The 56737-nt window shown below is 72.2% G+C and carries 51 protein-coding genes and 3 tRNA genes (1 of these 54 only partly in view); 38 read left to right on the plus strand and 16 right to left on the minus strand.

Annotation, left to right across the window (positions count from 1 at the left end):
• A protein-coding gene (locus tag AB0910_RS19460) for a discoidin domain-containing protein (RefSeq protein ID WP_366745854.1) crosses the window boundary here: on the minus strand, nt 1-974 show its start. The gene continues 1345 nt to the left of window position 1, outside the view; the window shows 974 of its 2319 coding nt (coding positions 1-974); its start codon is at nt 972-974; the stop codon falls past the left edge of the window.
• 218 nt (nt 975-1192) lie between these two features.
• A complete protein-coding gene (locus tag AB0910_RS19465; RefSeq protein ID WP_366745855.1) occupies nt 1193-2416 on the minus strand; it encodes an ROK family transcriptional regulator in 1224 nt (407 codons plus the stop codon).
• Between the two features lie 166 nt (nt 2417-2582).
• Between AB0910_RS19465 and AB0910_RS19470 the strand changes: the two genes are divergently transcribed.
• The 6 genes from AB0910_RS19470 to AB0910_RS19495 all read left to right on the plus strand — a co-directional run bounded on the left by AB0910_RS19470 (nt 2583) and on the right by AB0910_RS19495 (nt 10735).
• Nucleotides 2583-3446, plus strand: a complete 864-nt coding sequence (locus tag AB0910_RS19470; RefSeq protein WP_366745857.1) for a substrate-binding domain-containing protein — start codon at nt 2583-2585, stop codon at nt 3444-3446.
• An 89-nt stretch (nt 3447-3535) separates the two neighbouring features.
• Entirely contained in the window at nt 3536-4846 is a 1311-nt protein-coding gene (locus tag AB0910_RS19475) for an extracellular solute-binding protein (RefSeq protein ID WP_366745859.1), read from the plus strand.
• Nucleotides 4847-4854: 8 nt separating this feature from the next.
• Nucleotides 4855-5844, plus strand: coding sequence for a sugar ABC transporter permease (locus AB0910_RS19480; protein ID WP_366745860.1), 990 nt, complete (start codon nt 4855-4857; stop codon nt 5842-5844).
• 77 nt (nt 5845-5921) lie between these two features.
• A complete protein-coding gene (locus tag AB0910_RS19485) occupies nt 5922-6710 on the plus strand; it encodes a carbohydrate ABC transporter permease (RefSeq protein ID WP_366745912.1) in 789 nt (262 codons plus the stop codon).
• Nucleotides 6707-9298 (plus strand): glycoside hydrolase family 2 TIM barrel-domain containing protein, encoded by a 2592-nt coding sequence (locus tag AB0910_RS19490; protein ID WP_366745861.1) that lies wholly within the window; start codon nt 6707-6709, stop codon nt 9296-9298. Before AB0910_RS19485 ends, AB0910_RS19490 begins: the two co-directional genes overlap by 4 nt.
• Before the next feature lie 222 nt (nt 9299-9520).
• Nucleotides 9521-10735 carry a GDSL-type esterase/lipase family protein gene (locus AB0910_RS19495; RefSeq protein WP_366745862.1) on the plus strand — a complete coding sequence of 405 codons (1215 nt, stop codon included), beginning with the start codon at nt 9521-9523 and terminating at the stop codon, nt 10733-10735.
• Nucleotides 10736-11118: 383 nt separating this feature from the next.
• Here AB0910_RS19495 and AB0910_RS19500 read toward each other — a convergent pair whose 3' ends face one another.
• Both AB0910_RS19500 and AB0910_RS19505 read right to left on the minus strand, forming a co-directional pair.
• Complete coding sequence (locus AB0910_RS19500; protein WP_366745863.1) at nt 11119-11778, minus strand: SDR family oxidoreductase; 660 nt, start codon at nt 11776-11778, stop codon at nt 11119-11121.
• A 65-nt stretch (nt 11779-11843) separates the two neighbouring features.
• The gene (locus AB0910_RS19505; RefSeq protein ID WP_366745864.1) at nt 11844-13073 is read right to left on the minus strand and encodes an amidohydrolase family protein; all 1230 of its coding nucleotides are present in this window, start codon (nt 13071-13073) and stop codon (nt 11844-11846) included.
• Between the two features lie 306 nt (nt 13074-13379).
• On the opposite strand from AB0910_RS19505, the gene AB0910_RS19510 reads away from it, so the two are divergent.
• The 8 genes from AB0910_RS19510 (at nt 13380) to AB0910_RS19545 (ending at nt 18601) form a co-directional block, all read left to right on the plus strand.
• Nucleotides 13380-13452, plus strand: a tRNA-Thr gene (locus AB0910_RS19510).
• Nucleotides 13453-13499: 47 nt separating this feature from the next.
• Nucleotides 13500-13572 (plus strand) — tRNA-Met (locus AB0910_RS19515).
• Between the two features lie 93 nt (nt 13573-13665).
• Complete coding sequence (gene rpmG / locus AB0910_RS19520) at nt 13666-13830, plus strand: 50S ribosomal protein L33 (protein ID WP_018385553.1); 165 nt, start codon at nt 13666-13668, stop codon at nt 13828-13830.
• A 190-nt stretch (nt 13831-14020) separates the two neighbouring features.
• Nucleotides 14021-14482 carry a MaoC family dehydratase N-terminal domain-containing protein gene (locus tag AB0910_RS19525; protein WP_366745865.1) on the plus strand — a complete coding sequence of 154 codons (462 nt, stop codon included), beginning with the start codon at nt 14021-14023 and terminating at the stop codon, nt 14480-14482.
• A gap of 4 nt (nt 14483-14486) precedes the next feature.
• Nucleotides 14487-14915 carry a MaoC family dehydratase gene (locus tag AB0910_RS19530; RefSeq protein WP_366745866.1) on the plus strand — a complete coding sequence of 143 codons (429 nt, stop codon included), beginning with the start codon at nt 14487-14489 and terminating at the stop codon, nt 14913-14915.
• Between the two features lie 117 nt (nt 14916-15032).
• Nucleotides 15033-15623, plus strand: coding sequence for a helix-turn-helix domain-containing protein (locus AB0910_RS19535; RefSeq protein WP_366745867.1), 591 nt, complete (start codon nt 15033-15035; stop codon nt 15621-15623).
• Nucleotides 15624-15825: 202 nt separating this feature from the next.
• Nucleotides 15826-17400, plus strand: a complete 1575-nt coding sequence (locus tag AB0910_RS19540) for an MFS transporter (protein ID WP_366745868.1) — start codon at nt 15826-15828, stop codon at nt 17398-17400.
• 145 nt (nt 17401-17545) lie between these two features.
• Nucleotides 17546-18601, plus strand: a complete 1056-nt coding sequence (locus AB0910_RS19545; protein ID WP_366745869.1) for a UDP-N-acetylmuramate dehydrogenase — start codon at nt 17546-17548, stop codon at nt 18599-18601.
• A gap of 6 nt (nt 18602-18607) precedes the next feature.
• Here AB0910_RS19545 and AB0910_RS19550 read toward each other — a convergent pair whose 3' ends face one another.
• Nucleotides 18608-19660 (minus strand): adenosine deaminase, encoded by a 1053-nt coding sequence (locus tag AB0910_RS19550; RefSeq protein WP_366745870.1) that lies wholly within the window; start codon nt 19658-19660, stop codon nt 18608-18610.
• 137 nt (nt 19661-19797) lie between these two features.
• Complete coding sequence (locus tag AB0910_RS19555; protein WP_366745871.1) at nt 19798-21024, minus strand: pyridoxal phosphate-dependent aminotransferase; 1227 nt, start codon at nt 21022-21024, stop codon at nt 19798-19800.
• A 341-nt stretch (nt 21025-21365) separates the two neighbouring features.
• Between AB0910_RS19555 and AB0910_RS19560 the strand changes: the two genes are divergently transcribed.
• The 16 genes from AB0910_RS19560 (at nt 21366) to nhaA (ending at nt 41431) form a co-directional block, all read left to right on the plus strand.
• Nucleotides 21366-21438 (plus strand) — tRNA-Trp (locus AB0910_RS19560).
• Between the two features lie 105 nt (nt 21439-21543).
• Nucleotides 21544-21834, plus strand: a complete 291-nt coding sequence (gene secE / locus AB0910_RS19565; protein ID WP_345653998.1) for a preprotein translocase subunit SecE — start codon at nt 21544-21546, stop codon at nt 21832-21834.
• Between the two features lie 72 nt (nt 21835-21906).
• Nucleotides 21907-22845 (plus strand): transcription termination/antitermination protein NusG, encoded by a 939-nt coding sequence (nusG, locus tag AB0910_RS19570; RefSeq protein ID WP_366745872.1) that lies wholly within the window; start codon nt 21907-21909, stop codon nt 22843-22845.
• A gap of 180 nt (nt 22846-23025) precedes the next feature.
• Complete coding sequence (rplK, locus tag AB0910_RS19575; protein ID WP_366745873.1) at nt 23026-23460, plus strand: 50S ribosomal protein L11; 435 nt, start codon at nt 23026-23028, stop codon at nt 23458-23460.
• A gap of 109 nt (nt 23461-23569) precedes the next feature.
• Nucleotides 23570-24289: a 50S ribosomal protein L1 gene (gene rplA, locus AB0910_RS19580; RefSeq protein ID WP_366745874.1), complete on the plus strand. Its 720-nt coding sequence runs from the start codon at nt 23570-23572 to the stop codon at nt 24287-24289.
• 225 nt (nt 24290-24514) lie between these two features.
• On the plus strand, nt 24515-25468 hold the full coding sequence (locus tag AB0910_RS19585; RefSeq protein ID WP_366745875.1) for a hypothetical protein: 954 nt from the start codon (nt 24515-24517) through the stop codon (nt 25466-25468).
• Nucleotides 25469-25758: 290 nt separating this feature from the next.
• The gene (rplJ, locus tag AB0910_RS19590) at nt 25759-26295 is read left to right on the plus strand and encodes a 50S ribosomal protein L10 (protein ID WP_366745876.1); all 537 of its coding nucleotides are present in this window, start codon (nt 25759-25761) and stop codon (nt 26293-26295) included.
• 90 nt (nt 26296-26385) lie between these two features.
• A complete protein-coding gene (gene rplL / locus AB0910_RS19595; RefSeq protein ID WP_345653980.1) occupies nt 26386-26772 on the plus strand; it encodes a 50S ribosomal protein L7/L12 in 387 nt (128 codons plus the stop codon).
• A 616-nt stretch (nt 26773-27388) separates the two neighbouring features.
• Nucleotides 27389-30874, plus strand: a complete 3486-nt coding sequence (rpoB, locus tag AB0910_RS19600; protein WP_366745877.1) for a DNA-directed RNA polymerase subunit beta — start codon at nt 27389-27391, stop codon at nt 30872-30874.
• A 122-nt stretch (nt 30875-30996) separates the two neighbouring features.
• On the plus strand, nt 30997-34902 hold the full coding sequence (locus tag AB0910_RS19605) for a DNA-directed RNA polymerase subunit beta' (protein WP_366745878.1): 3906 nt from the start codon (nt 30997-30999) through the stop codon (nt 34900-34902).
• A 430-nt stretch (nt 34903-35332) separates the two neighbouring features.
• Complete coding sequence (rpsL, locus tag AB0910_RS19610; RefSeq protein ID WP_003948652.1) at nt 35333-35704, plus strand: 30S ribosomal protein S12; 372 nt, start codon at nt 35333-35335, stop codon at nt 35702-35704.
• Between the two features lie 2 nt (nt 35705-35706).
• Complete coding sequence (gene rpsG, locus AB0910_RS19615; RefSeq protein ID WP_225021014.1) at nt 35707-36177, plus strand: 30S ribosomal protein S7; 471 nt, start codon at nt 35707-35709, stop codon at nt 36175-36177.
• Between the two features lie 38 nt (nt 36178-36215).
• On the plus strand, nt 36216-38342 hold the full coding sequence (fusA, locus tag AB0910_RS19620; RefSeq protein WP_366745879.1) for an elongation factor G: 2127 nt from the start codon (nt 36216-36218) through the stop codon (nt 38340-38342).
• A gap of 190 nt (nt 38343-38532) precedes the next feature.
• A complete protein-coding gene (tuf, locus tag AB0910_RS19625) occupies nt 38533-39726 on the plus strand; it encodes an elongation factor Tu (protein ID WP_366745880.1) in 1194 nt (397 codons plus the stop codon).
• 219 nt (nt 39727-39945) lie between these two features.
• Nucleotides 39946-40095 carry a hypothetical protein gene (locus AB0910_RS19630; protein ID WP_366745881.1) on the plus strand — a complete coding sequence of 50 codons (150 nt, stop codon included), beginning with the start codon at nt 39946-39948 and terminating at the stop codon, nt 40093-40095.
• 85 nt (nt 40096-40180) lie between these two features.
• A complete protein-coding gene (nhaA, locus tag AB0910_RS19635; protein WP_366745882.1) occupies nt 40181-41431 on the plus strand; it encodes a Na+/H+ antiporter NhaA in 1251 nt (416 codons plus the stop codon).
• Between the two features lie 123 nt (nt 41432-41554).
• Here nhaA and AB0910_RS19640 read toward each other — a convergent pair whose 3' ends face one another.
• Together AB0910_RS19640 and AB0910_RS19645 are read right to left on the minus strand one after the other, a co-directional pair.
• Entirely contained in the window at nt 41555-42805 is a 1251-nt protein-coding gene (locus AB0910_RS19640) for a cytochrome P450 (protein WP_366745883.1), read from the minus strand.
• Nucleotides 42806-42863: 58 nt separating this feature from the next.
• Nucleotides 42864-43061, minus strand: coding sequence for a ferredoxin (locus AB0910_RS19645; protein WP_366745884.1), 198 nt, complete (start codon nt 43059-43061; stop codon nt 42864-42866).
• Between the two features lie 124 nt (nt 43062-43185).
• On the opposite strand from AB0910_RS19645, the gene AB0910_RS19650 reads away from it, so the two are divergent.
• The 3 genes from AB0910_RS19650 to AB0910_RS19660 all read left to right on the plus strand — a co-directional run bounded on the left by AB0910_RS19650 (nt 43186) and on the right by AB0910_RS19660 (nt 45286).
• Entirely contained in the window at nt 43186-43758 is a 573-nt protein-coding gene (locus tag AB0910_RS19650; RefSeq protein WP_366745885.1) for a MarR family transcriptional regulator, read from the plus strand.
• Between the two features lie 110 nt (nt 43759-43868).
• On the plus strand, nt 43869-44306 hold the full coding sequence (locus AB0910_RS19655) for a MerR family transcriptional regulator (RefSeq protein ID WP_366745886.1): 438 nt from the start codon (nt 43869-43871) through the stop codon (nt 44304-44306).
• Complete coding sequence (locus AB0910_RS19660; RefSeq protein WP_366745887.1) at nt 44303-45286, plus strand: NAD-dependent epimerase/dehydratase family protein; 984 nt, start codon at nt 44303-44305, stop codon at nt 45284-45286. The genes AB0910_RS19655 and AB0910_RS19660 overlap by 4 nt, the downstream gene beginning before the upstream one ends.
• Nucleotides 45287-45364: 78 nt before the next feature.
• Here the strand turns inward: AB0910_RS19660 and AB0910_RS19665 are convergent, their stop codons facing one another.
• The 3 genes from AB0910_RS19665 to AB0910_RS19675 form a co-directional block, all read right to left on the minus strand.
• Nucleotides 45365-45811, minus strand: a complete 447-nt coding sequence (locus tag AB0910_RS19665; RefSeq protein ID WP_366745888.1) for a DUF3618 domain-containing protein — start codon at nt 45809-45811, stop codon at nt 45365-45367.
• Entirely contained in the window at nt 45808-46227 is a 420-nt protein-coding gene (locus AB0910_RS19670; RefSeq protein WP_366745889.1) for a phage holin family protein, read from the minus strand. Before AB0910_RS19670 ends, AB0910_RS19665 begins: the two co-directional genes overlap by 4 nt.
• A gap of 162 nt (nt 46228-46389) precedes the next feature.
• Nucleotides 46390-47517 (minus strand): YihY/virulence factor BrkB family protein, encoded by a 1128-nt coding sequence (locus AB0910_RS19675; RefSeq protein ID WP_366745890.1) that lies wholly within the window; start codon nt 47515-47517, stop codon nt 46390-46392.
• A gap of 331 nt (nt 47518-47848) precedes the next feature.
• Between AB0910_RS19675 and AB0910_RS19680 the strand changes: the two genes are divergently transcribed.
• Entirely contained in the window at nt 47849-48646 is a 798-nt protein-coding gene (locus tag AB0910_RS19680; protein ID WP_366745913.1) for an NPP1 family protein, read from the plus strand.
• A 79-nt stretch (nt 48647-48725) separates the two neighbouring features.
• On the opposite strand, the gene AB0910_RS19685 is transcribed toward AB0910_RS19680, so the two are convergent.
• Nucleotides 48726-49523: an SDR family oxidoreductase gene (locus AB0910_RS19685; RefSeq protein WP_366745891.1), complete on the minus strand. Its 798-nt coding sequence runs from the start codon at nt 49521-49523 to the stop codon at nt 48726-48728.
• Between the two features lie 164 nt (nt 49524-49687).
• Complete coding sequence (locus tag AB0910_RS19690; protein WP_366745892.1) at nt 49688-50602, minus strand: LysR family transcriptional regulator; 915 nt, start codon at nt 50600-50602, stop codon at nt 49688-49690.
• 234 nt (nt 50603-50836) lie between these two features.
• On the opposite strand from AB0910_RS19690, the gene AB0910_RS19695 reads away from it, so the two are divergent.
• The 3 genes from AB0910_RS19695 to AB0910_RS19705 all read left to right on the plus strand — a co-directional run bounded on the left by AB0910_RS19695 (nt 50837) and on the right by AB0910_RS19705 (nt 53135).
• Nucleotides 50837-51673 carry a helix-turn-helix transcriptional regulator gene (locus tag AB0910_RS19695; RefSeq protein ID WP_366745893.1) on the plus strand — a complete coding sequence of 279 codons (837 nt, stop codon included), beginning with the start codon at nt 50837-50839 and terminating at the stop codon, nt 51671-51673.
• On the plus strand, nt 51670-51876 hold the full coding sequence (locus tag AB0910_RS19700) for a DUF397 domain-containing protein (RefSeq protein ID WP_366745894.1): 207 nt from the start codon (nt 51670-51672) through the stop codon (nt 51874-51876). Before AB0910_RS19695 ends, AB0910_RS19700 begins: the two co-directional genes overlap by 4 nt.
• A gap of 104 nt (nt 51877-51980) precedes the next feature.
• Nucleotides 51981-53135 carry a cytochrome P450 gene (locus tag AB0910_RS19705; RefSeq protein ID WP_366745895.1) on the plus strand — a complete coding sequence of 385 codons (1155 nt, stop codon included), beginning with the start codon at nt 51981-51983 and terminating at the stop codon, nt 53133-53135.
• 60 nt (nt 53136-53195) lie between these two features.
• On the opposite strand, the gene AB0910_RS19710 is transcribed toward AB0910_RS19705, so the two are convergent.
• Nucleotides 53196-53741: a carboxymuconolactone decarboxylase family protein gene (locus tag AB0910_RS19710; protein WP_366745896.1), complete on the minus strand. Its 546-nt coding sequence runs from the start codon at nt 53739-53741 to the stop codon at nt 53196-53198.
• A gap of 205 nt (nt 53742-53946) precedes the next feature.
• Here AB0910_RS19710 and AB0910_RS19715 point away from each other — a divergent pair, with 205 nt between their 5' ends.
• On the plus strand, nt 53947-54642 hold the full coding sequence (locus AB0910_RS19715) for a CGNR zinc finger domain-containing protein (RefSeq protein ID WP_366745897.1): 696 nt from the start codon (nt 53947-53949) through the stop codon (nt 54640-54642).
• A 42-nt stretch (nt 54643-54684) separates the two neighbouring features.
• On the opposite strand, the gene AB0910_RS19720 is transcribed toward AB0910_RS19715, so the two are convergent.
• Nucleotides 54685-55734 (minus strand): NAD(P)-dependent alcohol dehydrogenase, encoded by a 1050-nt coding sequence (locus tag AB0910_RS19720; protein WP_366745898.1) that lies wholly within the window; start codon nt 55732-55734, stop codon nt 54685-54687.
• A 128-nt stretch (nt 55735-55862) separates the two neighbouring features.
• Nucleotides 55863-56627, minus strand: coding sequence for an SDR family NAD(P)-dependent oxidoreductase (locus AB0910_RS19725; RefSeq protein WP_366745899.1), 765 nt, complete (start codon nt 56625-56627; stop codon nt 55863-55865).
• Nucleotides 56628-56737: the final 110 nt, after the last annotated feature.

Here is a 56737-nt window from a genome sequence, read left to right on the forward strand (position 1 = left end):
GTGCCCGGCCGGTTGCCGGCCCACTCGTCGTTGCCGAGGCCGATGTCGATGCCGATGGTGCGGGCGTTGAGCACCACGTTGTCCTCGATGATCCACTTCAGGCCGCCGTTGACGCTGATGGCGCCGGCCTGTCGCCGCGCGGGGCTGCTCGGGAAGTCCGAGTAGGTGTTGGCCGCCTGCTCGACGGTGAAGCCCCGTACGGTGATGTAACCGAGGCCCCACGCGTCGGGGGCGAAGACCTGCCGGCGCACATTGATCTCGGCGAGGCGGGAGTTGGGGTCGGCGCCGTTGAAGTTCGCCCAGATCGTGGTGGTGTCGCCGGAGACCTGCGTGTACCAGGAGTCGGCCGCGCCCCGCACGTCGGCCAGCGCCGCCTTCTCGTAGTACGCCTGCCCGTCGAGGTAGACGTCGCCCGCGGTGTAGCCGGGGAAGAAACCGCCGTCGCCGCCCTGCGGCTGCCCGGTCGCATAGGGGTCGTAGTCGCCGAAGAAGCTGTTGGGCAGGGTCACGCTCCAGACAGAACCCCCGGTGTTCGTCCAGGAGTTGATCTCCTCCGAGCCCTTCACCACCACGTCGCCGTCCCCGGCGCCGCTGTAGGTGATGCGGTGGTCCTCGTCGGTGCCGCCGCGCGCGGGCTTGACCGTCTCCCGGTAGACGCCCGCGTGCACCAGCACGGTGTCACCCGGCTCGGCCTCCTGCGCGGCGCGGTTGATGGTCAGGAAGGGCGCGGCCTGGGTGCCGGGGTTGGTGTCGCTGCCGCTCTTGGCGACATGCAGGACGCGGGTGGCCTGTACGCCGTTCGGGGCCGCGGTGGCCCGGGCGCCCGCGGGCAGCGCGAGGACGATCAGGGCCAGCGCTGCGGCGGCGGCGCACAGCGCGGTGAGCCGGGTGGACCACGGGGCGTGGGCCCGCAGGTACCGGCGGGCGGCGGATGGTCCCGGCTGGGGGAGAGGGTGGGGGACGGGGTCGCGCATGGGGGCTCCTTCGCGGGGTGCGGATGAGGGTGGGGCCGCCCGGCACTAGTTTCATTATTAATCTATGGAAGTCGCGCACAGCGTTCTGCGCCAACAGTCCGCGCGGCCCGAGCACCGTACCGGCGCCCCGCGCCCGCTTCAAGAGCCGTGACAACCACCGCTGTTGAGCGGGTGTCCGGCGGTCTCCCACGGAGCGGCGCGGCGCACCGCGGGCGGGCTCACCCGGCCCGCGCCGCCACCAGGGGGCCGTGGCCGGGCGCGACGGAGCCCTGGAGGACCAGGGCGGCGCCCCCGATCGCCGCGGAGTCGCGCGGGTTGCTGGAGAGGCCGACATCGACGGCGTGCACCTCGCGGGTACAGGCGCGCTCGCCCAGCCGGCGGCGGATCGCCGCCACATAGAGGGAGCCGGCCACCGCGAATCCGGGACCCGCCAGCACCAGGGTGTCCAGGTCCCACAGGTTCACCAGGGTCAGGGCGCCGTCGGCGAGCAGGTCCGCGGCCTCGTCGAGCAGCGCCCGCGCGTCCTCGTCCCCGTAGACCGCAGCGCGGGCGAGCACGTCGAACGCCCGATCGGCGGGGTCGTCGGGGCGGATCCGCAGGCGGTCGGCGAGGCCCGGCACGGTGCGGGCCCGGGCGGCGAGCACGTGCGGGGCCGCGTACTGTTCGAGGCAGCCGCGGTTCCCGCACGGGCAGGGCTCGCCGTCGCGCACCACCGCCACATGGCCCACCTTGCCCGCGTTCGAGCTGGCGCCCCGGTGCAGGGAGCCGTCGAGCACCACGCCCGAGCCGATCCCCGCGTTCATGTACAGGCAGCCGAAGGTGCGCTCCCGGGAGACCTGCCGACCCCAGAACTCGCCGACCGTGGCCGCCGATGCGTCGCTGTCGACCAGCACCGGCACGGCGAGCCGCTCGCTCAGCTCCCTGGCCAGGCCCTGCTCGGCAGGCCGGCGGCCGGGGGCCAGGAAGTCACCGCGTACGACGTCCACGGGGCCCGGCCCGACCACAGCCATCCCTGCCACGCTCCGTGGCGGCAGCCCGAGCCCGCGGGTGACGTCCCGGTAGAGGTCGGCGAGCGCGTCCGTCAGATCGGCGGGGCCGGTGCCCGCGGGGGCCGCGACCAGCTGGCGGCCGACCGTGCCGCCGCGGGTGTCGGTCACCACGCAGGTCAGCGTGGAGTCGCCCAGGTGGATGCCGACGCCGTACGCCGCCCGGGAGTTGATCACCAGCAGGGTGCGGGGCTTGCCGCGGGTGGCCACCGTGTCACCCGTCTCGCGCACCACACCGTCGTCGATCAGCCGCCGCACGATGTTGGAGATCGTCGGCTGGGTGAGCCCGGTGGCCTTGACCAGCTCGACCCGGCTGATCGGCCCCGACGAGCGGATGAGGTCGACCACGAGCGCCCGGCTGCCGGGGCCCGCGGCCGCAGACTCCCTTCGGGCCACCCTCGTCCACCTCTTCTCCCGCCGTACGCTGTCGCACGGCTACGGTACGAACACGAGGTTAGACGAGTCCGAGGAGACCGCCGGCGCAGGGACGACGGCCGGCGCCCGCTCCGCACGGACGGCGGCCGGGCGGCCCGCGCCCGGCGGGCGGGAGCAGGAGGGCACCATGACGGCGGCACCGACCGGGCCGGCGGGAGGCCCGCGGCAGGGCGTCCCCGTCGGCCTCGCCCTCGTACGCGACGCGGAAGTGCTGGGCGCCGAGCCCTTCTTCCACGAGCTGATCGCCGGAATGGAACGCCGGCTCGTGCCGCTCGGTGTGCCGGTGCTGCTGCAGGTGGTGGCCACCGTGGCGCAGGCGGGCGAGCGGATGCGGGCCTGGGTGCGGCACGGCCAGGTGCAGGGCGCGATCCTCATCGACCTGCTGCCGGGCGACGAACGGGTGGCGCTGGTCAAGGAGTTGAGCCTGCCGTGCGTCGTGGTCGGGGATCCGGTGACGGCCGGCGGGCTGCCCGCGGTATGGGCGCAGGACGACATCGCCATGTGCGACGTGGTCGCCGAGCTCGTCGCCGCGGGCCACACTCACCTCGGGCATGTTGCGGGGCCCGCGCAGATGGCGCACACCATCATCCGGCGCCGCACTTTCGAGGCGGTGGCCGCAGAGCAGGGCGTGCGCACCACGCTGTTCGACGGTGACTACTCCGAGGCCGCGGGCGTACGGGCGATCGGCGCGCTGGCGGCGCTGCCCGAGCGGCCCACCGCGCTGGTCTTCGACAACGACGTCATGGCGCTCGGCGCCCAGCACGAAGCGCGGCGGCGCGCCATCGCCGTCCCCGACGCGCTCTCGTTGGTCGCGTGGGACGACTCGGCGCTGTGCCAGCTGGCCGAGCCGCCGCTCAGTGCGGTCGGCCACGACGTGCAGGAACTCGGGGAGCTCGCGGGCGCCACGCTGGCCGAGGTGCTGGCCGGTGCGCCGGCGCGCCCGCGCACGGTGACGGTGCCGCCGGCTCGGCTCGTGCTGCGAGGTCTTTAATAGATTACTAATCTTTCTTATTGACGTGGCTGGTGGCGTCCTGGACGCTGTGAGGCGCACGCCTGCAGCCGAGTTGAAGGAAGACCTCCATGGACCATCGCCGCAGACCCCGGGCAGCCCGCACCGTGGCCGCATGCGTCGTCGGCGCCCTCGCCCTCACCCTGGCCGCCTGCGGCACCGGCGGCGCCGGCGGCCGGGCGGGCGGCGGCAACTCCCTCGACGTCGTCACCCGCTGGTCGGCGGGGAACTCGGCCGCCGCAGCGCAGAAGCGCGCCTTCGCCGCCTACACCGACGCCACCGGTGTCACGGTGCAGGCGACCGACGGCCTGGAGACCATCGACGACCAGGTGGAGAACGCCGTCGCCGCGGGGAAGTCCCCCGACGTCGTCATCGTCAACCTCTACGACAAGACGCTCGGCTGGCTCGACAGCGGCGTCACCGTGCCCGTCGACACCTATCTGAAGCAGTGGGGCCTCGCGGGCAGGATCAAGCCCGAGGCGCTGGACGAGTGGCGGGTCGGCGGCGTGCGTGGCGGCGCACTCCAGGGGCTGCCGTTCTCCGGGTTCAGCTGGCCCGTCTGGTACAACACCGACCTGCTGAAGCGGGCCGGGGTCAAGGCGATCCCCACCACCACCGACCAACTCATCGACGCTGCGCACAAGTTGCGTGCCAAGGGCATCCAGCCGCTGACCGTCGGCGGGAACGACTGGACAGGCCAGAAGCTCTTTTACCAGATAGCGCAGTCCTACACCGCCGCCGGGGCCATGGAGAAGGTCATGCGGAAGGGCGGCTACTGCGCGACGCCCTCCGTGCTCAAGGGCATCGGTCTTTTCACCCGGCTGCGTGACGCCGGGGTCTTCACCGACAACGCCGCCGGGCTCGTCGCCGACGGCATGTACGCCTCCTACTACTCAGGCAAGGCGGCGATGATGTCGGCCGGCTCCTGGGCCTACACCGAGGCCGCCGCCTCCGGCACCGGCATCCAGCGGCACACCACCCTGGCGGGGCTGCCGCTGCCGAGGGGGTCCGTCTTCGCCAAGCCGACCGCGTTCCAGGGCTTCACCGGCGTCGGCTTCATGATCACCAAGCACGGCGCGCAGCCCGACCGTATCGACAAGGTGCGGCGCTTCGTCACCCGCTTCTACACCCACGCCACCGTCGGCGACTTCGTCAAGGACGCGAGCATCCTGCCCCCGACCGGCGGCGACTTCGCCTCCTACGCCAAGGACCCGCTGCTGGCCCAGTCGTTGCGCCTCGACGGGACGGTGGACCACGCGGTGGTGCCCGACGTGTGGATCGGCTCCGCATCCGACCGGATCACCCAGGTACTGACCAGCGCCTACGGCAAGTCCTCCGCGCGGCAGATCTGTTCCGGCCTCGACGACGCCACCGAGGGCTGAGCCGCGCGATGTCCCTGACCACCACACAGGACGCACCGCCTGGCACCGCGGCCCCCGCCCCCGCGGGGCGCCGCGGGCCGGCCCGGCGCGGCAGCCTCGACTCCCCCCGGCTGCTGTGGCTCACGGTCCCCTCCCTCGTCTGGTTCGCGGTGTTCTCCGCGGGACCGCTGGTGGCGATGTTCGTCATCGCCACCCTGCGCTGGAAGGGGCTCATCTACGACCCGGCCTTCGTCGGCACGGAGAACCTCCGCCGCGTCGCCGCCGACCCGCTGTTCCACGACGCCGTGCGCAACAGCCTCGTCCAGGTCGCGGTCGTCATCCCGCTGATGATTCCGCTGGCCTTCATGCTCGGCTACCACCTGAGCACCAGGCCGCGCGGCTACCGCGTGCTGTCGGTGCTGTACTTCTCGCCCGGCCTGATCTCGATCTCCGTCACCGGGATGGTCTTCTACGGCATGCTCGCGCCCGAGGGCGGCGCCAACGGCCTGCTGCGTGCGGTCGGTCTCGACGCGCTGGCCACCCCGTGGCTCGCCGACCCGGCCACCGCCCTGCCCAGCGTGATGGCGATCGACCTGTGGCGCGGGGTGGGCTGGACCGCGGTGCTGTTCGCCGCGCGCCTCGCGAGCCTGCCCGCCGAGGTCGTCGAGGCCGCGAGGATCGACGGCGCCGGGCGTTTCCGCATCATGTGGCGTATCGCCTTCCCCATGGTCAAGGAGTACGTCCGCACCCTGACGATGCTCCAGTTCCTGTGGACGCTCTTCACCTCGGCCGCGCTGGTCCTGCTGCTCACCAAGGGCGGCCCCGGCACCTCGTCCACCACGCTGTCGTACCTCGTCTACGAGAAGGCGTTCTCGCAGAGCGACCTCGGCTACAGCCAGGTCGTCGGCGTGGTGCTGCTCGTGCTCGGCGTCGCGGGGATGGCGCTGATCAGGACCGTACTGCGCGACCGCGACCGTGCCCCTTCCGGCCGGCGCGCAGCCGCGGGGAGGAGCCGGTGACCGCCCCTGCGGCGAGGCCGCCCCGCCGCCGTCCCCCGCGCCCCTTCCGCCGCGGCGGCGCACCCGTCGCAGGCGCGCTGTCCTGGCTGTACGCGCTGCTGCTCGCCGCGCCGCTGTACTACCTGGCGGTCAGCGCCTTCAAGACCAACATCGAGATCTTCACCCGGCCGTTCGCGCTGCCCAGGCACTGGCTGTGGCACAACTTCTCCACCGCGTGGCAGACGGCGGCTCTCGGGCAGGCCCTGCTCGACTCGCTGCTGATCTCGGTGGTCGCCGTCGCGCTGACCCTGGTCCTCGCGGTGCCCGCCGCCTACGCCCTGGCCCGCCAGGACGGGCGGCTCGCCCGCCTGGTCGCCGGAGCCTTCTCCGCCGGGTTCCTGATCCCGCCGTTCGCCGCGCTGATCCCCACCGTCGTGCTCGCGATCAAGCTCGACCTGTTCTACACCCGCGAGTTCCAGATGCTGTTCCTGCCGGCGAGCGCCCTGCCGCTTTCGGTGCTGCTGCTCGTCCAGTTCATGCGGACCGTCCCGCGCGCCCTGGTCGAGTCGGCCTCACTCGACGGCGCGGGCAACCTGCGCCTGCTGGTCAGCGTGTTCGTGCCCGTCTCCCTGCCCGGCATCGTCAGCGTGACGATCCTGCAACTCCTCACCTTCTGGAACGAGTACCTGTTCTCGCTGACCATCACCGGCACCGCTCCCCAGATCCGCACCGTCCAAGTGGCCCTGCCGACGCTCGTCTCCGACGCCACCGACTTCGGGGTGCTCACCGCGGGCACCGTACTCACCCTGCTGCCCGTCTACTTCGCCTACTCGCTCGCCAGCCGCCGTATGCAGGAAGCCCTCACCGCAGGAGCGGTCAAAGGATGACACTGACCACGCAGCCGACCACCCCGACCGTCCGCCGCCGCGACCTCGGCGGCACATGGGAACTCACCTGGACCGGCGGCCCGCCCGACGCGCCGTGCGCCGTGCGCACCGCGGCCGTCCCCGCCCGGGTGCCGGGCGATGTGCACACCGCGCTGATGGCCGGGGGTCTGCTCGCCGACCCCGACGTGGGCCTCGGCGAGTACGCCCAGACCTGGGTCGGCCACTCCCGGTGGACCTACCGGCGCCACTTCACCTGGCAGCCGGTCCCCGGCAGCCGCACCGAACTCGTCGCCGACGGCCTCGACACGATCGCCGAGGTGTATGTCAACGGCCTGCACGTCGGCTCGGGCCGCGACCAGCACCTGGCCTACCGCTGGCCGGTGGACGAGGCGCTGCGGCCGGGCGGGAACGTGGTCGAGGTGCGCTTCGCCTCCGCCTGGGAGGCTGCCCGCGCCCACGAGCGTGCCCACGGCCCGTTGCCGAGTCCCTACGACGAGCCCTACGCCCATGTGCGCAAGACGGCCGCCAACTTCGGCTGGGACTGGGGCCCGCACTTCGTCACCGCCGGGATCTGGCGGGGCATCCGCCTGGAGACCTGGCTCGGGCGCATCGACCACGTGCGCCCGCTCGTCCGGCTCGCCGCGGGACACCACGAGGCCGTCGTCACCGCGCACGTGCGGGCGCACGCCCCCGCCGGCGCCCGGGTGCGTGTCACCCTGACCGACCCCGCGGGGCGTCCCGCCGGCACGGGGACGGGTGCGGTGGCGGGCGACGAGGCGGTGCTCGCCCTCACCGTGGCCGACCCCGACCTGTGGTGGCCGGTCGGCCTCGGCGAGCAGCCCCGCTACACGCTGCGGGCCGAACTCCTGCACAACGAAGGGGTGCTGGACACCACCGAGGCCCGCTTCGGGGTGCGCTCCGTGGCGCTTGACGAGACGCCGGACGCGGCAGGGCGCCGCTTCGCGCTGGTGGTCAACGGCCGTACGGTCCGGGTGCGCGGCTACAACTGGATCCCCGACGACACCCTGCCGAGCCGCGCCACGCCCGAGCGGGCCGTGCGGCGGATCGAGCAGGCCCTCGCCGGCAACGCCAACCTCCTACGGGTGTGGGGCGGCGGCCACTTCGCGACCGAGGAGTTCCTCGACGCCTGCGACGAGCGCGGCATGCTGGTCTGGCACGACTTCCTCTTCGCGTGCGCCGCCTACTGCGAGGACGACGAGACCCGCGCGCTCGTCACGGCGGAGGCCGAGCAGGCGGTGGCCCGGATGGCGCGCCACCCGAGCCTGGTGCTGTGGTGCGGCGGCAACGAGACGGTGCTCGGGCACCGCCACTGGGGCTGGGCCGACCAGCTCGGCGAGCGCGGCTGGGGCGCCGCCTACTACCTGGACGTGCTGCCGAGCGTGCTCGCCCGGCTCGACCCCACCCGCCCCTACCTGCCCAATTCGCCCTGGTCCTGCACCCTGGAGCGCGACCCCGCGGCCGACTCGCACGGGCCGAGCCACCTGTGGGACGCCTGGAACGAGGGCGACTGGGTGCACTACCGCGACCACGACCCGTCGTTCGTCGCGGAGATGGGCTGGTGCGGACCGGCCGCCTGGAGCACCCTTGAGCGGGTGCTCGACGGCGAGACGCCAGGCCCCGGATCGCCGCTGACCCGCCACCACCTGCGGGCCATCGACGGACTGCACAAGCTCTCCCGGGGGCTGCAGCCGCACCTGCCCGCCCCCGCCGACGGCCCCGACTGGCACTTCGCCACCCAGCTGGTGCAGGCGCGCGCGGTGGCGGCCGGTGTGGAGTGGCTGCGCTCGCGCGAGCGCTGCGCAGGGGCTGTGGTGTGGCAGCTCAACGACTGCTGGCCGGCGATCAGTTGGTCGGCGGTGGACGCCGCGGGCCTGGAGAAGCCGCTCTGGTACGCGCTGCGGCGGGCGTTCGCCCCGCGGCTCGCGACCGTGCAGCCGGTGCGGCCCGGCCCGGTGCACGACCCTGCGGGCGACGCGGGCCTCGTCCTCGTCCTCGCCGACGACACGGCGGAGGACTGGCAGGCCGATGTCCTCGTCCGGCGCATCGCGCTCGACGGCCGCGAACTGGCCCGCGTCCGGCTGCTGTCGGACTGCCCGGCCGGCGGGCTGCGGAGACTGCCGCTCGACCCGGCGGTCGCCGCGCCAGGGGACCCGCGGGCCGAACTGCTCGTGGTGGACGCGGCCGACGGCGCCCCCGAGGCCGGGGGCGCCGTCGGCGCACGCCGGAGCGTGTGGGCCTACAGGACCGACCGCGAGCTGACGGCTCACGCGCCCGAGCGCCAAGTCGAACTCGCCGTCGTAGAAGGGGCGTTGGAGGTTACAGTGACTGCTGTGCGGCTGCTGCGGGACGTGTGCGTGTTCGCCGACCGGCTCGCAGGACCTGCCGGTGTCGCGCCGCACGAACTCGCCGTCGACGACGCGCTCGTCACCCTTCTGCCGGGGGAGTCCCGCACCTTCCGCGTCACCCGGCGCGACGGCGGCGCGCTGCCGGAAGGTGCGGCGGACGCGGTGGCGGCGGCCGGGGTCCTCGGCCTCGCGGTGCGCTCCGCCGGTGAGTTGGCGCAGTGACACGCCCCCCGCCGCCGCGCCCCGGCGCCCGGCTCCCGTGCCCCGGCACCGGGGTCCGGCGCCGGACCATACCCAACCTTTGCCGGGCGGGTTCAACCGATCGAGGCGCGGTTCCGTAATCCCAGTGGCACACCCCGATCCCCGTGAAACATTCCGGCGGCCCACCGTCCGTACGGAACAGCTCAGTTCAGGTCAGAACCGTCCGAGGAAAGGAAGCACCACATGCGCAAGGCTCTGAGCAGACTGCTGCCCCCGCTGCTCCTCCCGCTGGGGCTGGTCGCGCCGCTTGCGGCCGCAGCCCCCGCGGCCGCAGCCCCCGCCGCCGCGCCGCACGCCGCGGCCCCTGCCGACACCGCCTTCACGGCCTCCTGGGGCACGGCGATGCAGTCGGCAGGCCCCACGTTCGCCCAGCAGACGCTCCGCCAGATCGTGCACACCACGATCGGCGGCACCAGCGCCCGCATCCACCTGTCGAACGCCTTCGGCACGGCACCGGTGACGCTCTCCGACGTCCACCTCGCCCGGCCGGGCGCGAACGGCGCCGTCGACACCTCGACCGACCACACCCTCACCTTCGGCGGCTCGGGCTCGGTGACGATCCCCGCGGGCGGCAGCGCCGTCAGCGACGCCGCCGCCTTCGCCGTGCCGTCCGACGCCGACCTCGCCGTCAGCTTCTACGTCCCGCAGAGCGCGACGTCCACCTGGCACCAGACGGCGAACGTCACCAACTTCGTCGCGCCGGGCGACCAGAGCGGCGCCGCCGTGCTCAGCGGCACGCAGACGAACACCAACACCAGCTTCCTGGCCGGGCTCGACGTGCAGAACGCGGCCTCGACCGGTGCGGTGGTCGCCTTCGGCGCCTCCATCACCGACGCGATCTCCTCCAGCTTCGGCGCGTACCACCGCTGGCCCGACCTCTACTCCGACCGGCTGCTCGCCGGCGGGCGCACGGTCGGCGTGGTCAACGAGGGCATCTCGGGCAACGGCCTGATCTTCGACGGCGGCGGCCAGAAGGCCACCACACGCTTCCAGCGCGACGTGCTCGACCAGGCGAACGTGAAGTCCGTCATCTTCGGCGACGACGTGATCAACGACCTGCTCAACTCCAACCCGCCCACCCTCGCGCAGATCCAGTCCGCGCTCGGCCAACTGGCCGGTGCGGCCCACGCGCAGGGCGTACGGTTCCTGTGCTCGACGCTCACCCCGTTCAAGGGCACCACCGGGTGGACGCAGAGCAGGGAGGACGTGCGGGAGGCGTACAACGCGTACCTGAGCACCGCGTCGAGCGGCTGCGACGCGGTGAACGACGTCGACGCCGCCACCCACGACCCGGCGGACCCGCAGTCCTACCTGCCCGCGTACGACTCGGGCGACCACCTCCACCCCAACGACGCGGGCATGCAGGCGATCGCGGACGCGATGCCGCTGACCGTGTAGGGGGGGGCGGCCGCCACCGCCACCGCGACCCGTACCGACGCGGCGCCCGGCCGCCCCGTCACTCTCCGAGGGCGCCGACATCGTCGAGCCGCTCGCCGCCTCGCCCCGGGGCCCCGGCTTCGGCATGCTCACCGACCGCTTCGGTGTCACCCGGGTCCTTGGCGTCGAACCCCCGCACACGGCCTGAACCCCCGAACGACAACCGGCCCCCGGACGCACCCGCCCGGGGGCCGATCCCCCAGCCGCCTCACCGCAGCCGCCCCGCCGGGGCGGTCCTGCCACAGGCCCCTCGCCTCAGCCGCCCCGCCGCGCCTCAGCCACCCCGCTGCAGGGGTCCCGCCGCAGCCGCCCCGCCGCAGGGGTCCCGCCGCAGGCGCGCCGCCTCAGGCGTCCTGCCCCGCCGCGTGCACGGCGTCGGTCACCGGTACCGAGCCGCCGATCAGCTCCAGCGTGCGGCCCGCCGTCTCCGGGGACCGCACAAGATCGGCGAGCACGGCGGCGACGTCGTCGCGCGGTACCGGGCCGCGGCCCGTCTTCTCCGCCAGGTTCACCAGGCCCGTACCTGCGTCGTCCGTCAGCGCGCCGGGCCGCAGCACCGTCCAGTCGAGCGCGGACCTGGACCGTACGGCGTCGTCGGCCGCGCCCTTCGCCCGCAGATACGCGTCGAAGACGCCGTCGCCCTCGTGGCCGGAGTCCGCGTTGATCGACGAGACGATCACATAGCGCCGCACGCCCGCGCGCTCGGCGGCGTCCGCGAGCAGCACGGCGGCGGCCCGGTCGACCGTCTCCTTGCGCTCCACCGTGCTGCCGGGCCCTGCACCCGCCGCGAACACCACGGCGTCGGCGCCCCGCACGGCGTCCGCCACCTCGTCGACCGACGCCGACTCCAGGTCGAGCACCACCGGTTCGGCGCCCGCTGCCCGCAGGTCGTCCGCCTGCTCCCGCCTGCGGATGATGCCCGCCGCCTCGTCACCGCGCGCGGCGAGCAACCGCTCAAGCCGCAACGCGATCTGACCGTGTCCTCCTGCGATGACAATGCGCATGGACACGACCGTACGTCGGCGCGGCGCGCGAGGCACCCGCACCGGGGCGCCCGGCGGCCGCCGCCTCAGCCGGGGCGGCCCTGCCGGGGCAGCGCGGCCCCCGCGCCGCCGTCCGAGTCGCAGTACTCGCGCACCGCGCTGGTGCGCGCCACCACCCGCCCGCGGTGCACCACGATCCTGCTGTACGCCTGCGACAGCACCCCGGCGAGCCCGTCGCCGCGCACGGCGAGCAGCTCGGCGGGGAACCCCGCCTCGATCCGCACCTCGGGCAGCCCCATCGCCGCCCGCGCCGCCGCGCTCACCGCCTCGTACGCCGCGGCGGGCGGCAGGCCGCCCTGCGCGGCCAGCAGATAGGCGGCCTCCAGCGGGTCGCCGCGCCCGACCGGGTTCCACGCGTCGCGCAGCGCGCCGCCGCCCGCGGCGAGGCGTACCCCCGCGGCGCGCAGCGGCTCCACCGGGGCCGGGCCGCGCACCCCGGCCTCCCCGCAGCCGCCCTGCGGCAGGCAGACCACGCTCACCCCGGCCGCGGCGAGCGCCCCGGCGACCCGCTCGGCGGCCTGTCGCGGCAGCCGGGCGAGCCCGGCGCACGGCCCCATGCTCACGCCCGGCCGCAGGCCGCCCGCCATCGCCGCGATACGGGTGAGGCGCGCGGGGTCGGCCGCGTCGGTGTGCAGGTCGACGGGGAGGCCGTGCTCGGCGGCGAGCCCGAGCACGGCCTCGACGTAGCCGGCCGGGTCAGGGTCGAGGTCGGGGCGGCCGCCCACCGCGTCGGCGCCCATCTTCAGCGCGTCGCGCAGCACGGCAAGACCGTCGGCGCCCGCCACCCCGGTCAGCGGCCCCGGCACCGCGACGGTGGTGATCTCGCACAGCCCGCGCAGCGAGCGCCTGGCCTGGAGCACCGCCTCGATACGGGTCAGCCCGTGTGCGCCGCCGACCCGAACGTGCGAGCGCAGCGCTGTCGCGCCGTGGCCGAGCTGGGTCAGCGCCGCCTCCGTCGCGCGCCGCCGCACGTCGCGCACCGAGCACTCGGCGGGCGGCCCCTCCGCGCTCAGCGCGGTGTCGCCGTGCGCGTGCGGCTCGGCGGGAGCGGGCAGCAGCAGATAGCCGGACAGGTCGATCACAGCGCCGCCGGCGCCGCGCGCGCCGAGGCATCCGGCGGTGCCGACCGCCTCGATCCGGCCGCCGCCGAGCCGCACGTCGACGGTCCTGCCGTCGGCGAGCCGCGCACCGGAGAGGACCAGCGCGGCGGTGTCGTCGGTGGCACCGCCGGACGGCTGCGGCCGGCTGTCGGGCATCGCGCTCCTGCTGTTCGTACGGGCCGGACCGCGCGCTGTTCGTACGGCCGGACCGCGCGCGCCGCCCCTGCCGGGCGGCCGCTGCGCCCGGGCGGGCGGCAAGATCACGCGGCGTGGGTCGAGCCTAGGACGGGCCGGGCACGCCCCGGCGGAGGAGCGCAATAGTCGTACCGGTGGAGCCTGCGTGCCGTACCCGCCCGTGGGGCCCGTGCGACGGGCGGGGCGAAGGGTCCGCAAGGCCCTCGGCGTGGGCATGAAAACGGATTTGGGCGAACCGCGACCGAGCGTGTAATGTCTTCATCGCTCGCCCCAATAGCTCAGTCGGTAGAGCGTCTCCATGGTAAGGAGAAGGTCTACGGTTCGATTCCGTATTGGGGCTCTGGTGTTCGGTGATCCTCGCCTTCGGGCGAGGAGATCCTGCATCGCAGCGGTGTAGCTCAGTCGGTAGAGCAAGCGGCTCATAATCGCTGTGTCACCGGTTCAAGTCCGGTCACCGCTACTGACAGTAGCCGATTGCGGGGTCGGTCCTCCAGTCGGCTACTCTTCTTTGTGCAAAACCTGATTATCCATCCGTTCGTCAAGGAGCACTCACGTGGCTGCCACAGACGTCCGCCCGAAGATCACGCTGGCCTGCGTGGAGTGCAAGGAGCGGAACTACATCACCAAGAAGAACCGGCGCAACAACCCGGATCGTCTTGAGCTGAAGAAGCACTGCCCGCGCTGCAAGGCGCACACGGCGCACCGCGAGACGCGCTGATCGAAGCTCGACCGCGAGGCCGCCCCTCTCAGAGGGGCGGCCTCGCGTCGTCTGGGGCGCCCGCGCCGGACGGGAGAGCGGCCCCGGCCGGGACCGGGGCGGGCCGCGGGCGCCGTAGGCGGCCCGCGGGACACGGCCCGCCGGCCGCGGGGGCCGGGGGCGAGAGACACCAGGAAGGGGGCGGCGCCGCATGGCGCTCGACCAGTCCTTTGTGGGGCGGAGCTACCCGCCCACCGCGCCGTACGAGGTCGGCCGGGAGAAGATCCGCGAGTTCGCCGAGGCGATCGGCGACGCGACGGCGGCGTACACCGACCCGGAGGCCGCGAAGGCGCTCGGGCACCCGGACGTGATCGCCCCGCCGACCTTCGTGTTCGCCGTCACCTTCAGGGCGGCCGGCGAGGTCATCACCGACCCGCTGCTCGGCCTCGACTACAGCAGGGTCGTGCACGGCAGCCAGAAGTTCGCGTACAACAGGCCGGTGCGCGCGGGCGACCGGCTCACTGTGACCTCCACGATCGAGGCGATCACCACCCGCGCGGGCAGCGACTTCGTCGACCTGCGCGGCGAGGTGCACGACGAGGGCGGCGAGCATGTCGCGACGGCGTGGATGAAGCTGGTGGCGCGGGCCGCCGACGACGCGGCGGAGGCGTGAGGACATGACGGCGACGATCGGTTACGACGAGGTCGAGGTCGGCACGGAGCTGCCGCCCGGCACGTTCCCCGTCACCCGCGACACCCTCGTGCGGTACGCGGGCGCCTCGGGCGACTTCAACCCGATCCACTGGAACGAGCGGTTCGCCAAGGAGGTCGGGCTGCCCGACGTGATCGCGCACGGCATGTTCACCATGGCCGAGGCGGTCCGCGTGGTCACCGACTGGGCCGGAGACCCGGGGGCGGTCGTCGAGTACGGCGTCCGCTTCACCAAGCCCGTGGTCGTGCCGAACGACGACAAGGGTGCGGTCGTCGAGGTCACCGCCAAGGTCGCGGAGAAGCTCGGGGACCGGCAGGTGCGTGTCGACATCGCGGCGACCAGCGCGGGGCAGAAGGTGCTCGGCCTGGCCCGCGCCGTGGTCCGGCTGGCCTGACGGGGGCGTGCGCGGCCGGCACCCGCCGGCCGCGCCCCCGCGCAGCCCCGGGGCCGCTGCGAAAACCGCGGCCCCGACCGCTTGACCGAGTTAGTGATTAGCCAATAACTTAGTCGCATGGTCAGGATGAGCGCGGAGGAACGGCGCGAGAGCGTCATCAGGGCGGCGGTCGAGGAGTTCGCGCGCGGCGGGTACCACGGCACCTCGACAGAGGCCGTCGCCCGTCGCGTCGGCGTCTCGCAGCCGTACCTCTTCCGCCTCTTCCCGAGCAAGCAGGAGATCTTCCTCGCGGCGTGCGAGCGCTGCCTCGACGACATGGTGCGCGCCTTCCGCGAGGCGGGCGAGGGCCTGGAGGGCGAGGAGGCGGTCCACGCGATGGCCGCCGCGTACCAGCGCGGCATCGCGGAGCGGCCGGAGCGCCTTCTCCTCCAGATGCAGATGTACGCGGCGGCCGCCGCGGCCGATGCGGCGGGCGACCGCCCCTTCGGCGAGCGGCTGCGGCGCGGCTGGCTGCGGGTCTGGGACGCGGCGGAGGACGTGCTCGGCGCGGGCGGCAAGGAGGCTACGGAGTTCATGGCCTACGGCATGCTGATCAACACCCTCGTCTCGCTCGGCTTCCCCGCGGGCCACCGCGTCTGGGAGACGGTGTGGGAGTCGGCGCAGCCGCTCGGCGGCGACGGCCCCGCGAACCCCGCGGCGGGCGGCTGAGCGCAGGTCGTGTGCGGGGCCGGGTCCGCGGGATCCGGCCCGTACGGCGGCGATCTGTGCCCGCGAAAGTTATTGATCAATTACTAAGGGCGGTCGCGCGGCGGCCGCGCCACTCACCGGTTCATCGCTTTCACCGGTTGACCGGCTCCACGGACCGACCGGCTTCACCGGCCGATCGGCCTCATCGATCTGGGGGATCGACATGAACGACGGAACACAGGACGAAACGCACGGCGGCACGCGGGACGCGGCGGCGCCGCACGCCGACCCGGGGGAGCCCGCGGGCGGCAGCCGCCGCGCCGCGGTCTGGGCGCTCGCCGTCACGGCCGTGGCCGGCTTCATGGCCGCGCTCGACAACCTCGTCGTCACCACCGCGCTGCCCTCCATCCGCGCCGACCTGGGCGGATCGCTCGACGACCTGGAGTGGACGGTGAACGCGTACACGCTCACCTTCGCCGTCCTGCTGATGTTCGGCGCGGCGCTGGGCGACCGCTTCGGCCGCCGCAGGCTGTTCCTCGCGGGCGTCGCCACCTTCTCCGCCGCATCGGCGGCCGCCGCACTCTCCAGCGGCGTGGGCGCGCTGATCGCGGCGCGCGCCGTCCAGGGCGTGGGCGCCGCGATCATGATGCCGCTCGCGCTCACCCTGCTCACGGCCGCGGCGCCCGCGGCGCGCCGCGGCACCTACCTCGGGATCTTCAGCGCGGTCTCCGGGCTCGCGGTCGCCGCGGGCCCGCTGGTCGGCGGCAGCCTCACGGAGCACCTCTCCTGGGAGTGGATCTTCTGGCTGAACGTCCCCGTGGGCGCCGCCCTGCTGCCGCTCGCCAGGCTGCGCCTCGCCGAGTCGCGCGGCCCGAGGCCCCGGCTCGACGTCACCGGCACCGTCCTCGTCAGTGCGGGCCTCTTCGGCATCGTGTACGCGCTCGTCACCGCCCACTCCAACGGCTGGACCAGCGCGCGCGTCCTGCTCGGGCTGATCCTCGGCGCCGCGCTGCTCGGCCTGTTCGTACGGCACTCGGCGGTCAGCCCGCACGCGATGCTGCCGCTGCGGATGTTCAAAAACCGCACGTTCGCCGGGATCAACGCGGCGACGCTGCTGATGTTCGTCGGGATGTTCGGCTCGATCTTCCTGCTCAGCCAGTTCCTCCAGAGCGCGCTCGGCTACTCGCCCACCGAGGCGGGCCTGCGGATGCTGCCGTGGACGGCGATGCCGCTCGTGGTCTCGCCCGTCGCGGGCGTGCTCCACGACAGGTTCGGCGGCCGGCTCGTCGTCGCCGCGGGCATGGCGCTCCAGGCGGCGGGGCTCGCCTGGTTCGCCGCGGTCATGGAGCCGGGCGTCGCGTACGGCACGCAGCTGCCCGCGCTGATCCTCAGCGGCATCGGCATGGCGCTGTACTTCGCCCCTGCGGGCGCGCTCGTCATGTCGGGCGTGCGCCCGGGGGACCAGGGCATCGCCTCCGGCACCAACAACGCGCTCCGCGAGGTCGGCGGCGCCCTCGGAGTCGCCACGCTCGGCGCGGTCTTCTCCGCGCAGGGCGGATACGGCAGCCCGCAGATGTTCGTCGACGGCACCCGCCCCGCGCTGTGGATCGGGGCCGCCGTGGTGGCGGGGGCGGCGCTGGTGGCCCTGACCGTGCTGCGGCGCAGGTCCGAGCCGGAGCCGGCGCCGGAAGCGGGACCTGAGGCCGGGCCCGAGCCGGCCGCGGGGCCGGCCGCGGCACGGACGCCCGGGCGGGCCGCGCTGTCCGCGCCCACGCCGGCACCCGCCGCCGAGCGCTGAAGGACCCGGCGGGAGAGCGGCACGGCCACGGGGCCGGGCGGGGGAGCGGGCCGGGGACCCGGCCGGCCCCGCCCGGCCCCCGGTGCCACCGCGCCGGGCTGCGCCACCGCGCCGGGCCGGGCCACCGGCCCGTTAGCCTTGCCGCGTGCAGGAACTTTTCGAGACTCCCCTCGCCCCCCTCACCACCCTCAGGCTCGGCGGCCCTGCCAGGCGCCTGGTGACAGCGGAGACCGACGAGGACGTGGTGGCACAGACCCGCGCGGCCGACGACGCGGGCACCCCCCTCCTCCTGGTCGGCGGCGGCAGCAACCTCGTCGTGGGCGACAAGGGGTTCGACGGCACCGCGCTGCGCATCGCGACCCGCGGTGTGCGGATCGACGGGACCCGCGTCGAGGCGGCAGCGGGCGAGGTGTGGAGCGACCTGGTGGCCCGCACGGTCGCCGCGGGGCTCGCCGGGATCGAGTGCCTGGCCGGCATCCCCGGCTCCGTGGGGGCCACGCCCATCCAGAACGTGGGCGCCTACGGGCAGGAGGTCTCCTCCGTCGTCACCGCCGTCGTCGCGTACGACCGCGCCGAGCGGCGTACCGTGCGGCTGACCAACGGCGAGTGCCTCTTCTCGTACCGCTCCAGCGTCTTCAAGCTCCACCCCGAGCGGTACGTCGTGCTGCGCGTCCACTTCACGCTGGAGGACTCGGGCGGCCTCTCCGGGCCGCTGAGGTACGCGGAGACGGCCCGCGCGCTCGGCGTCGGGCCGGGGGAGCGCGTCGCGCTCGGCGCCGCCCGCGACACGGTGCTCGCGCTGCGCTCGGGCAAGGGCATGGTCCTCGACCCCGACGACCACGACACCTGGTCCGCCGGGTCGTTCTTCACCAACCCGCTGCTCGACGCCGACCAGTACGCGGACTTCGTCGGCCGCGTGCGGGACCGGCTCGGCGCGGACGCCGCGCCGCCCGCCTACCCGGAGGCCGACGGCCGGACGAAGACCTCGGCGGCCTGGCTGATCGACAAGGCGGGCTTCGCCAAGGGGTACGGCACCGGGCCCGCCCGCATCTCCACCAAGCACACGCTCGCGCTGACCAACCGCGGCGACGCCACCACAGAGGACCTGCTCGCCCTCGCCCGCGAGGTCGTCGCCGGCGTGTACGACGCCTTCGGGATCGTCCTCGTCAACGAGCCGGTGATGGTGGGCGTCGCGCTCTGAGCCGCCTCAGGACGCCAGCCAGGCGTCCACGTCCGCGAGCAGTCCTGCCCGCACGCCCTCGGGCGCGGCCGACGCGCGCACCGACTGGCGTGCCAGCTCGGCGAGCTCCTCGTCGGTGAAGCCGTGGTGCTCGCGCGCCAGCTCGTACTGCGCGGCCAGGCGCGAGCCGAAGAGGAGCGGGTCGTCGGCGCCGAGCGCCATCGGCACGCCCGCGTCGAACAGGGTGCGCAGCGGCACGTCGGCGGGTTTCGCGTACACCCCGAGCGCCACGTTCGACGCCGGGCAGACCTCGCAGGTCACCCCCGAGTCGGCGAGGCGCCGCAGCAGCCGCGGGTCCTCGGCCGCCCGCACGCCGTGGCCGACCCGGGCGGCCCGCAGGTCGTCGAGGCAGTCGCGGACCGACGCGGGCCCGGTCAGCTCGCCGCCGTGCGGCGCCGCGAGCAGCCCGCCGCGCCGCGCGATGGCGAACGCGCGGTCGAAGTCCCTCGCCATCCCGCGCCGTTCGTCGTTGGAGAGCCCGAAGCCGACCACGCCGGCGTCCGCGTAGCGCACCGCGAGCCGCGCCAGCGTCCGCGCCTCCAGGGGGTGCTTCATCCGGTTCGCGGCCACCAGCACCCGCATGCCGAGCCCGGTCTCCCGCGACGCGGACTCCACCGCGTCGAGGATGATCTCCATCGCCGGGATCAGACCGCCGAGGTGCGGGGCGTACGACGTCGGGTCGACCTGGATCTCCAGCCAGCGCGACCCGTCCCGCACGTCCTCCTCCGCGGCCTCCCGCACCAGCCGCCGGATGTCGTCGGGCTCCCGCAGGCAGGAGCGCGCGATGTCGTAGAGACGCTGGAAGCGGAACCAGCCCCGCTCGTCGGTGGCGCTCAGGCGTGGCGGCTCGCCGCCGGTCAGCGCCTCGGGGAGGTGCACGCGGTACTTCGCGGCCAGTTCGAGGAGGGTCGCGGGCCGCATCGAGCCGGTGAAGTGCAGATGCAGGTGGGCCTTCGGCAGCAGCCGCACGTCGCGGGGGCCTGCCGGGTCGTGCCGGGTGGGGGCGGTCGTGCTCAACATCCCAAGATCCTGCCGCATCCGCGCCGATGTCTACAGCCCGATGGTCGGATCGGTCGCCCACCGAACGGAAAAACGGGTCCCCCGCCGGCAACCGGCAGGGGACCCGTCGCGTCGTCCGGCGGTGCGCCGGGCGGCGCTCAGCCCTTGGCCTCGGCGAGCAGCTTCTGGATGCGGGAGACGCCCTCGACCAGGTCCTCGTCGCCGAGCGCGTACGAGAGCCGCAGGTAGCCGGGGGTGCCGAAGGCCTCACCCGGCACGACGGCGACCTCGACCTCGTCGAGGATCAGCGCGGCGAGCTCCACAGAGGACTCCGGGCGCGAGCCCCTGATCTCCTTGCCGAGCAGCGCCTTCACCGACGGGTACGCGTAGAACGCGCCCTCGGGCTCGGGGCAGACCACGCCGTCGATCTCGCTCAGCATCCGCACGATCGTGCGGCGGCGGCGGTCGAAGGCCGCGCGCATCTCGGCGACCGCCGACAGGTCGCCGGAGACGGCGGCGAGCGCGGCGGCCTGCGAGACGTTCGCGACGTTCGACGTCGCGTGCGACTGGAGGTTCGCCGCGGCCTTGATCACGTCCTTGGGGCCGATCGCCCACCCGACCCGCCAGCCGGTCATCGCGTACGTCTTGGCGACGCCGTTGACGACGACGCACTTCTCGCGCAGCTCGGGCACGGCCGCGGGCAGCGAGGTGAACCCGGCGTCGCCGTACACCAGGTGCTCGTAGATCTCGTCCGTCAGCACCCACAGGCCGTGCTCGACGGCCCAGCGGCCGATCGCCTCGGTGTCCTCGCGGCTGTAGACGGCGCCCGTCGGGTTGGACGGGGAGACGAACAGCAGCACCTTCGTGCGCTCGGTGCGCGCGGCCTCCAACTGCGCGACGGAGACCCGGTAGCCGGTGGTCTCGTCGGCGACCACGTCGACCGGCACACCGCCGGCGAGCCGGATCGACTCGGGGTACGTCGTCCAGTACGGCGCCGGTACGAGGACCTCGTCGCCCGGGTCGAGGATCGCGGCGAACGCCTCGTAGATCGCCTGCTTGCCGCCGTTGGTCACCAGGACCTGCGCGGAGTCGACCTCGTAGCCGGAGTCGCGCAGCGTCTTGGCGGCGATCGCGGACTTCAGCTCGGGCAGGCCCCCGGCCGGGGTGTAGCGGTGGAACCTGGGGGTGCGGCAGGCCTCGACGGCCGCGTCGACGATGTAGTCGGGCGTCGGGAAGTCCGGCTCGCCCGCGCCGAACCCGATCACCGGGCGCCCGGCGGCCTTGAGGGCCTTGGCCTTGGCGTCGACGGCGAGGGTGGCGGACTCGGAGATCGCGCCGACGCGCGCGGACACCCGGCGCTCGGCGGAAGGGGATGCAGCGCTCATGGGCCCATGGTTTCAGACCGGAAACCTTCGCGGCACACGGGTTTCACGAACTGAACAACTGGGCACCCAGCGGCGACGCATGGTGTCCGGGTACGACCGGAGCGTGCGCGTCCGGGCCCGGTTGGTCTCCGCCCGGCCGCCCGAGGAACCACGGGGCGGCCGGATCGGGGCAGGTCGCCGGGGGCCGCGGCCCGGCCGCCCGGGGGTCCAGGGCCGCGGGGAGCTGTTCGACGCACGGCCACCGACCACGTACACTCACCTGTCGTCGGCCCCCGTCGTCGCGTCCGTCCGCGCGCATACCGTGCGCACTGTCGGATGGGGTAGGTTGGGGCGGGCAACAAAGGGTCGTAGCTCAATTGGTAGAGCACTGGTCTCCAAAACCAGCGGTTGGGGGTTCAAGTCCCTCCGGCCCTGCTACACACACCGCCAGGATGTGTGCGCATGTACGTACATTCATTGCACCGCCGTGCGGCTCCCCCGGGCGCGGCACGGCCACGACCCGGAATCAGGTGAGAGAGCGTGACGGACGCCGTGGGCTCCATCGACAAGCCTGATGCCGACGACGAGTCCCCCGAGACGCAGGAGAAGAAGCCCCGCAAGGGCGGCAGGCGCGGGAAGAAGGGCCCCCTGGGCCGTCTCGCCCTCTTCTACCGGCAGGTCGTCGCCGAACTGCGCAAGGTCGTCTGGCCGACTCGTAATCAGCTGTCGACGTACACCACTGTCGTGATTGTCTTCGTTGTCATCATGATCGGTCTGGTGACCGTGATTGACTATGGCTTCAACCAAGCAATCAAGTCCGTTTTCGGCTGATCCCGGGGGGCGAGCCACAGCGGCCGCCCCTTTCGGGTGTTCCACCCCTTGAGCCAGGAAGAAGCAGTCACCGTGTCTGACCCGAACCTGAACGACGCCCGCGAATCGGCCGAGTCCGCTGCGGACGAGGCCGACGTCGCCGCGGCGGCGGACGCTGTCGAGCCAGACGAGGCCACCGCCGCTGCCGAGGCCGAGGAGAAGCCGGACGAGTCCGTCGAGGCGACCGAGGCCGCCGCGGAGAGCGACGCGTCCGAGGCATCGGATGCGCCCGAGGAGTCGGACGAGTTCGAGACCGCCGCGGCCGACGTGACCGACGAGTCCGCGGAGTCCGTCGACTCCGCGGAGGACGAAGCGGCCGCGGGTGACGACGCCGAGGAGGCCGCGGAGGCCCCCGTCGACCCGGTCGCCGCGCTCCGCGACGAGCTGCGCGGCCTGCCCGGCGAGTGGTACGTGATCCACACCTATGCGGGCTACGAGAAGCGCGTGAAGGCCAACCTGGAGCAGCGCGCCGTCTCGCTCAACGTCGAGGAGTTCATCTACCAGGCCGAGGTCCCCGAGGAAGAGATCGTCCAGATCAAGAACGGCGAGCGCAAGAACGTCCGGCAGAACAAGCTGCCCGGCTACGTGCTCGTCCGCATGGACCTGACGAACGAGTCCTGGGGCGTCGTCCGCAACACCCCCGGCGTCACCGGCTTCGTGGGCAACGCCTACGACCCGTACCCGCTGACGCTCGACGAGATCGTGAAGATGCTCGCCCCCGAGGCCGAGGAGAAGGCGGCCCGCGAGGCGGCCGAGGCCGAGGGCAAGCCGGCGCCCGCCCGCAAGGTCGAGGTCCAGGTGCTGGACTTCGAGGTGGGCGACTCCGTCACCGTCACGGACGGCCCGTTCGCCACGCTCCAGGCGACGATCAACGAGATCAGCGCCGACTCCCGCAAGGTCAAGGGCCTGGTGGAGATCTTCGGCCGGGAGACCCCGGTCGAGCTGAGCTTCGACCAGATCCAGAAGAACTGACGCGGGCGGCGCCCCGCGCCGCCCCGTACCGCTTCCGACCAGGTCAGGGTCGCCCCTCACGGGCCCCTGACCTGTCGGTTTTTGGCCGCGCATCCTTACCCGTTATCGTTGTGCGGTATGCCTCCATCCGGATGATCGGTGGAGGCTGATCACCTCTCATCAGGACCCGGAGAGAAACACATGCCTCCCAAGAAGAAGAAGGTCACGGGGCTGATCAAGCTCCAGATCCAGGCCGGTGCGGCCAACCCGGCCCCGCCGGTCGGCCCCGCCCTGGGTCAGCACGGCGTCAACATCATGGAGTTCTGCAAGGCCTACAACGCCGCGACCGAGTCGCAGCGCGGGATGGTCGTGCCGGTGGAGATCACGGTCTACGAGGACCGCTCCTTCACCTTCATCACCAAGACGCCGCCGGCCGCCAAGCTCATCCTCAAGGCCGCCGGCGTGGACAAGGGCTCAGGCGAGCCCCACGTCAAGAAGGTCGCCAAGCTGACGCGCGACCAGGTCAGGGACATCGCCAACACCAAGATGCCCGACCTGAACGCCAACGACATCGAGGCCGCCGAGAAGATCATCGCCGGCACCGCCCGCTCCATGGGCATCACGGTCGAGGGCTGAGACCCGACGCCGTGCCGCGGGCGCACGCCCCAGGCGGCTCCCGCAGTGGGAGGGCCCTGCGCGGCCCGGACCACGACCTCCGCACCTGCTTGAACCATCAGGAGAAGAAGTGAAGCGCAGCAAGGCTCTCCGCGCAGCGGACGCCAAGATCGACCAGGAGCGCGCGTACGCGCCCCTGGAGGCCGTCCGCCTCGCCAAGGACATCAACAGCGCCAAGTTCGACGGCACCGTCGAGGTCGCCTTCCGGCTCGGGGTCGACCCGCGCAAGGCGGACCAGATGGTCCGCGGCACCGTGAACCTCCCGCACGGCACCGGCAAGACCGCCCGGGTCCTGGTCTTCGCGACCGGTGACCGTGCCGAGGCAGCACGCGCCGCCGGCGCCGACATCGTCGGCGCCGACGAACTGATCGACGAGGTGGCGAAGGGGCGTCTGGACTTCGACGCCGTCGTCGCCACCCCCGACCTCATGGGCAAGGTCGGCCGCCTCGGCCGCGTCCTCGGCCCGCGCGGCCTGATGCCCAACCCGAAGACCGGAACGGTCACCCCCGACGTCACCAAGGCCGTGACGGACATCAAGGGCGGCAAGATCGAGTTCCGCGTCGACAAGCACTCGAACCTCCACTTCATCATCGGCAAGATCTCGTTCGACGAGACCCAGCTCGTGGAGAACTACGCCGCCGCCCTTGAGGAGATCAACCGCCTCAAGCCGTCGGCCGCCAAGGGCCGTTACATCAAGCGGGCCACCCTGGCCACGACGATGGGCCCCGGCATCCCGCTGGACGCCAACCGCACCAGGAACCTCCTTGAGGAGGACCCGGCCGTCGTCTGACGCCAGGCGCCGGCCCGGCCGGCACTCCACGGGCCCCTCGCACCGCTCCCGCGGCGCGAGGGGCCCGTTTTTCATGGCCCCGCGGGGCCCGCGCGTCCCGGTCGTGGGCGCAGGCCGGGGGTGTCGGTGGACGGGCGTATTCTGCCCCGGGCAGATGCCTAACAGGCGTCTCACAGACACGCAGTGCACAACAGCAGTGCACAACAGGGGTGGGGGGAACAGCACATGAGGACATCGGTCGGCAGACGTGGCGCGTTCGCGGTGACGGCGGCGCTCGCGGCGGTCGTGGCGGTGGCGGGCTGCCAGGACGACGGCGGCGCGAAGAAGACGGCGGACTCCGCGGCGCCCTCGGCGTCGAAGGCGGCGCCCGTGGCGGTCTCTCCGGCCGACGCGGTCACCGCGGCCTACAAGAAGCTCTCGGCGTACCGGTCGGCGAAGTTCCGGATGGCGATGACCATGCCGGGCAGGGCGGGGGCGGCCACGACGATGAAGACGTCGGGGACCATCGGCTGGAACCCGACGGTGATGGACATGACCATGGACGCCACGAGCCTCGGCGTGCCGGGCGCGGGCACCGTCCGCGCGAGGATGGCGGGCGACGCCATGTACGTCGACCTCTCCGCGGAGATGAAGGACGACCCGGAGACCGCCAAGACGCTCGGCGGCAAGCGGTGGATGAAGCTCGACCTCGGCTCGGGCGCGTCCGCGGCGGGCGGCGCGGCGGGCGGCGATTCGGCCCTCCTCGGCAGCTCCCTCCAGTCGGACCAGAGCCCCGCGCAGCAGTTCGCCACGCTGCTCCAGTCCCCGCAGATCACGCGGGTGGGCGCGGAGACGGTCGACGGGGTGCGGGCGCAGCACTACCGGGGCCGCCTCACCGTCCAGCAGATGCTCGCCTCGGGCAACGCCGAGGCGCTCACGGCCGAGCAGCGCAAGCAGGCGGCGGACAGCATGAAGAAGGCCGGCATCACCGCGGAGGACTTCGACGTGTGGGTGGGGGCCGACGACTTCCCGGTGCGGGTGAGCGTCGCCATGGACACCGCGAGCGGCCCCATGAAGGTGGACGAGCACCTGTCGGACTACCGGGCGAAGGCCGCCGACGTCCAGGCGCCGCCCGCCGGGCAGACGTTCACGCTCCAGGACCTGATGAAGCAGGCCCAGGAGTCCGGCGCCACGTCCTGAGCGTGCGGGAGCGCGGGGCCGGGCGCAGCGGATTTGCCTGCCGCGCGCCCGGTCCCGTACTCTCCCCATGAAGCCAAAGACCGCTGGTTGTCGCCGTGTGCCCGCAAGGGTCCGGCGGCCGAAGGATCCGCTAGCTGCGGACGGCCTGCGCAGGTGACAGTGGAAAGCTCCCGCATGGTGCGACATGTCGTGCCGGTCGAGCTACGCCCCGCGCACCTGCGTCGGGGCGTTTCGTTTTGTCCAGCCCCTTCCGAGAGCGGTCCTCATCACCCGGAAGGAGGCCGACGCTCATGGCAAGGCCCGACAAGGCCGCCGCGGTGGCCGAGCTGACGGAGCAGTTCCGCAGCTCGAGCGCCGCCGTGCTGACCGAGTACCGGGGTCTCACCGTGGCGCAGCTCAAGGAGCTGCGCCGCTCGCTCGGTGGGAACGCCCAGTACGCCGTGGTGAAGAACACGCTGACCAAGATCGCGGCCAACGAGGCCGGGATCAACACGCTGGACGACCTGTTCGCGGGTCCGACGGCTGTTGCCTTCGTCACCGGTGACCCGGTGGAGTCGGCGAAGGGTCTTCGTGACTTCGCCAAGGACAACCCGAACCTCGTCATCAAGGGCGGTGTCCTTGACGGCAAGGCGATGTCCGCCGACGAGATCAAGAAGCTTGCGGACCTCGAGTCCCGCGAGGTTCTGCTCGCCAAGCTGGCGGGCGCCATGAAGGCCAAGCCCTCGCAGGCTGCCGCGCTCTTCCAGGCGCTCCCCTCGAAGTTCGTCCGCACCGCGGAGGCGCTTCGGGCCAAGAAGGAAGCCGACGAGCAGGGCGGTGCCGAGTAACTCGGCGTTCTGGCCGCAAGGCCGCTGCGGGCCCTGTGCCCGCCGACATGTACACCCGGCACCAGCCGATTTAGTGGAAGGACCGCCATCATGGCGAAGCTCAGCCAGGACGACCTGCTCGCGCAGTTCGAGGAGATGACCCTCATCGAGCTCTCCGAGTTCGTGAAGGCCTTCGAGGACAAGTTCGACGTCACCGCCGCCGCTCCGGTCGCCGCCGCCGCCGTCGCGGGCCCGGGTGCCCCGGCCGCCGAGGCCGCTGCCGAGCAGGACGAGTTCGACGTCATCCTGACCGGTGCGGGCGACAAGAAGATCCAGGTCATCAAGGTCGTGCGCGAGCTCACCTCGCTCGGCCTCAAGGAGGCCAAGGACCTCGTGGACGGCGCCCCGAAGCCCGTCCTCGAGAAGGTCGCCAAGGACGCCGCCGACAAGGCCGCCGAGTCCCTCAAGGGCGCCGGCGCCTCCGTCGAGGTCAAGTGAACCCTGGCGCCCGAGGGCGCCGGACGCGCGGCTGACGGCCGCGCACCGTGTTGACGCGAGGGGCGATCACCCATCCGGGTGGTCGCCCCTCGCCGTGCCCGCGGCGGTCGGCTTGCGTTCCCCCCGCCTGGCGCTAGGGTGATCATCGTCTGCGGCCCGGGGGGCTTCCCGAGCTCAGAGCCGGGTTTCCGGGGCGGGGCCCGGAGGGCGGGGGGCCTTGACGAACCGCGGCAGGCGCGCAATTCTCGTGGTCGCGTCGTCACAGTCGATCCGGTTCCGAGGCATGGATCGCGGGCGATGTGGGAAGTAAGGGGATGGCGCTCAAGCGCCACGGCTCTGCGGCGGCTCCGGCCGGGCAGGGCCGGTGTACGGGCCGGCAGCAGCAGCGAGGGTGTTGAGGACAACGAGGGTCTCCCACAACCCGCTCTGGACATCAGTGTGCCAAGTGGCTACACTGTCCCTTTGCGCTGCCTGTTAGCTGTCCCCTGCCCGTCACCAGGGGCACCCTCTCGTAAGAACACCGGCGATCGAAGGCTCTGACCAGGGCTTTCCCTCTCCGTGTCTGCGAGGGACCGGTACGCGCGTAGTGAGTCCGAGCCCTCGGAAGGACCCCCTCTTGGCCGCCTCGCGCAACGCCTCGACCACGAATACGAACAACGGCGCAAGCACCGCCCCGCTGCGCATCTCCTTTGCAAAGATCAAGGAGCCCCTTGAGGTTCCGAACCTTCTCGCGCTCCAGACCGAGAGCTTCGACTGGCTGCTCGGCAACGCCGCGTGGAAGGCTCGCGTCGAGGCGGCTCTCGACAACGGACAGGACGTCCCAAGGAAGTCCGGTCTTGAGGAGATCTTCGAAGAGATCTCCCCGATCGAGGACTTCTCCGGGTCGATGTCGCTGACGTTCCGCGACCACCGTTTCGAGCCCCCGAAGAACTCGATCGACGAGTGCAAGGAGCGCGACTTCACGTACGCGGCTCCGCTGTTCGTCACCGCCGAGTTCACGAACAACGAGACCGGCGAGATCAAGTCCCAGACGGTCTTCATGGGTGACTTCCCGCTCATGACGAACAAGGGCACCTTCGTCATCAACGGCACCGAGCGTGTCGTGGTGTCGCAGCTCGTGCGCTCGCCGGGCGTCTACTTCGACTCCTCCATCGACAAGACGTCCGACAAGGACATCTACTCCGCCAAGATCATCCCGTCCCGGGGTGCCTGGCTGGAGATGGAGATCGACAAGCGCGACATGGTCGGCGTCCGCATCGACCGCAAGCGCAAGCAGTCCGTCACCGTCCTGCTCAAGGCGCTCGGCTGGACCACCGAGCAGATCCTCGAGGAGTTCGGCGAGTACGAGTCGATGCGCGCCACCCTGGAGAAGGACCACACCCAGGGCCAGGACGACGCGCTGCTCGACATCTACCGCAAGCTCCGCCCGGGCGAGCCCCCCACGCGCGAGGCCGCCCAGACGCTGCTGGAGAACCTCTACTTCAACCCGAAGCGCTACGACCTCGCGAAGGTCGGCCGCTACAAGGTCAACAAGAAGCTGGGCGCCGACGCGCCGCTCGACGCCGGCGTGCTCACCACCGACGACGTCATCGCGACGATCAAGTACCTGGTCAAGCTGCACGCGGGCGAGACCGAGACGGTCAGCTCCAGCGGCGCGGAGATCGTCGTAGAGACCGACGACATCGACCACTTCGGCAACCGCCGCCTGCGCAACGTCGGCGAGCTCATCCAGAACCAGGTCCGCACGGGCCTCGCGCGGATGGAGCGCGTCGTGCGCGAGCGCATGACGACGCAGGACGTCGAGGCGATCACGCCGCAGACCCTGATCAACATCCGGCCGGTCGTCGCCTCCATCAAGGAGTTCTTCGGCACCAGCCAGCTGTCGCAGTTCATGGACCAGAACAACCCGCTCTCCGGGCTCACCCACAAGCGCCGCCTGTCGGCGCTCGGCCCGGGTGGCCTCTCCCGTGAGCGGGCCGGCTTCGAGGTCCGTGACGTGCACCCGTCGCACTACGGCCGCATGTGCCCGATCGAGACGCCCGAAGGCCCGAACATCGGCCTGATCGGCTCGCTCGCCTCGTACGGCCGGGTCAACGCGTTCGGCTTCGTCGAGACGCCGTACCGCCGGGTCACCGAGGGCGTCGTCACCGACGAGGTCGACTACCTGACCGCGGACGAGGAGGACCGCTTCGTCATCGCGCAGGCCAACGCGCCGCTCACCGACGAGCTGCGGTTCGAGGAGACCCGCGTGCTGGTCCGCCGCCGCGGCGGCGAGGTCGACTACGTGCCGGGCGAGGACGTCGACTACATGGACGTCTCGCCGCGCCAGATGGTGTCCGTCGCGACGGCCATGATCCCGTTCCTGGAGCACGACGACGCCAACCGCGCCCTCATGGGCGCGAACATGATGCGCCAGGCCGTGCCGCTGATCACCTCAGAGGCGCCGCTCGTCGGCACCGGCATGGAGTACCGCTGCGCGGTCGACGCCGGCGACGTCATCAAGGCGGAGAAGGCGGGTGTGGTCCAGGAGGTCTCCGCGGACTACATCACCGTCACCAACGACGACGGCACGTACACCACGTACCGCATCGCGAAGTTCTTCCGCTCCAACCAGGGCACCTCGGTCAACCAGAAGGTCGTCGTCTCCGAGGGCGACCGGGTCGTCGAGAGCCAGGTGCTCGCCGACGGCCCGGCCACCGAGCAGGGCGAGATGGCGCTCGGCAAGAACCTCCTGGTCGCGTTCATGCCGTGGGAGGGCCACAACTACGAGGACGCGATCATCCTCAGCCAGCGCCTGGTGCAGGACGACGTCCTCTCCTCGATCCACATCGAGGAGCACGAGGTCGACGCCCGCGACACCAAGCTCGGCCCCGAGGAGATCACCCGGGACATCCCGAACGTCTCCGAGGAGGTCCTCGCCGACCTGGACGAGCGCGGCATCATCCGCATCGGCGCCGAGGTCCGCGACACCGACATCCTCGTCGGCAAGGTCACGCCCAAGGGCGAGACGGAGCTGACGCCCGAGGAGCGGCTGCTGCGCGCGATCTTCGGCGAGAAGGCCCGCGAGGTCCGCGACACCTCGCTGAAGGTGCCGCACGGCGAGACCGGCAAGGTCATCGGCGTCCGCGTCTTCGACCGCGAGGAGGGCGACGAGCTGCCGCCCGGCGTCAACCAGCTGGTCCGCGTGTACGTGGCGCAGAAGCGCAAGATCACGGACGGCGACAAGCTGGCAGGACGCCACGGCAACAAGGGCGTCATCTCGAAGATCCTGCCGATCGAGGACATGCCGTTCCTTGAGGACGGCACCCCGGTCGACATCATCCTCAACCCGCTGGGCGTCCCGTCCCGCATGAACCCGGGGCAGGTGCTGGAGATCCACCTCGGCTGGCTCGCCAGCCAGGGCTGGGACGTCTCCTCGCTCGGCGAGGAGTGGGCCCAGCGCCTCCAGGCCATCGGCGCCGACCAGGTCGAGCCGCGTACCAACGTGGCGACCCCGGTCTTCGACGGTGCCCGCGAGGACGAGCTGGCCGGCCTGCTCGAGCACACCATCCCGAACCGGGACGGTGAGCGCATGGTGCAGCCGACCGGCAAGGCGCGCCTGTTCGACGGCCGCTCCGGCGAGCCGTTCCCGGACCCGATCTCGGTCGGGTACATGTACATCCTCAAGCTGCACCACCTGGTCGACGACAAGCTCCACGCCCGCTCGACCGGCCCGTACTCCATGATCACCCAGCAGCCCCTGGGTGGTAAGGCGCAGTTCGGTGGTCAGCGCTTCGGCGAGATGGAGGTGTGGGCGCTCGAGGCGTACGGCGCCGCCTACGCGCTCCAGGAACTCCTCACGATCAAGTCCGACGACGTCACCGGCCGCGTGAAGGTCTACGAGGCCATCGTCAAGGGCGAGAACATCCCCGAGCCCGGCATTCCCGAGTCCTTCAAGGTCCTCATCAAGGAAATGCAGTCGCTCTGCCTCAACGTGGAGGTGCTGTCCTCGGACGGCATGTCCATCGAGATGCGGGACACGGACGAGGACGTGTTCCGTGCGGCGGAGGAGCTCGGCATCGACCTGTCCCGGCGGGAGCCGAGCAGCGTCGAAGAGGTCTGACGGGTCGGCCGGCCCGCGTCCGCCCCGGGCGCAGGCCGGCCACCTCGGACCCTCCTCCACGCTCCGCGTGGAGGGACCCCCATCAGACCTTCAGACACAACCCTGAGAGGGATTGACGCATAGTGCTCGACGTCAACTTCTTCGACGAGCTGCGGATCGGCCTCGCCACCGCGGACGACATCCGTACCTGGTCCCACGGCGAGGTCAAGAAGCCGGAGACCATCAACTACCGCACGCTCAAGCCCGAGAAGGACGGACTCTTCTGCGAGAAGATCTTCGGCCCCACCCGGGACTGGGAGTGCTACTGCGGCAAGTACAAGCGTGTCCGCTTCAAGGGCATCATCTGTGAGCGCTGTGGCGTCGAGGTCACGCGCGCCAAGGTGCGCCGCGAGCGGATGGGCCACATCGAGCTGGCCGCTCCCGTCACCCACATCTGGTACTTCAAGGGCGTTCCCTCGCGCCTCGGCTACCTGCTCGACCTGGCGCCGAAGGACCTGGAGAAGGTCATCTACTTCGCCGCGTACATGATCACGTACGTGGACGAGGAGCGCCGCACCCGTGACCTGCCGTCGCTGGAGGCGCACGTCTCCGTCGAGCGGCAGCAGGTCGAGAACCGCCGCGACTCCGACCTGGAGGCCCGCGCCAAGAAGCTCGAGACCGACCTGGCCGAGCTGGAGGCCGAGGGCGCCAAGGCCGACGTGCGCCGCAAGGTGCGCGAGGGCGCAGAGCGCGAGATGAAGCAGCTGCGCGACCGCGCGCAGCGCGAGATCGACCGCCTCGACGAGGTCTGGAACCGCTTCAAGAACCTCAAGGTGCAGGACCTGGAGGGCGACGAGCTCCTCTACCGCGAGCTGCGTGACCGCTTCGGCACGTACTTCGACGGCTCGATGGGCGCGGCCGCGCTCCAGAAGCGCCTGGAGTCCTTCGACCTCGACGAGGAGGCCGAGCGCCTCCGCGAGATCATCCGCACCGGCAAGGGCCAGAAGAAGACCCGCGCGCTCAAGCGCCTCAAGGTCGTCTCCGCGTTCCTGCAGACCAGCAACAGCCCCAAGGGCATGGTGCTGGACTGCGTGCCGGTCATCCCGCCGGACCTGCGTCCGATGGTGCAGCTGGACGGCGGCCGCTTCGCGACCTCCGACCTCAACGACCTGTACCGCCGCGTCATCAACCGCAACAACCGCCTGAAGCGGCTTCTCGACCTCGGCGCCCCCGAGATCATCGTGAACAACGAGAAGCGCATGCTCCAGGAGGCCGTGGACGCCCTCTTCGACAACGGCCGCCGCGGCCGCCCGGTCACGGGCCCAGGCAACCGTCCGCTGAAGTCGCTGTCCGACATGCTCAAGGGCAAGCAGGGCCGCTTCCGCCAGAACCTCCTCGGCAAGCGCGTCGACTACTCGGCGCGTTCCGTGATCGTCGTCGGTCCGCAGCTCAAGCTGCACCAGTGCGGTCTGCCGAAGGCGATGGCGCTCGAACTGTTCAAGCCGTTCGTGATGAAGCGCCTGGTCGACCTGAACCACGCGCAGAACATCAAGTCGGCGAAGCGCATGGTCGAGCGCGGCCGCACGGTCGTCTACGACGTCCTCGAAGAGGTCATCGCCGAGCATCCCGTGCTGCTCAACCGCGCGCCGACCCTGCACCGCCTCGGCATCCAGGCCTTCGAGCCGCAGCTGGTCGAGGGCAAGGCCATCCAGATCCACCCGCTCGTGTGCACCGCGTTCAACGCGGACTTCGACGGCGACCAGATGGCCGTGCACCTGCCGCTGTCCGCGGAGGCGCAGGCCGAGGCCCGCATCCTGATGCTGTCCTCGAACAACATCCTGAAGCCGGCCGACGGCCGTCCCGTCACCATGCCGACCCAGGACATGGTGCTCGGCCTGTTCTTCCTCACGACGGACGAGGAGGAGCGCGAGGTCATCGGCGCCGGCCGGTCCTTCGGCTCGACGGCCGAGGCCACCATGGCGTTCGACAGCCGCGAGCTCTCGCTCCAGGCGAAGGTCGACATCCGCTTCCCGGTGGGCACCATCCCGCCGCGCGGCTGGACACCCCCGCCGAACGAGGACGGCGAGCCGGACACGCAGTGGCAGCCCGGCGACCCGTTCAGGCTGCGGACGACCCTGGGGCGCGCGCTCTTCAACGAGCTGCTGCCCGAGGACTACCCGTTCGTGGACTACTCGGTCGGCAAGAAGCAGCTCTCCGAGATCGTCAACGACCTCGCCGAGCGCTACCCGAAGGTGATCGTGGCGGCGACGCTCGACAACCTGAAGGCGGCGGGCTTCTTCTGGGCCACCCGCTCCGGTGTCACCGTGGCCATCTCCGACGTGGTCGTCCCCGAGGCGAAGAAGGAGATCGTCGCCGGGTACGAGGCGCAGGACGAGAAGGTCCAGAAGCAGTACGAGCGCGGTCTGATCACGAAGGACGAGCGCACGCAGGAGCTCATCGCGATCTGGACGAAGGCGACCAACGAGGTCGCCGAGGCCATGAACGAGAACTTCCCGAAGACCAACCCCATCTTCATGATGGTGAATTCGGGTGCGCGCGGAAACATGATGCAGATGCGTCAGATCGCCGGTATGCGCGGTCTGGTGTCCAACGCCAAGAACGAGACGATCCCGCGTCCCATCAAGGCGTCGTTCCGCGAGGGCCTGTCCGTGCTGGAGTACTTCATCTCCACGCACGGTGCCCGCAAGGGTCTGGCCGACACCGCGCTGCGTACCGCCGACTCGGGTTACCTGACCCGTCGTCTGGTGGACGTCTCGCAGGACGTGATCATCCGCGAGGAGGACTGCGGCACCGACCGCGGCCTCAAGCTGCGGATCGCGGACCGGGGCACGGACGGCGTGCTGCGCAAGGCGGAGGACGTCGAGACGTCCGTGTACGCGCGGATGCTCGCCGAGGACGTCGTGGTGGACGGCAAGGTCATCGCCCCCGCCAACGTCGACCTCGGTGACGTGCTCATCGACGCGCTGGTCGCTGCGGGCGTGGAGGAGGTCAAGACCCGTTCGGTCCTGACCTGTGAGTCCGCGGTCGGCACCTGCGCCTTCTGCTACGGCCGCTCGCTGGCCACCGGCAAGCTGGTCGACATCGGTGAGGCGGTCGGCATCATCGCCGCCCAGTCCATCGGTGAGCCCGGCACCCAGCTGACGATGCGCACCTTCCACACCGGTGGTGTGGCAGGTGACGACATCACGCAGGGTCTGCCGCGTGTCGTCGAGCTGTTCGAGGCCCGTACGCCCAAGGGTGTCGCCCCGATCTCGGAGGCGGCGGGCCGCGTCCGGATCGAGGAGACCGAGAAGACCAAGAAGATCATCGTCACGCCGGACGACGGCAGCGACGAGACGCCCTTCCCCATCTCGAAGCGCGCCCGTCTGCTGGTCGGCGAGGGCGACCACGTCGAGGTGGGCCAGAAGCTCACCGTGGGTGCCACCAACCCGCACGACGTGCTGCGCATCCTCGGCCAGCGCGCGGTCCAGGTCCACCTGGTCGGCGAGGTCCAGAAGGTCTACAACTCGCAGGGTGTGTCGATCCACGACAAGCACATCGAGATCATCATCCGGCAGATGCTGCGCCGGGTGACGATCATCGAGTCGGGCGACGCGGAGCTGCTGCCCGGCGAGCTGGTCGAGCGCTCGAAGTTCGAGACCGAGAACCGTCGTGTGGTGCGGGAAGGCGGCCACCCGGCCTCCGGCCGCCCGCAGCTGATGGGTATCACCAAGGCGTCGCTCGCGACCGAGTCGTGGCTGTCGGCGGCGTCCTTCCAGGAGACGACCAGGGTCCTCACCGACGCGGCGATCAACGCCAAGTCGGACTCCCTGATCGGCCTCAAGGAGAACGTCATCATCGGCAAGCTCATCCCGGCCGGTACGGGCCTGTCCCGCTACCGCAACATCCGGGTCGAGCCGACCGAGGAGGCCAAGGCCGCGATGTACTCGGCCGTCGGCTACGACGACATCGACTACTCGCCGTTCGGCACGGGCTCCGGCCAGGCCGTCCCGCTGGAGGACTACGACTACGGTCCGTACAACCAGTGAGCCGCGGATGCCGGTGAGTGAGTGAGCCGGAGGGCGGCCGTTCCCCAGGGGGACGGCCGCCCTCCGGGCTTTCCCGGCTGTTACGCGGGCGCCTGCCGGGCTCTTTCGGCGCTCTTTCCGGGCTCTTTCCCGAGGGCGCCGAGGGCTCGAAAAGGCTCTCGGGGCCCGGGTGTTCGTCGTGGGCGTAGAGCGGGTAGGACTTAGCGTTTTGACCTGGGTCGACCGGGTGGGTACGCTCGACTCTGTGCCTGGGGTGTGCCTGGGCTCTCGCGCGTGTCCTCAGCCGCGTGGGGGGTTCATCAACACGGCCACCGCAATCTGCGCTTTCCCCGCTCGCCGGCGGGGGTGCACGGTATTCGACACACCCGACCGCGTGGGTCGGCGATGTTCCAGGTTAGCTTTACGAACGGCACACAGAATCGGAGAAGTAGTGCCTACGATCCAGCAGCTGGTCCGCAAGGGCCGGCAGGACAAGGTCGAGAAGAACAAGACCCCCGCACTTGAGGGCTCCCCTCAGCGCCGCGGGGTCTGCACGCGTGTGTTCACGACCACCCCGAAGAAGCCGAACTCGGCCCTGCGCAAGGTCGCGCGTGTGCGTCTGACCTCGGGCATCGAGGTCACGGCGTACATCCCGGGTGAGGGGCACAACCTGCAGGAGCACTCCATCGTGCTCGTGCGCGGCGGCCGTGTGAAGGACCTGCCGGGTGTTCGCTACAAGATCATCCGTGGCTCGCTCGACACCCAGGGTGTCAAGAACCGCAAGCAGGCCCGCAGCCGCTACGGCGCCAAGAAGGAGAAGTAAGAATGCCTCGTAAGGGCCCCGCCCCGAAGCGCCCGGTCATCATCGACCCGGTCTACGGCTCTCCTCTTGTCACCTCCCTCATCAACAAGATCCTGCTGAACGGCAAGCGCTCCACCGCAGAGCGGATCGTGTACGGCGCCATGGAGGGCCTGCGCGACAAGACCGGCAACGACCCGGTCATCACGCTCAAGCGCGCGCTGGAGAACGTCAAGCCGGCTCTTGAGGTCAAGTCCCGCCGTGTCGGTGGTGCGACCTACCAGGTGCCGATCGAGGTCAAGCCCGGCCGCGCCTCCACCCTGGCGCTGCGCTGGCTGGTCGGCTACTCGCGGGCCCGCCGCGAGAAGACCATGACCGAGCGTCTGATGAACGAGCTGCTCGACGCCTCCAACGGCCTCGGCGCCTCGGTCAAGAAGCGCGAGGACACGCACAAGATGGCCGAGTCCAACAAGGCCTTCGCGCACTACCGCTGGTAGTCGCACCCCACATCGAGACCGAGAGAAGACTGAGCCTTATGGCCACCACTTCGCTTGACCTGGCCAGGGTCCGCAACATCGGGATCATGGCCCACATCGACGCGGGCAAGACGACCACCACCGAGCGGATCCTGTTCTACACCGGTGTCTCGTACAAGATCGGTGAAGTCCACGACGGCGCTGCCACCATGGACTGGATGGAGCAGGAGCAGGAGCGCGGCATCACGATCACGTCCGCCGCGACGACCTGTCACTGGCCGCTCGACGAGGTCGACCACACCATCAACATCATCGACACGCCGGGCCACGTCGACTTCACCGTCGAGGTGGAGCGTTCGCTGCGCGTGCTCGACGGTGCCGTCACCGTCTTCGACGGTGTCGCCGGTGTGGAGCCGCAGTCCGAGACGGTGTGGCGCCAGGCCGACCGCTACGGCGTGCCCCGCATCTGCTTCGTCAACAAGCTCGACCGCACCGGCGCCGAGTTCCACCGCTGCGTCGACATGATCACGGACCGCCTCGGCGCGACCCCGATCGTGATGCAGCTGCCGATCGGCGCGGAGGCCGACTTCAAGGGCGTCATCGACCTCGTGACGATGAAGGCCCTGGTCTGGTCCGCCGAGGCGGCCAAGGGCGAGATGTACGACGTCGTCGACATCCCGGCCACGCACACCGAGGCGGCCGACGAGTGGCGCGGCAAGCTGCTGGAGACCGTCGCGGAGAACGACGAAGAGATCATGGAGCTGTACCTGGAGGGCGAGGAGCCCTCCGTGGACCAGCTGTACGCGGCGATCCGCCGCATCACGATCGCTTCCGGCAAGTCCGACGACACCACGGTCACCCCGGTGTTCTGCGGCACGGCGTTCAAGAACAAGGGCGTCCAGCCCCTGCTCGACGCCGTCGTGCGCTACCTGCCCTCCCCCCTGGACGTCGAGGCCATCGAGGGCCACGACGTGAAGGACCCGGAGCAGGTCATCGCGCGCAAGCCGTCCGACGACGAGCCGCTCTCCGCGCTGGCGTTCAAGATCATGAGCGACCCGCACCTGGGCAAGCTCACCTTCGTCCGCGTGTACTCCGGGCGCCTCGTGGCGGGTTCGGCCGTGCTGAACTCCGTGAAGGGCCGCAAGGAGCGCATCGGCAAGATCTACCGCATGCACGCGAACAAGCGTGAGGAGATCGAGTCGGTGGGCGCCGGCGACATCGTCGCCGTGATGGGCCTGAAGCAGACCACCACCGGTGAGACGCTGAGCGACGAGAAGAAGCCGGTGATCCTGGAGTCCATGGACTTCCCGGCGCCGGTCATCGAGGTCGCGATCGAGCCCAAGTCCAAGGGCGACCAGGAGAAGCTGGGTGTCGCCATCCAGCGCCTCGCCGAGGAGGACCCGTCCTTCCAGGTGCACACCAACGAGGAGACCGGCCAGACCGTCATCGGCGGTATGGGCGAGCTTCACCTCGAGGTGCTGGTCGACCGGATGAAGCGCGAGTTCCGCGTCGAGGCCAACGTCGGCAAGCCGCAGGTCGCGTACCGCGAGACCATCCGCAAGGTGGTCGAGCGCGTCGACTACACGCACAAGAAGCAGACCGGTGGCACCGGTCAGTTCGCGAAGGTGCAGATCGCGATCGAGCCCATCGAGGGCGGCGACGCGTCGTACGAGTTCGTGAACAAGGTCACCGGTGGCCGCATCCCGAAGGAGTACATCCCTTCGGTGGACGCCGGTGCCCAGGAGGCGATGCAGTTCGGCATCGTCGCCGGGTACGAGATGACGGGCGTGCGCGTCATCCTGCTCGACGGTGCGTTCCACGAGGTCGACTCGTCCGAACTCGCCTTCAAGATCGCCGGTTCGCAGGCCTTCAAGGAGGCCGCGCGCAAGGCGTCCCCGGTTCTCCTCGAACCGATGATGGCCGTCGAGGTCACCACGCCCGAGGACTACATGGGCGACGTGATCGGCGACATCAACTCCCGCCGTGGCCAGATCCAGGCCATGGAGGAGCGGGCCGGTGCCCGGGTCGTCAAGGGCCTGGTGCCGCTCTCGGAGATGTTCGGCTACGTCGGAGACCTCCGCAGCAAGACCTCGGGTCGCGCAAGCTACTCGATGCAGTTCGACTCCTACGCCGAGGTTCCCCGGAACGTCGCCGAGGAGATCATCGCGAAGGCCAAGGGCGAGTAGTCCACCGGGCGAATCGCCCGCGTGCCTGCACGCTCTAGGCTTGTCACCGGGAAGCCAGGGGGCATTTCCCGCAGGATCGGCGTCATCCGCCGTCTCCTGGGGGAGTGCTCCGGGCCGACCGGCATCCCAGCAAAGATCACCCTGGCGCCGATGAGTAAGGCGTACAGAACCACTCCACAGGAGGACCCCAGTGGCGAAGGCGAAGTTCGAGCGGACTAAGCCGCACGTCAACATCGGCACCATCGGTCACATCGACCACGGTAAGACGACCCTCACGGCCGCCATTACCAAGGTGCTGCACGACGCGTACCCGGAGCTCAACGAGGCCTCGGCGTTCGACCAGATCGACAAGGCTCCTGAGGAGCGCCAGCGCGGTATCACCATCTCCATCGCGCACGTCGAGTACCAGACGGAGACGCGTCACTACGCGCACGTCGACTGCCCGGGTCACGCCGACTACATCAAGAACATGATCACGGGTGCGGCGCAGATGGACGGCGCCATCCTCGTGGTCGCCGCCACCGACGGCCCGATGCCGCAGACCAAGGAGCACGTGCTCCTGGCCCGCCAGGTCGGCGTCCCGTACATCGTCGTCGCCCTGAACAAGGCCGACATGGTGGACGACGAGGAGATCCTGGAGCTCGTCGAGCTCGAGGTCCGCGAGCTCCTCACCGAGTACGAGTTCCCGGGCGACGACGTCCCGGTCGTCAAGGTCTCGGCGCTCAAGGCGCTTGAGGGCGACAAGGAGTGGGGCCAGACCGTCCTCGACCTGATGAAGGCCGTCGACGAGGCCATCCCGCAGCCCGAGCGCGACGTCGACAAGCCGTTCCTGATGCCGATCGAGGACGTCTTCACGATCACCGGTCGTGGCACCGTCGTCACCGGTCGTATCGAGCGCGGCATCCTCAAGGTCAACGAGACCGTGGACATCATCGGCATCAAGACCGAGAAGACCACGACCACGGTCACGGGCATCGAGATGTTCCGCAAGCTGCTCGACGAGGGCCAGGCCGGTGAGAACGTCGGTCTGCTCCTCCGCGGCATCAAGCGCGAGGACGTCGAGCGCGGCCAGGTCATCATCAAGCCCGGTTCGGTCACGCCGCACACCGAGTTCGAGGCCCAGGCCTACATCCTGTCGAAGGACGAGGGTGGCCGTCACACCCCGTTCTTCAACAACTACCGCCCGCAGTTCTACTTCCGTACCACGGACGTGACCGGCGTCGTGACCCTCCCCGAGGGCACCGAGATGGTCATGCCGGGCGACAACACCACCATGTCCGTCCAGCTGATCCAGCCGGTCGCCATGGAGGAGGGCCTGAAGTTCGCCATCCGTGAGGGTGGTCGTACGGTGGGCGCCGGCCAGGTCACCAAGATCGTCAAGTAAGTACGGCGATCCGGTGGCGGCCCTCGGGCCGCGGCTGATGCACCAGGGGCCCCGCGCCCCGTCCTCAGGGACGGGGCGCGGGGCCCCTCGGCGTGTGCGGGGGCCGGTGTGCCCGGCCGTGTGTGCGGTGCGGCGCGGTGTGCGCGTTGTTACGCTGACCGGCGAGGACCAGTGGTGTACGGGCGAGGGGCGGCAGACCGCCCGGGGAGGGGTGCGCGGATGCGGAAGCGCACGGGCCCGCTCCCCGCGCCGCTGCCCGGCCTCCCGGTGCGGGTGCTGACGCCGCTCGACCGGCGGCCGATCGGCACGAACGGCTATGTGAGCACGTGGGGCGCGGTGCTCGGCGTCCGCCCGCCGCGGGGCCGCTGAGCGGTCCGCCACCCGCCGTGGCGGGCGCCCGGCAGCGCGCCGGCGCCCGCCGTCCTCCCCGCAGATGTCTGGAGACGTCCCTCCCATGCCCGCTCTCCCGCGGATCACCGCTGCCCTGCGCTCCGATGCCGTCGGCGGCTCCCTCCTGATCGGCGCCGCCGTCGTGGCGCTGCTGTGGGCCAACTCGCCCCTGTCCTGGGCCTATACGTCGCTGAGCTCTGCCGCCTTCGGGCCCGCGGCGCTCGGTCTGCACCTGTCCGTGCAGGCGTGGGCGACGGACGGGCTGCTCACGGTGTTCTTCTTCGTGGTCGGCAACGAGCTCAAACAGGAGCTGGTGCACGGCGAGTTGCGCGACCCGCGCAGGGCCGCGCTGCCGATCGTGGCCGCGCTCGGCGGTGTCGTGGTGCCCGCCGGCGTCTTCCTCGCGGTCAACACGGCCGCGCCCGGCGGTGCGCCGGGCGGCTGGGGCATCCCGATGGCGACGGACATCGCCTTCGCGCTCGCCGTGCTCGCGGTGGCGGGCCGCCATCTGCCCGCGCCGCTGCGGACGTTCCTGCTGACGCTCGCGACGGTGGACGACGTGTGCGCGGTCGTGGTGATCGCCTTCGCGTACACCACGGGGCTCGACCCGCTGGCGCTCGGGCTCGCCGCGGTGGGCCTCGCGGTCTTCGGGTGGCTCCAGCGCGGCCGTGGCCGTGCGGTGGCGCGGGTGCGGGCCGCGGTGCCCGGGTGGCTGCTGTTCGGACCGCTCGCCGTGGTGGTCTGGGCGCTGGCGCACGCCTCGGGGGTGCACGCGACGATCGCGGGGGTGGCGATGGGGCTGCTGATGCGCACGGAGGCGAGGGGCGGCGAGGCCGTCTCGCCCTCGCACCGGGCCGAGCAGGTCCTGCGGCCGCTCTCCTCGGGGGTGGCGCTGCCGGTGTTCGCGCTGTTCGCGGCGGGCGTGTCGCTCTCCGGCGCGGGCGGCTTCTGGACGTCGGCCGTCACCTGGGGGGTGCTCGCCGGGCTGCTCGCGGGCAAGTTCGCCGGCATCCTGGGCGCCTCGTGGCTGACGGCGCGGTTCACCGGCGCGCACCTCAACCCGGCGCTCGGCTGGGCGGACGTCGCGGGCGTCGGGGTGCTCGGGGGGATCGGTTTCACGGTGTCGCTGCTCGTCGCGGAGCTGTCGTACCCGGGCGACGCGCGGCTGACCGCGGCGAAGGGCGCGATCCTGCTGGCTTCGGGGGCCGCCTCGCTGCTGTCGGTCGTGGTGCTGGGGCGGCGCGGACGCCACCACCGGCGGCTCGCGGCGCGTGCGGCGGCGCAAGGCCAGGGGGCCGCAGGCGGGGGGCTCTGACGCGGAGGGCCCCGCCGCCGGCCGCGGGGGTGCTTGGGTGCGGTCGGCGGCGGGGCCCGGTCCGTGCGGGCGTGCGGCGCGGCGGGCGGATCCGCGGGCCCCGGCCCGTACCGCCCGAGGGGGCTACCAGGTGACGGGCAGCTCGTAGACGCCGTAGACGACGGCGTCGTGCTTGTAGCGGATGTCCTGTTCCTCGATCGCGGGCCTGAGCGTCGGGAAGCGGCGCAGCAGGGCCGGGTAGGCGAGCTGGAGCTCCTGGCGTGCCAGGTTCTGCCCGAGGCACTGGTGGGTGCCCTGGCCGAAGGCGAGGTGGCGGCGGGCGTTGGGCCTGGCGACGTCGAGGACGTCGGGCTCGTCGAAGACCGTGGCGTCGCGGTTGGCGGCGTCGTTGGCGAGGATCACGCCCTCACCCGCGCGGATGAGCTGCCCCGAGATCTCGACGTCCTCGGTGGCTATGCGCCTGCGGCCGGTGTGGACGATGGTGAGGTAGCGCAGCATCTCCTCGACGGCGCCCGCGACGGCCGCGGGGTCCTCGGCGTCCCGTACGGCCTTCAGCTGCTCGGGGTTGCGCAGCAGGGCGAGCGTGCCGAGCGCGATCATATTGGTGGTCGTCTCGTGGCCCGCGATGAGCAGCAGCATCGCGTCCTGGACGAGGCGGGAGCGGGTGGTGGCGCCGGTGAGCATGTGCTCGGTGGCGACGTTGCTGATGAGGTCGTCCTGCGGGTCCTTCACCTTGGCGTCGATCAGTGTGCCGAGGTAGTCGCCGAGTTCGTTCATGGCCTGCATGGTGTCCTCGACGGTGGAGTTCATCGAGATCAGCACCCGGGACCTGCTCTGGAAGAGGTGCTGGTCCGCGCGGGGCACGCCGAGGATCTCCGCGATCACGAGCGAGGGCAGCGGCAGCGCGAACGACGAGACGAGGTCGACCGGGCCGCCGGTGCGCTCCATGTCGTCGAGCAGGCCGTCGATGATCTCCGTCAGGCGCGGCACGAGGGCGCGGGCGCGCTTCACGGAGAAGTACGAGGTGAACATGCGGCGCACCCGGTTGTGGTCCGGGTCGTCCATGGAGATGAACGGCAGCGGGTTGCCGCTCCTGCGGCGGGCCGCGATGCCGGCGCTCTGGGTGGGGAAGCCGGGTTTGGTGGTGTCGGCGCTGAACCGCTCGTCGGCGAGGACGGTGCGCTGGTCCTGGTAGCGGGTGATGAGCCAGGCGGGTGTGCCGTCCCAGACCTGGACGCGGGTGAAGGGCTCGTGCTCGCGGAGTTCGGCGAGCGCGGGCGGCGGGTCGAAGGGACAGCCGGTGGCGCGGGCGAGCGGGTAGCGGGGTGCTTCCTTGCCGCCGGTGGCGCTGTCGTGCAGGGCGGTCTCCGTCATCGTGCGGTGCTCCTGACGTGAAGTGGGGGGCGAGCCGGTGCCGTGCGGTGGTGCCTGGTCAGCCGTGGACGGCGATCGCGCCCGCGGGGCAGAGGGCGGCCGCCTCCTGGGCGCGTGCCAGGGCCTCGGCGTCGTCCGGGATGCCGTCGAGCAGGACGACGACACCGTCCTCGTCCCGCTGGTCGAAGATGTCGTCGGCGGCGAGGACGCACTGCCCTGCGGCGCAGCACCTGTCCTGGTCGATCTCGATGTGCATGGCGCTCTCTCCTTCGTTACGTACTCTAAGTACGTGATACGCCGCGCGCCGGAGCCGCGCAATGGTGCCTCGGGCAATCAACCGGATGGTTGGCCGGAAACGTGCGGCCCGGCATGATGCCCGGGTGGAATCAACTCCGGCGCCTCGACCGCCCCGTCCGTCCCGCGCGTCGGGGGCGTCCCGCGCTCAGAGCGTCTCCGCGCTCCAGTCCGTCCTGAGCGTGCTCGCCTACAACCTGACGCGCACCCAGGTGCACGAGCGGCTGGTGGCGGCCGCCGGCATGCCCGTCGACCGGGCGGGCCTCGCGCTCCTGCGGGTCCTCGCCGACGCGCCGGAGCCCCTGCGGGTCGGGGAGCTTGCGTACAGGCTCGGCGTGCGGCATCCCCATGTCACGCGCCAGGTCGGCAGGCTGGCCCAGCAGGGCCTGGTGGAGCGGGTCGCGACCGGCGACGACAGGCGCGTCCAGCTGATCGCGCCCACGCGCCGGGGCCTGGACACGCTCCGCCGGGTCGCCCAGGCGACGGAGGCGAGACTGGCCGAAAGGCTCGTGGGCGTCGACGCGGAGACGATCATGGCGGCGGTGGAGGTCCTGAGCCGCCTCGACATCAACTCTGCCTTGGGTCAGGGCACTTCGCCCCCGGCCGAGCCCCCGCCCCCGGGCCGGGAAGACCCCGGCGGCCGCGACCCCGCGGGGTAGCGTCCCGCGCGGTGTGGAGTGGTGTGTGCGGGGGAGCGGGGGCGGTGTGCGGGGGAGCGGGGCGTGGTGTGCTTGACCTCAAGCGCTTGAGGTGTGTTCTGCTGCGCGGCATGACGACGTACACGATTCAGGACGTGTCCCGGCACAGCGGGCTCAGCGAGCCGACGCTGCGCTACTACGAGGACGTCGGGCTCGTCGGGCCGATCGCCCGCGACGAGCGCAGCGGGCACCGGCGCTACGGGACGGGCGACATCGACACCCTCGACGCGCTGGCCTGCCTGCGCGCGGTCGGCGTGGGCATCGGCGACATGCGCACCTACCTGGCGAACCGGGCGCGCGGCAGGTCGGCCGCGGGCGCGCAGCGCGACCTGCTGCTGCGGCACGCCGAGCGCATCGAGGGCGAGATCGCCGCGCAGCACGCGCGCCTCGACTACCTGCGGGAGAAGGCGGCGCTGTGGGACGCGCGCGACCGCGGGGACGGCGCGGCCGAGGACGAGGCGGTACGGCGGCTCGTGGACGTCGTCGGCAGGCTGGGGGTGGCGCGATGAGCCGGGTACTGGTCACCGGCGGCTCCGGCTACCTGGGCACGCAGCTGATCGCCGCGCTGCTGCGCGCGGGGCGCCCGGTGCGGGCGACGGCGCGCTCCCTGGCCCGCGAGGCCGACCTGCGGGCCGCGGTGCGGCGCGGGGGCGCCGACGACGCGGGCCTCGACGTCGTCGCCGCGGACCTGATGTCCGACGGCGGCTGGTCCGCGGCCGCGGACGGGTGCGCGGAGGTCCACCATGTGGCCTCGCCCATCCCTGCGACCCAGCCCGACGACCCGGACGAGCTGATCGTGCCCGCACGCGAGGGCACCCTGCGGGTGCTGCGCGCGGCCCGGGACGCGGGGGCGCGGCGGGTGGTGCTCACGTCGTCGTTCGCCGCGGTCGGCTACACGCCGAAAGCGGGCGCCGAGTACACCGAGGACGACTGGGCCGACCCCGACACCCCCGGGCTCGCGCCCTACCCGCGCTCCAAGGCGATCGCCGAGCGTGCCGCGTGGGACCTGATGGAGCGGGAGGGCGGCGGCACCGAGCTGGTCGTCGTGAACCCGACGTTCATCCTCGGGCCCACGCTCACCAGCGCCCTCGGCTCCTCGGCGCAGCTGGTCAAGGCGATGCTCGACGGGGCGCTGCCGGTCGCGCCGCGCGCCCGCTTCGGCGTGGTCGACGTGCGGGACGTGGCCGACCTGCACCTGCGCGCGATGGCCGCGCCCGAGGCCGCGGGCCGGCGCTACCTCGCCGTCGCCGACGGCCCCTCGACCAGCTTCGTCGAAGTGGCGGGGGTGCTGCGCCGCGCCCTCGGCGAGTCCGCCGCGCGGGTGCCCACCCGTGAGGCGGAGGGCGCGGACCTGCCGCGCCCCGTCATCCACAACGACCGCGCACGCGAGGAACTCGGCTGGCGCCCGCGCCCCGTCGAGTCCACGGTCGTGGAAACGGCGCGGAGCCTGCGGGAGCTGGGGGTGCTGGAGGCAGCGGGCCAGGGGTGAGGCCGGGGGCGCACGCCGAGGGGGCGCCCATGGCGGGCGCCCCCTCGAAGCCGGGGCGTGCCCCGGGGTGCGTCGTGCTCAGCCGCGGCGCCGGCGGGTGCGGCGTACGACCAGCAGGGTCGCGGCGAGCGCGCCGCCCGCCGCGGCGAGCAGCGGGCCGCGGTGGGCGCGCGCGGCGCGCGCGCCCTGGCCCGCCTTCTCGCGTACGGGCTCCGGTGTGCGCTCCTGCACCGTCCGGGTCGCCTGCGCGGCGCGGTCGCGCAGCCGAGTGGACTGCTCGGCGGCCCGCTGCCGCACCGCGTCCGTCTTCTCCTGGACGCGGGCCTTGACGTCGGCCTTCGCCGCGAGCGCCCCGACGGTCTCGCCGAGCTCCTGGCGGGTCGCCTCGACGCGCGCCCGCAGCTCCTCCGGGGTGGCCGCAGCGGTGGTTTCTGCCGCGGTCCCGTCGGGGTGCGCGGCAGTGGGTTCGGTGCCTGCGGTGGTCTCGGTGTTCGCCGTGGTGTGTGTGGTGTCGTTCCGGCTCATCGGTGTGCCTTCTCCCTGATCTCGGCGACATCGGCCTTGACGCTGTCCATCGTCTGCTCGGGCTTGGGCGGGGTGGCCCGGCCGATCTCCCGCCTGCCGAGCGCCGCCATCAGCGCGGCGGTGGCCGCGAGCACGCCGGTGACGATCAGGGCCGCGGCCCACACGTCGAGCACGAGGGCGAGCGCGGCGATCGCCGCGGCCGTCAGCGCCTGGAGCGCGAGGACCCCGACGAGTCCCGCGCCGCCGAAGAGGCCGCCGCCCTTGCCGAAGCGCTTGCCCTTCTGGGCCATTTCCGCCTGCGCGAGGCGCATCTCGTCGCGGACGAGTTCGGAGAGTTCGCGGGAGGCGCGCTGGACCAGCTCGCTGACCGAGTCCTGCGTCCCGCCGTCGGTGCGGTGGAGATCGGTTGATGCCATGGCTCCTCACCCTGTCTTTCTCGGCTGTCCGGAGTGCGGTCCGCGGTGCTGTTCTGCTGTCCTGCTGTGTCCTGCCGTCCGCGGTGCGGTGCGGGTTCCGCGGGCGGGGGCGCGGCCGCCGCCCGGCCCCCGCACCCGGCCGGGTACCCGTACTGCGCCCGGTCACGTCCCCCGGGGCCCGGGCTCTGTCCTGGGCGCCCGGAAGCGGCGGGCGCGCGCCGTGGCGCGCAGGCGCGCGCGGTCCTCCTCGTCCCACTCCCGGGTGTCGCGCGGCTGGAGGTACGGCTCCTCGTCCGCCGGGTGGCCGCCGGCGACGGCCCGCTGGCGGCTGAGCTCGGCGTCGAACTCCAGGCCGAGCAGGATCGCCAGATTGGTGATCCACAGCCACACCAGGAAGACGATCACACCTGCGAAGGTGCCGTACGTCTTGTTGTACGAGGCGAAGTTGGCGACGTACAGCGCGAAGCCGCCGGAGGCGACGGCCCAGACGAGCAGTGCGAGGAAGCTGCCGGGCGTGGTCCAGCGCACGCCGCGCATCCGCACGTTGGGCGTCGCCCAGTACAGGATTCCGATCATGGCGGTGACCAGGATGACGAGCACCGGCCACTTGGCGATCGACCACACCGTGAGGAAGGTGTCGCCCAGGCCGATGGCGTCGCCGACGTGGCGGGCGACGCCGCCGGTGAACACCACGATGAGCGCGCTGACCACGGCGAGCACCATCAGCGCGACGGTCACGCCGAGCCGCACCGGCAGCACCTTCCACAGCGGGCGCCCCTCCGGCACGTCGTAGACGGCGTTCGCGGTGCGGATGAACGCCGCGACGTAGCCAGACGCCGACCACACCGCGAGCAGCAGGCCCACGACGGCCATGAGGGAGCCGACGCCCGCGCGCCCCTCCAACTGCCCCACCACGGTGGTCAGGATGTCCCTCGCGGGTCCCGGCGCGAGCTTCTTGATGGCGTCGAGCACCTGCTGCGTCGCCGAGTGGCCGACGACGCCGAGCAGGGAGATCAGCGCGAGCAGCGCGGGGAACAGCGCCTGGATGCTGTAGTACGTGAGCGCCGCGGCCTTGTCGGTCAGCTCGTCCTTCTTGAACTCTCTGAACGTGCCCTTCAGCACCGCCTTCCAGGACTTCTCCGTCAGGCCGACCGGCGAGTGCGGAGCCTGCCGCTCCACGCGCTCGTCAGGACCCTCGCCCGGGGCGCGCCCGCCCCGCGCCTCCCGGCCGTCCGCGGCGCTGCCACCGCGCGCCTCGTGCTCTCCGTGCCCTTTGCCAGTGCCAAGCATGGTGAACGGATTACCCGCTTCGCCCGCGCCATGCATCCCGCCTGCGGGCCGTCCGACGAGTGCCGCGCGGCGGATGCCCTCAGGAGCGGCGCGCCACGGGAGGCGGCGGCCGGAATCCAGGACCCGCCGAAATGTGCACGGCGATTTCGGGGAATGTCGGGTGTGGTGGCGTTCCGGGAATCTCTTCGTCCGGAGTTTCCTTGCCAACTCCTTTGACGCGCGGCTAGCCTGACGCCGCACCAGGGAAAACGGAATGCGATGAATGCGGGTGCCTATGGTCGGCGCCCCCTTTTTTTCTTGAGGAGCCGGCGTGCGCGGGACGCGGACTTTCATGGTGGGTCACGGCGGGGCGGCGCGCCCCCAGGGGCGCGGGCGGTTCCTGCGGCCGCTCGCCGCCGGCGCGCTCGGCGCCGCGCTGCTGGTGGTCGGGGTGCCGGGACAGGCGAGCGCGGACGTCCTGCCCTCGCTCCCGCAGAACGCGGACGGGCTGGAGCAGACGTTCTCGCCCGCGTACGACTACGACGGCGACGGCTGCTACGCCACCGCCGCCATCAGCCCCGACGGCACCCTCAACCCGGGCCTCAAGCCGGGCGGCGACGTCAACGGCCACTGCCACGACCCCGCCCAGCTCGACAACTCCAACACCTACTCGCGCGAGAAGTGCAACAACGACTGGTGCGCGGTCGTGTACGCGAGCTACTTCGAGAAGGACCAGGCGACGCTCGGTCCGCTCGCCATCGGCCACACCCACGACTGGGAGCACGTCGTGGTGTGGATCAACGACAACCAGGTCCGGTACGTCTCGGTGTCCCAGCACGCCGGCTACCAGGTGGCGCCCGCGTCCGACATACGCTTCGACGGCACGCACCCGAAGGTCGTCTACCACAAGGACGGCGCATCGACCCACGACTTCCGCTTCGCCAACGGCAATGACGAACCCGCGGAGAATGCCACGGGCAACTGGTTCTATCCGCGCCTTGTCGGGTGGAACGGATATCCGGCGGGATTGCGCGACAAACTCATGAACGCGGATTTCGGCGAGGCGACCATCAAGATCAACGACGCCCGTTTCAATGACGCGCTGCACAATTCCGAGCCGCAGGGCATCCCCTTCGACCCGAACGCCTGAGCGCTCCTCCCCTCGAACGCCTGCGCCCCTCCAGGCCCCGGCGCCGGGCCCGGGGGCTCAGGCGTTCGGGGGCACCCGCTCAGACCGCGAGCCGGCCGCCGTCGACCGGCAGCAGCGCCCCGTGCACGAAGCTCGCCCGCGGCGACGCGAGGAACGCGATCGTCTCGGCGATCTCCTCGGGCCCCGCGGTGCGCCCCGCGGGGCCGCCCTTCGCGAGCTCGTCGAGCGCGCTGCCCATGCCGGCCGTGCCCTCGGTGCGGGTGGGGCCCGGGCTCACCGCGTTCACCCGGACGCCGCTGGGCCCGAACTCGGCCGCCCACGCCTGCGTCAGCAGCCGCAGAGCCGCCTTGCTCGCCCCGTAGAGGCTCATGCCCGCCGCGCCGAACTCCGCGACCATCGTGGTCACGTTGACGACGGCGCCGCCGCCGCGCGCCGCCATGGCGGGGGCCAGCTCCGCCACCAGGAAGTACGGGGCCTTCACATTGGTGCCGAACACCGCGTCGAAGTCGTACTCGGCGGTCTCGGCAGTGGGGCCGAACGGGAAGACGCCCGCGTTGTTCACCAGGATGTCCACCCGTCCGGCGAGCGCGGTCGCCTGCCGCGCGAGGGCGCGCGCCGACGCCTCGTCGCGCAGGTCGGCCCGTACGAAGTCGGCCGTGCCGCCTGCCGCCCTGACGGCCGCGACCACCTGTCCGCCGCGCTCCTCGTCGCGGCCCGACACCAGGACCCGGGCGCCGAGCCCGGCCAGGGCGAGGGCCGTGGCCCTGCCGATGCCGCTGGTCGCACCGGTCACCAGGGCGACCTGCCCGGCGAGTTCCGCGCCGCTGTCCGCGGCCGTGCGCTCCGCTGCCCCGTTCGTCGTCCCGTTGCCCGTCATGGTCGTCGCCACCTCTCGGTTCCGGCCGGGCGGCTGAACGCCCCGGCTCTCACGGGAGGTGCAAGCGGTGGCTGCCTCCGGTGCTTCCCGGGTTCCCACTACCGCTGCCCATGGGTGCCATTCCCGCCGCTTTGACCGGCCTGACCTGCGCTTTCGCGGCCGGCTCACCCGAGCACGTGCTGTCCGAGCGCGGTCACCAGCAGCCCGAGGTCCCGCCGCGTCGCCTCCGCGGGCCACGCCGCCCAGGTCCTGCGGACGAGGGGGTGCCCCACCAGCGGCGACCAGCGGACGAATTCCGGCAGCGGCTGGGACCACTCGGGCGGCGCGAGGGCGAACGCGCGCCCGCCGCCGACCGCGGCGAACTTCACATGCGGGATGCCCGCCTGCCCGTGCGCGCCCTCGGGGCCGAGATCGAGGCCGTGGCTGCGGAGCACCGCCGTCACCTCGTCGTACCAGGCGGGGCTGCCCGAGCGCGGGAAGCCGACCCAGTCGAGCCCGGCCAGCGCGTCGAGCCTGACCCCCGGAGCCTCCTGGCCCTCCGCCGCCGCGAGCTCGGCGGTCCGCCGCGCCGAGAGCAGCACGCCGAGCAGCTCCTCCACCACCAGCGCCGCGTCCAGGGCGGGGCCCGCGGGACGCTCGCGCAGCAGTCCCATCTCCAACTCGCCCGCCAGCAGCGCGGTGTGCTGGTCCGCCGTGGACAGGTGCCGGGCGCGGACCGTGGTCCCCGGGCAGGTGCGGGCCAGCTCGGCGATGGCGGGGAGCAGCACCTCGTCGGGCAGCTCGATGGGGATGCCGATGCGCAGCAGGCCGCCGCCGGGCGCCGCGTGTCCCGCGACCGCCGCCACGGCCCGGTCGTGGCGGGCGAGCACGGCCCGCGCCTCGGCGAGCAGGGTCATGCCCGCGTCGGTGGCGCGTGCGCCCTCCCGGCCGCGCACGAGCAGGGGTACGCCCAGCTCGCGCTCCAGCGCGGCCACCGTCTGCGAGACGGCGGGCTGGCTGAGGTGCAGCCGCCGCGCCGCCGCGGACAGGCCGCCCGCCTCGACCACCGCGATGAACGTCCGCATCTCCCGCAGCTCCATGCCTCCATGGCACCACGGTCCTGGCGCCTGTGCGGACCCGCGGACCGGGCAGCGCGGGAAGCGGCCGGGTTTTCCCGCGTCGTCACACAGCGTGCTCTGCAACCGCTACTGTTGTGAGTAAACACGGGCGTACGGGCAGTGACCGTCCTTCGTGCAGGGCCGCCTGCCCCGGGGTACACCGTGCCCTTTCCGTCGGAGGTATGACACAGGAAGGCGTGCACGATGCGTGACCAAGTGGTGGATCAGGCTGGGGTCGCGGACCCCGAGGACGACGAGTCGAGTGCCGTACTCGCCGCCGTGGGGAGGCAGTTGCGGCTCTGGCGGGAGAGCGCAGGGCTGAAGGCGGCGGAGCTGGCGGACGCGCTCGGCTACAGCGGCGACCTCGTCTACAAGATCGAGACCGGCTCCCGGATTCCCCAGCCGGAGTATCTGGACCGGGCGGACGAGGTCCTCGGGGCCGGTGGCCGGATCGCCGGCATGAAGCGGGACGTGGCGCTGGCGAAGTACCCGCGCCGCGTGCGGCAGTTGACCAAGGTCGAGGCGGAGGCCGTGGAGGTAGGGCAGTACGGCAACCACAACGTGCCGGGGCTGCTGGAGACGGCGGCGCACGCGCGGGCGCTCTACGAGATGCGGCTGCCCGCCTATCCGCCGGACGACATCGACCGGCTGGTCGAGGCGCGGATGGCCCGGAAGGCGATCTTCCAGCGCAAGCCGCTGCCGATGCTCTCCTTCGTGCTGGAGGAGGTGGTCCTCAGGCGCCCGCTCGGCGGCCGGGGCGTGCTGCGCGAGCAGCTGCACCACCTCCTGGAGGTGGGCGGGCTGCGCAACGTCACCCTCCAGGTCATGCCGACGGCCGTCGAGACGCACGCCGGCATGAGCGGAGACTTGCGGCTGCTCGGCCTGGAGGACGGCACCACCCTCGGCTACTGCGAGGGGCAGCTGCCCGCGCCGGTCGTCTCTGACCCAAAACGGGTCCGGGTACTGCAACTTCGCTATGGGATGATCCGGGCACAGGCTCTCGCGCCCCGAGAGTCGACCGCGTTCATCGAGAAGGTGCTGGGAGAGACATGATGCGCGAACGCACCGCTGGGTCAGGCGACGGGCTCGTGTGGTTCAAGAGCAGCCACAGCGGCAACGACAACCCCGACTGCGTCGAGGTCGCCGATGCCGCGGAGACGGTCCTCGTCCGCGACTCCAAGGACGCCGCGGGCCCCCGCCTCGGCTTCCCCAGGGCCGCCTGGACGCGCTTCGTCTCCCACGCCCCCCGCCCCTGACCCCGCCGGGCCCGGCCCGCCTCCCGGGGCGGGCCGGTCCTCGCGTCAGACCTGTCGCCCGGGCGCCCGGCAACGCCACCGTGCGCCGGGGCTACGCTCGGCGGATGGTCTCTGCCGACGTGCTCACCCTTGCCGACCTCGCCGCCGATCCGCATCCGCATCTCGCGCGGCTGCGGGCGGCGGGGCCGGTGGTGTGGGTGGAGGCGCTCGGCGGGTGGCTGGTGACTGCGCGGGAGCCGGCGGTGCGGGTGATGCGGGACGCGGAGACGTTCACCGTGGACGACCCCCGGTTCACCACGGCCCGGGTGATCGGGCCGAGCATGCTCTCGCTCGACGGGGACGCGCACGCGCGCCACCGCGAGCCGTTCGTGGAGCCGTTCAAGCCGCGCGCCGTGCACGCGGCGTTCGCCGAGACGATCAGGGACGAGGCCGACCGGCTGCTCGACGCGCTCGCGCCCGCGGGCGCCGGGGAGTTGCGGCGCGGCTTCGCGGGGCCGCTCGCCGCCGTGGTGATGGCCGACGTGCTGGGGCTCGCCGACGTGCCCGTGCCCGAGGTGCTCGGCTGGTACGACGCCATCGTGCGCGCGGTCGACCGGCTCACGCGGGGCGAGGAGGCGGGGGCCGAGGGCCCCGCCGCGTACGCGGCGCTGCGGGAGGCGGTCGCCGCGACCCTGCGGACCGGGGACGGCGGCTCGCTGCTGGTGGGCGCGGCCGGCCGGCTCGGCCTGCCGGAGGTCGCCTCGAACGCCGCCGTGCTGCTGTTCGGCGGCATCGAGACCACCGAGGGCATGATCGTCAACGCCCTGTACCACCTGCTGTCCGAGCCGTCCTGCGCCGACGCCGTACGGGACGACCCCGCGCTCCTCGACGGCGCGGTCGAGGAGTCCCTGCGGCTGGAGCCGGGCGCCGCGGTCGTCGACCGCTACGCCACGCGCGAGGCGGAGTTCTACGGCGCCAGGATCGCCGAGGGCGACCTCGTCGTCGTCTCCCTCGCCGGGGCGAACCGGGACCCCGGGGTCTTCCCCGAGCCGGACCGCTTCGACCCGCGGCGCGCCAACTCCCGGCTCCAGCTGGCCTTCGCGCACGGCCCGCACTACTGCCTCGGCGCGCACCTCGCGCGGCTTGAGGCGGTGACCGCGCTGCGCGCCTGCTTCGAGCGCCTGCCGGGCCTGCGGCTCGACCAGGACCGGCCGAGCGCCCCGTACGGCCTGGTCTTCCGCAAGCCGCAGGAGCTGGCGGCGCGTTGGGACGCCCCGTAGGGGACCCCGCGGCCGGGGCCCTGGCGGGCCGGGGCGTCCCGTGCGCGCCGCCGTGCGCGCTCAGTGGGCGTGCGGGGCGACCACGGGGAAGTCGACGTCTGTTCCGGCCAGTTCGTTGACGTAGTTGGTCAGGATGTTGAGGGCGACGTTGGCGACGACCTCGGTGATCTCCGCGTCGGTGACGCCCGCGGCGCGGGCCGCGGCGACGGCCTGCTCGCCGCCCCGGCCGCGCTGCTCGACGACGCTGCGGGTGAGCGCGAGCAGGGCCTCGATGTGCGGGTCGGACGAGCGGCCCTCGCGGGCCGCGGCCAGCTCGGCGGCGTCGATCCCGGCGAACTCGCCGCCGATGAAGGTGTGGGCGGACAGGCAGTAGCCGCAGCCGTTGAGCTCGGCCGTGAGGATCGAGAGGCGCTCGCGCACGGCGTGCGGGAGCGCGCCCGCGGCCAGGGCGCCGTTCAGGGCGAGGTACCCCTTGACGGCCGCGGGGCTGTTGGCCAGCACCTTGATCAGGTTCGGGACCGAGCCCATGGCCTTCTGCGCCTCGGCCAGCTGCTCGGCCGCCTTGCCGGTCGCGGTCGCCGGGTCGATCTGGGGAAGTCGCGGCATCTCGCTCGCCTCTCTCGTGGTTCGACGGCCGCCCGTGCGGCACGTTCCCGCGCATGCCCGCACCGCCCCCGGCCGGGGAGGGAAACGACCGAGTGGCTAATGCTTGATGCGCCTTTCAGTAGTTAGGGATCGTGGCATGACTCTTTCGCGCCTGTCAAATGTTTGGTTCAGTCGTAAGCATTAGGCGGGTTGGTAGGCTGGGGGCATGGAGCGTGCGACGGCCCTGCGCGAGGCCCTGCTGGGAGAACCCCTGCCGGTCGAGCTGATGAACTCGGTCCACATCGACCGGGGCGGCCCGATGTACGACCTGGTCGGTGACGCGGACGTGGCCGGGTGCTGGGTCGCCGCGATCGGGCCCCGGCTGCCCGCCCTCGCGGCCGGCGGCCCCGCGCCGGCCCCCGCCGCCCCGGGCACGGGCGCCGCGCCCGCCGTCCTGCTGGACGAGGCGGACGCCCGCCGCCTCTGCGACCTGCGCGCGGCGCTGCGCGCCCTCGCCGCCGAAGTCACCGGCGCGCCCCCGCAGTTCACCGGCGCGGACGCGCCGGCGCCGGAGGCGGCGGTGGAGACGGTCAACCGGCTCAGCGGCCTCGCGCCTGTCTGGCCCGTGCTCGCCTGGCCCGCGGGGGAGGAGCCGGCAGAGGAACTCGGCACGGACGCCGGGTACGGCGACCTCGTCGTCTCCTGTGTCGCGCGGCAGGCCGTGGAGCTCTTCGCCGGGCCCCGGCGCGCCCGGCTGCGCGCCTGCCTCGCGCCCGGCTGCGACCGGTACTTCGTCAAGGACCACTCGCGCAGGGAGTGGTGCACCAGGTCGTGCGGCAACCGCGCCAGGGTCGCCCGCCACTACCGCCGCCACCACGGCGCCCCCGCCGGGCGGCCGGACGCCGCCGGGCAGCGCCACTGAGCGGCCGGCCGCCCGCGCGCACCGGCCGCCCTGCCGGTTCGCTCAGGCTTCCAGCGAGGCCATGTCGATGACGAAGCGGTAGCGGACCTGGGACCGTTCGAGCCGCGCGAACGCGTCGTTGACGTCCTGGACGCGGACGGTCTCGATCTGCGCGGTGATGCCGTGCGCGCCGCAGAAGTCGAGCATCTCCTGGATCTCCGGCATGCCGCCCGCCGAGGACGCCGCGTAGGAGCGGCGTGCGGGGATGAGGGCCCAGTTGTTCATGGTGATGTCCTCGTCGGGGGCGCCGACGTTGACGAGGGTGCCGTCCAGCTTGAGCAGGCCCAGGTAGCGGTCGAAGTGGAGCGCGCCTGAGACGGTGCACAGGACGATGTCGAAGCTGCCGGCCAGCTTCTCGAAGGTCGCGGGGTCCTCGGTCGCGTAGTAGTGGTCCGCGCCGAGCCGCAGCCCGTCGTCCTTCTTGCCGAGGGTGCGCGAGAGTACGGTGACCTCGGCGCCCATGGCGTGCGCGAGCTGCACGGCGACATGTCCGAGGCCGCCCATGCCGAGGACCGCGATCCGCGTGCCGGGGCCCACCTTCCAGTGCACGAGCGGCGAGTACGTGGTGATGCCGGCGCACAGCAGGGGAGCGGCCGCGTCCAGCGGCAGGCTGTCGGGGATGCGGACGACGTACCGCTCGTCGGCGACGATCTCGCCCGAGTAGCCCCCCTGCGTCGTCTCGCCGTCCCGGTCCACGGCGTTGTAGGTGGGGGTGCAGCCGTTCAGGCAGTACACCTCAAGGCCGGCCTCGCACGCCTCGCACGTGCGGCAGGAGTCGACGTACGTGCCGACGCCGACGCGGTCGCCGACGGCGTACCTGGTGGCGTCGGGGCCCGTCTCCACGACGAGGCCGGTGATCTCGTGGCCGGGGACCATCGGGTAGCGGCCCTTGCCCCAGCCGTCGGACGTCTGGACGACGTCGGTGTGGCAGACGCCGCTGTACTTGATCGCGATGCGCACGTCGGCGCCGCGCACGGCGCGGCGGGTGATCGTCGTGGGCGCGAGCGGCGCGCCCGCTGACGGGGCGGCGTAGGCGGGGGTGGTGGTGCTCATGGTCGGCTTCTCTCCGGAATCTCGTACGGGGACGCCACAGGGGGTGTCGTACGGAGGTGCCGTACGCGGGTGGCGTACGGGGGTGTCGCGCGCGGCGGGTCCGGCCGCGCGCGGGGGAGCGGCGGCGGTCAGAACGCCTGGTCGGTGGGGCGGATCACGACCTCGTTGACGGCGCGGCGGCGCGGTCCCGTGGCGATGTACGCGACGGCGTCTGCGATGTCCTCGGGGTGCAGCTTCTCCACGCCGGCGAACCGGTCGTTCTCGACGTCCTGGGCGTGCTGCTGCTGGTGGCCGAAGAGCTCGGTGTCCACGGCGCCCGGCTCCACCACGGAGAAGCGCACGCCGTGCGGCGCGTACTCCTGGCGCCAGGACTCGGTGGCCGCCGTCACGCCGAACTTGGTGGCGTTGTAGACCGCCACCGTCGGCGCGGCCGACCGCCCGGCGACCGAGCTGACGTTCACCACGTCGGCGACCCCGCGGCCGCCGGACGCCGCGGCGTCGAGCAGGTGCGGCAGGGCGGCCTTCGTCATGTACAGCAGGCCCTTCAGATTGACGTCGACCATCAGGTCCCACTCGTCGAGCCTGGCGCGCAGCGAGTCGCCGTTGAGCATCACGCCGGCCGCGTTGACCAGGACGTCCAGCCGGCCGAAGCGCTCCACGGCCCGGGCGACGGCGTCGGCCGCCGCGTCGGCGCGGGTCACGTCGGCGGTCAGGGCCACGGCCCGGCCGCCGCGCTCGGCGACCTCTTCGGCGAGCTGCTCCACGCGCTCCGCGCGGCGCGCCACCAGGGCGACGGCCGCGCCCTCCTCGGCGAGCCGCAGCGCGGTGGCGCGGCCGATACCGCTGCTCGCGCCGGTGATGACGGCGACGGTCGAGTCCAGTGTTCCGGGCATCGTCTTCCTCCTCGTTCGGTCTGCTCGATGCATGTGAAAGACCTCTTACTTCAATGTAAGAGACCTCTTCCATTGAGGCAAACGCCCCCGGCGGGACGTGCGGAGGGTGC

It is taken from the genome of Streptomyces sp. NPDC047002, from assembly GCF_040704505.1.
Taxonomy (GTDB): Bacteria; Actinomycetota; Actinomycetes; order Streptomycetales; family Streptomycetaceae; genus Streptomyces.

What these genes read in the sequence shown, in the direction of transcription:
- AB0910_RS19530 (WP_366745866.1), top strand. Translation starts at nt 14,487, where the DNA reads ATGACGGCGACGATCGGTTACGACGAGGTCGAGGTCGGCACGGAGCTG.
- AB0910_RS19525 (WP_366745865.1), top strand. Translation starts at nt 14,021, where the DNA reads ATGGCGCTCGACCAGTCCTTTGTGGGGCGGAGCTACCCGCCCACCGCG.
- AB0910_RS19495 (WP_366745862.1), top strand. Translation starts at nt 9,521, where the DNA reads ATGCGCAAGGCTCTGAGCAGACTGCTGCCCCCGCTGCTCCTCCCGCTG.
- rpsG (WP_225021014.1), top strand. Translation starts at nt 35,707, where the DNA reads ATGCCTCGTAAGGGCCCCGCCCCGAAGCGCCCGGTCATCATCGACCCG.
- AB0910_RS19725 (WP_366745899.1), bottom strand. Translation starts at nt 56,627, where the DNA reads ATGCCCGGAACACTGGACTCGACCGTCGCCGTCATCACCGGCGCGAGC.
- AB0910_RS19550 (WP_366745870.1), bottom strand. Translation starts at nt 19,660, where the DNA reads ATGTTGAGCACGACCGCCCCCACCCGGCACGACCCGGCAGGCCCCCGC.
- AB0910_RS19555 (WP_366745871.1), bottom strand. Translation starts at nt 21,024, where the DNA reads ATGAGCGCTGCATCCCCTTCCGCCGAGCGCCGGGTGTCCGCGCGCGTC.
- AB0910_RS19630 (WP_366745881.1), top strand. Translation starts at nt 39,946, where the DNA reads ATGCGGAAGCGCACGGGCCCGCTCCCCGCGCCGCTGCCCGGCCTCCCG.
- AB0910_RS19715 (WP_366745897.1), top strand. Translation starts at nt 53,947, where the DNA reads ATGGAGCGTGCGACGGCCCTGCGCGAGGCCCTGCTGGGAGAACCCCTG.
- AB0910_RS19700 (WP_366745894.1), top strand. Translation starts at nt 51,670, where the DNA reads ATGATGCGCGAACGCACCGCTGGGTCAGGCGACGGGCTCGTGTGGTTC.
- AB0910_RS19685 (WP_366745891.1), bottom strand. Translation starts at nt 49,523, where the DNA reads ATGACGGGCAACGGGACGACGAACGGGGCAGCGGAGCGCACGGCCGCG.
- AB0910_RS19480 (WP_366745860.1), top strand. Translation starts at nt 4,855, where the DNA reads ATGTCCCTGACCACCACACAGGACGCACCGCCTGGCACCGCGGCCCCC.
- AB0910_RS19535 (WP_366745867.1), top strand. Translation starts at nt 15,033, where the DNA reads ATGGTCAGGATGAGCGCGGAGGAACGGCGCGAGAGCGTCATCAGGGCG.
- AB0910_RS19670 (WP_366745889.1), bottom strand. Translation starts at nt 46,227, where the DNA reads ATGGCATCAACCGATCTCCACCGCACCGACGGCGGGACGCAGGACTCG.
- rplJ (WP_366745876.1), top strand. Translation starts at nt 25,759, where the DNA reads ATGGCAAGGCCCGACAAGGCCGCCGCGGTGGCCGAGCTGACGGAGCAG.
- AB0910_RS19710 (WP_366745896.1), bottom strand. Translation starts at nt 53,741, where the DNA reads ATGCCGCGACTTCCCCAGATCGACCCGGCGACCGCGACCGGCAAGGCG.
- AB0910_RS19645 (WP_366745884.1), bottom strand. Translation starts at nt 43,061, where the DNA reads ATGCACATCGAGATCGACCAGGACAGGTGCTGCGCCGCAGGGCAGTGC.
- AB0910_RS19720 (WP_366745898.1), bottom strand. Translation starts at nt 55,734, where the DNA reads ATGAGCACCACCACCCCCGCCTACGCCGCCCCGTCAGCGGGCGCGCCG.
- fusA (WP_366745879.1), top strand. Translation starts at nt 36,216, where the DNA reads ATGGCCACCACTTCGCTTGACCTGGCCAGGGTCCGCAACATCGGGATC.
- AB0910_RS19585 (WP_366745875.1), top strand. Translation starts at nt 24,515, where the DNA reads ATGAGGACATCGGTCGGCAGACGTGGCGCGTTCGCGGTGACGGCGGCG.
- AB0910_RS19500 (WP_366745863.1), bottom strand. Translation starts at nt 11,778, where the DNA reads ATGCGCATTGTCATCGCAGGAGGACACGGTCAGATCGCGTTGCGGCTT.
- AB0910_RS19505 (WP_366745864.1), bottom strand. Translation starts at nt 13,073, where the DNA reads ATGCCCGACAGCCGGCCGCAGCCGTCCGGCGGTGCCACCGACGACACC.
- AB0910_RS19665 (WP_366745888.1), bottom strand. Translation starts at nt 45,811, where the DNA reads ATGAGCCGGAACGACACCACACACACCACGGCGAACACCGAGACCACC.
- nhaA (WP_366745882.1), top strand. Translation starts at nt 40,181, where the DNA reads ATGCCCGCTCTCCCGCGGATCACCGCTGCCCTGCGCTCCGATGCCGTC.
- AB0910_RS19540 (WP_366745868.1), top strand. Translation starts at nt 15,826, where the DNA reads ATGAACGACGGAACACAGGACGAAACGCACGGCGGCACGCGGGACGCG.
- AB0910_RS19680 (WP_366745913.1), top strand. Translation starts at nt 47,849, where the DNA reads ATGGTGGGTCACGGCGGGGCGGCGCGCCCCCAGGGGCGCGGGCGGTTC.
- rplL (WP_345653980.1), top strand. Translation starts at nt 26,386, where the DNA reads ATGGCGAAGCTCAGCCAGGACGACCTGCTCGCGCAGTTCGAGGAGATG.
- rplK (WP_366745873.1), top strand. Translation starts at nt 23,026, where the DNA reads ATGCCTCCCAAGAAGAAGAAGGTCACGGGGCTGATCAAGCTCCAGATC.
- AB0910_RS19660 (WP_366745887.1), top strand. Translation starts at nt 44,303, where the DNA reads ATGAGCCGGGTACTGGTCACCGGCGGCTCCGGCTACCTGGGCACGCAG.
- AB0910_RS19675 (WP_366745890.1), bottom strand. Translation starts at nt 47,517, where the DNA reads ATGCTTGGCACTGGCAAAGGGCACGGAGAGCACGAGGCGCGCGGTGGC.
- AB0910_RS19470 (WP_366745857.1), top strand. Translation starts at nt 2,583, where the DNA reads ATGACGGCGGCACCGACCGGGCCGGCGGGAGGCCCGCGGCAGGGCGTC.
- AB0910_RS19490 (WP_366745861.1), top strand. Translation starts at nt 6,707, where the DNA reads ATGACACTGACCACGCAGCCGACCACCCCGACCGTCCGCCGCCGCGAC.
- AB0910_RS19475 (WP_366745859.1), top strand. Translation starts at nt 3,536, where the DNA reads ATGGACCATCGCCGCAGACCCCGGGCAGCCCGCACCGTGGCCGCATGC.
- AB0910_RS19705 (WP_366745895.1), top strand. Translation starts at nt 51,981, where the DNA reads ATGGTCTCTGCCGACGTGCTCACCCTTGCCGACCTCGCCGCCGATCCG.
- AB0910_RS19640 (WP_366745883.1), bottom strand. Translation starts at nt 42,805, where the DNA reads ATGACGGAGACCGCCCTGCACGACAGCGCCACCGGCGGCAAGGAAGCA.
- AB0910_RS19690 (WP_366745892.1), bottom strand. Translation starts at nt 50,602, where the DNA reads ATGGAGCTGCGGGAGATGCGGACGTTCATCGCGGTGGTCGAGGCGGGC.
- AB0910_RS19655 (WP_366745886.1), top strand. Translation starts at nt 43,869, where the DNA reads ATGACGACGTACACGATTCAGGACGTGTCCCGGCACAGCGGGCTCAGC.